Here is a 54,913-nt window from a genome sequence, read left to right as displayed (position 1 = left end):
CAGAGGTTCACGTCCAGCATTCGCCGCCACCCGGCGAGGTTCTCCCCAACACCGCCTGGATTGTCCCCGATGCCCGCGTTGTTCATCAGCACGTTGGGCGCGCCGAACTGCGATGCGGTCCGCTCCGCAAGGACCTGCAGGTCCTCGAAGCGTGACACGTCGGTGGGAACGGCGAGCACGTCGTCCGGTGCGTGGGCCAGTCCCGCCGCCTCGGCCGCAGCGGCGTCCAGCTTTTCGCCGCCCAAGTCGGCCAGGACCACCTTCAAGCCCATCTGCGCGAACCGCTTCGCGGCGGCCAGGCCGATGCCGCTCGCCGCGCCTGTGATGACAGCGACCTTGCCCGGCGACAGCGCGGGCAGGGAGGATGCTTGGGACATGGGATCTCTCCAGTGGCGGGAGGCGCTAGATGGGCCCGATAAGACGTCCGGCCAAGTCCCTCACAGCGCGTCGATGCGCACAGCGCCGTGACGGAACCGCATGTACGGTCGCGGACGCTCAGGGTGCTCAAGCCGGGCCAGGGTTTCCCGCACCATGCCGCGGGTGATCTGCGGCAGCGGCAGGCTTAGCGCCTCATCGTGGGTGAACCAGCCGATCTCCTCCAGTTCGCCGCTGTCCGGCCGCCGATCGAGGCTCATCAGACGTTCAGCGTCGGCCATCAGGAACCAGGTGTCGAACCGCTTCCCGATGGCCGGCGGCGTCACCGCCCGGGCCAGGATCTCCACGGCCGCGAGATCGGGCAGGGCGCCATGCGCCAGAAACTCGCGCCAGGGTCCAGCCGCTGGTCGCGCGGGCGCAGGGCGTGCAAGCAGCAGGCCTGCCTCCTCAAAGGTCTCCCGGATCGCCGCCAGCGCCAGGGCGCGGCCCCTCGCGGCTGAGGCATGCGCCTCGAAAGTGGCGGCGACCTCCGCACGAAGGTCCGTCCCGTGCGGTGCGCGGTAGTCGGCCCGGTCGACACGTCCGCCGGGAAAGACCCAAAGGTTGGGCATGAAGCTGTGGCCGCCGCTGCGGCGACCCATCAGGATGCGCGGCGCGGCCCCGTCGCGCCGCACCAGGATCAGGGTCGCAGCGTCCTTTGGGCGAACCGCGCGGGCCCCGGCGATGCGGGGCGGCCCCTCGGGCTTCTCGATCTTCTCGAACTCAGACACGATCGCAGCCTTAGCACCGAGCCCGGAGCTTCGAAGAGCGACCTCGGGTCACCGACGGCGAGAGCCCTTCTTCTTCGACTGCTTCTTCTCGGTCTGCCCGCGCTTTGGGCCGCGGTCCAATGATCGTCCTGCGCCGCCCCCCGGCCGACGATCGTTGCGCGCGCGCAACCCTAGTCTCGGCCGTGGCGCGGTCCGGTCCGGTGGAGCCGGCTCGCTGAGCATCTCGAACAGCAGCCCGCCAGTGATCGGCGTCGCCTCCGTGAGTTTGACCTCCACGTTCATGCCGAGCGGCCAGCGCGCGCCGCTGCGCTCGCCCACCAGAGCGTGGGCGCGATCGTCGTGGATGAAGAACTCGCCGCCCAGGCTTGAGACCGGCACCAGTCCGTCCGCGCCGGTGTCCGCCAGTCGAACGAACAGGCCGAACCGCGTCACCCCGGTGATCTTGCCCTGGAAGGTCGCGCCGACCTTGTCGGACAGGAACGACGCCACATAGCGGTCGGTGGCGTCGCGCTCGGCGGCCATGGCGCGCCGCTCGGCGGCGGTGATCCGCTCGGCCGTATCCTTGATCATCGCCACGTCCTGGTCGGTCAGGCCGTCGTCACCGAGCTTCAGCGCGCGGATCAGGGCGCGGTGCACGATCAAGTCGGCGTAGCGGCGGATGGGCGAGGTGTAGTGGGCGTAGCGGGCGAGGTTCAGGCCATAGTGGCCGATGTTGTCGCTCGAGTAGTGCGCCTGCATCTGGGTGCGCAGGACGACCTCGTTCACGATGTCGAAGTGCGGCGTGTCACGGACCTGGTCGAGCAGGCGGTTGAACCGCTCAGTGCGCGGCGCCTCGCCCTTGGTCCAGGCGATGTTCAGCGTCGACAGGAAGTCGACCAGGTTCATCAGCTTCTCGGGGCTTGGCTCGTCGTGCACCCGATAGACCAGCGGCGTGCGCTTGGACTCCAGGGTTTCGGCCGCGCAGACGTTCGCCTGGATCATCATTTCCTCGATCAGCCGGTGGGCTTCCAGCGAGGTGCGGGGCGTGATCGAGACGACCTTGCCTTCCTTGTCGATGACGATCTTGCGCTCGGTGCTCTCGATGGCCACCGGCGAGCGGGCGTCTCGTCCCTTCTTCATGGTTTCGTAGGCGGCCCAGAGCGGCTTCAGGATGGTCTCCAGGATCGGCCCGGTCTTGTCGTCCGGCTTGCCGTCGATCGCCGCCTGCGCCTGCTCGTAGGACAGCTTGGCCGCCGAGCGCATCAGCCCGCGGACGAAGCGGTGCGAGCGCTTGCGTCCGTCGGCCCCGAACACCATTCGTACCGCCATGGTGGCGCGGTTCTCGCCCTCACGAAGCGAGCATAGGCCATTCGACAGCCGCTCGGGCAGCATCGGCTCCACCCGGTCGGGGAAGTAGACGCTGTTGCCCTTGTTACGGGCTTCACGGTCGAGCGCCGAACCGGAACGGACGTAGGCGGCGACGTCGGCGATGGCGACCCAGACGATCCAGCCGCCGGGGTTGCCTTCGTCGGTGTCCGGCTCCGCGTAGACGGCGTCGTCGTGGTCTCGCGCGTCAGCCGGGTCGATCGTGATCAGCGGCACGTCCCGCAGGTCCTCTCGGCCGGACAGCGTCGGCTGCTCGGCCTGCTCGGCTTCCGCCTCCGCCGCCTCGCTGAAGCCGGTCGGGATGCCGTGCGAGTGAATGGCGATCAGCGAGGCGGCCCGGGGCTCGTCCTCCCGGCCGACGACCTCCAGCACCTTGCCGCGATGCGGACCGTAGCGCTTCTCCTGGGCGCCCACGGCGGCCAAGACCAGATCGCCGTCTCGCAGCTTCTCGCCGTCCTCAGCGCTCAGCAGCAGGCTGTCCTTGACCCGGCGGTCCACCGGCTCGACGCGCACCTCCCGCCGGCCCTTGCGGATCACACCGAGTATCCGGTGAGCGCTCTGGCCCAGGCGCTTGATCAGGCGGGCTTCGTACTCGCCGCTCTCCAGGCGCACGAAGCGGACCAGCAGGCGGTCGCCCAAGCCGGGCGCCTGGCCGGCCTCGGCCTCGCGGTCAGGCGCCAGGATCACCAGCGGCGCGTCCTCGCCCTTAACCAGCTTCACCAGCAGTTCGCCGTCCGCATCGCGTTCGGAAACGTCCACGACGCCGACTTCGGGCAGGGCGCCGACTTGCGCAAAGCCGCTCCGGCCCCGGCGAGCCACCGTGCCTTCGCCCTCCAACTCCTTCAGCATCTCACGCAACGCGCGGCGGTCCGCGCCTTTCAGCCCGAACGCGCGGGCGATCGCCGCCCGATCGGCTTCACCCGTTTCGCGCAGGTAATTGACCAGCGTGTCCCGATCAGGGAGCCCCTGCGGCTGACGCGAGGTCGAACGGGGCGGCTTGGGCGTGCGAGGAGGACGGGCCATGGTGCTGTGTTAGCACCAAACGCCTCCTCGGCTCCCGAGTTCTTGTTCAGCTCGAACGCCGCGCAGCCGCGGCGGCGAAGGCGGGGCGGAAACGGAGGCGGTCAGGCCTCCTCCGCCACCTTCTTCTTGGACGCGGTCTTCTTGGCGGGCGCCTTCTTGGCCGCGGTGGTCTTTTTCGCCGCCGCCTTCGGCTCAGCCTTGGCCTTGGTCGCCTTTGCGGCCTTGGCCGGCTTCTTCTTGGCCCCGCCGCCTTTGGCTTCCCGCTCGGCGATCAGGGCGACCGCCTGTTCCAGGGTGATCTCCTGCGGGTCGGCGCCCCGCGGAATGTTGGCGTTGGTGGAGCCGTGCTTGATGTAGGGCCCGTAGCGACCCGCCAGAACGCGAACCGGTTGGCCGTCCGTCGGGTGCGCGCCCAGTTCCTTCAACGCGGTGGCCTCGCCGCCTCGGCGGGCCGAAGCGCCCGCGCGCTTCTCCGCCAGGACCGAGACCGCGCGGTTCAGGCCGACCTCGAACACCTCGTCGACGCCCGACAGATTGGCGTAGGTGCCGGCGTGCTGCACAAACGGTCCGTAGCGGCCGATGCCGGCCAGGATCATCTGGCCGTCTTCCGGGTGCGGACCCACCTCACGGGGAAGCCGCAGCAGACGCAGACCCTTCTCCAGGTCCATGTCGGCGGCCGACCAACCCTTCGGCAGGCTGGAGCGCTTCGGCTTGTCCCCTTCGCCCAGCTGGACGTACGGGCCGAAGCGGCCGGACTTCAGGAACACCGTCTCCCCGGTTTCGGGATCGGTCCCGAGCTCGCGGTCGCCGCTTTCGCCGCCTTCGCCCCCTTCAGCCTGGCCGATCGGGCGAGTGTAGCGGCATTCCGGATAGTTCGAGCAGCCGACGAACGGACCGAACCGGCTGGTCTTGAGACTCAGGCGACCTGCGCCGCAGGTGGGGCAGGCGCGCTCGTCCGACCCGTCCTGCTTGGGCGGGTAGAGGAACGGCGCCAGGGCCGTGTCCAAGCTGTCCAGCACCTCGCGGGTGCGCAAGGTGCCGATCTCTTCAGTCTTGGCGTGGAAGTCCGTCCAGAAGTCGCGCAGCAGCACCTTCCAGTCGAGCTCGCCGGCCGAGACCAGGTCCAGTCGCTCCTCCAGTGCGGCCGTGAAGTCGTACTCCACGTACTTGCGGAAGAACTCCTCCAAGAAGACGGTGACCAGGCGGCCTTTGTCTTCCGGCACGAAGCGGTTCTTCTCCATCCTCACGTAGGCGCGGTCGCGCAGCACGGTCAGGATCGAGGCGTAGGTCGAGGGTCGGCCGATGCCGAGCTCTTCCATCTTCTTCACGAGGCTCGCTTCGGAGTAGCGCGGCGGCGGCTCGGTGAAGTGCTGGTCGGCCTTAGCGGCGGCGACGCGGGCGTCAGCGCCTTCGTTCACCTGAGGCAGGCGGCCGCCTTCCTCGTCGTCCGGATCGTCGCGGCCTTCTTCGTAGACCGCGAGATAGCCGTCAAACAGCACCACCTGGCCCGTGGCGCGCAGGCCGGTCTTCCCGTCCGCGCTGTCCAGGTCGATGGTCGTGCGCTCGATCCGGGCGCTTTCCATTTGCGAGGCGATCATCCGCTTCCAGATCAGCTCGTAGAGCCGGCCGAGGTCGCCATCGAGACGCAGCTTGCCCGGATTGCGGGCCAGGCTGGTCGGGCGGATCGCTTCGTGGGCCTCCTGGGCGTTCTTGGCCTTGGTAGAATAGAAGCGGGGCTTCTCCGGCACATATTCCTTGCCGTACACGCCGCCGATCACCACGCGCGCTTCGTCCAGCGCTTCCGGCGCGACCTGCACGCCGTCGGTCCGCATATAGGTGATCAGGCCGACGGTTTCGCCGCCGATGTCGACGCCCTCGTAGAGCTTCTGCGCCGCCTGCATGGTGCGCTGGGCGTTGAAGCCGAGCTTGCGGGAGGCTTCCTGCTGCAGGGTCGAGGTGGTGAAGGGCGGCGGTGGCGAGCGCTTGCCGGGCTTCTTCTCCACGGCCGAGACCTTGAAGGTCGCGGCCTTGACCGCATCGCGTGCGGCGAAGGCGGAGGTCTCGTTCGCGAGGTCGAACTTGGTGAGCCGCTTGCCCTCATGCTTCACCAGACGGGCGGTGAAGGGATCAGCGCCGGCGGAGACCTGCGCCTCCACCGTCCAGTACTCCTGGGTGCGGAAGCGCTCGATCTCGAGCTCGCGGTCGACGATCAGGCGCAGGGCCACCGACTGCACGCGGCCGGCCGAGCGGGAGCCCGGGAGCTTGCGCCAGAGAACCGGCGAAAGGGTGAAGCCCACGAGGTAGTCCAGCGCGCGGCGGGCGAGGTAGGCCTCCACCAGCTCCATGTCGAGCTCGCGCGGGTTCTTCATCGCCTCGGTGACGGCGCTCTTGGTGATGGCGTTGAACACCACCCGCTGCACCTGGGCCGACTTCAGCGCCTTCTTCTTCTGAAGCACCTCCAGCACGTGCCAGGAGATGGCCTCGCCCTCGCGATCGGGGTCAGTGGCGAGGATCAGGCGGTCGGCGCCCTTGGCGGCGTCGGCGATCTCGGCCAGCCGCTTGGCGGCCTTGCCGTCCACGTCCCAGGACATGGCGAAGTCCTCGTCCGGACGCACCGAGCCGTCCTTCGCCGGAAGGTCACGGACGTGGCCGTAGGAGGCGAGGACCTTGTAGTCCGAGCCCAGGTACTTGTTGATGGTCTTGGCCTTGGCCGGGCTCTCGACGACGACGACGTTCATTTAAGCCTGAAATCTGCCCCCTCGGGCGACGGCGCCCGAAGCAAAGTGGCCGGAAGGTGGGGGCGGCGCCCGAGGCGTGTCAACGCCCCTTGGAACCGCAGGGCGCGCGAGCCCCCTAAGGGGGCTCAACTTTCGACAGGTTGCGTGCTGCCCAGACAGGCTCAGCAGATGGCGCCCACCCGGCCGCAGCGGAAGGGATCCAGAGGGCGGCTCAGCATAGCGAGGCGGTGGCGTTCGTCGGCCCCGCGCCGCCGCTCGTGCGCGAGGCGCTGGCGCTCGTCCGCGGCCCGCCGCTGTTCGTGGGCGATCCTTTGCCGCTCGTCACGCTCCCGCTCCCGAAACACGCCGTCCGCTTCTTCCGCAGTTTCGGGGCGAACCAGGGCGGTGACCGTCACCGTCTCACCGTTGGGCATGCGGATCTCGCCGGTCTGGCCGGACCTCAGGATGGTGAATCCGGTGGTCTGCGGCGCGAACCTGCGGTTCAGGCTCGCTGTCACCAGCAACTGCTCGCCCCGCTGCTCCACGGCCGTGAACAGGGAATAGCGGCTGCCGTCTCGTTCGTAGAAGCCCGTGCGGAACTCGTCTTGCGATCCGAAGGCGGTGAGGTCGGTGATCAGGTCATGACCGTCGCGATCGGTCATGCGGGCGATCACCCGCACGGCTTCCCCCGGCTGCACGGACGACCGGCGCGCCACCGTCCAGATCTTGGTGACGTACGGCGGCGGCGCGACCAGATCGTCGGCCGCGGGCGGCGGGCTGGCGAGCGGCTCAGTCGGGCCGGCCTCTTGCTGCGTCATCACCACCACGTCGGCGGTGGCCTTGCTTGGCTGGGCTGCGGCAGGCGCGACAGTGGCCGGAGATGCCGGCGCGGGGAGGGGCGTCACCGACGGCTGCACGGGCGCCGCAACAGCCACGATCCTGAGCTCTGGCGGCCGGGCGCTCCAAGCGCCGGCGGTGAACGCGACGGCCAGACCGGCCAGCAGGACGCTTCCCGCCAGCAGGCGCCGGCGGCCGGGTTGCGGGCGCGCCAACAGGCCGATCCGCATCTGCAGCGGGCGCACCGCGGCGGCCGGCCAATAGCAGCCGAGCGGCAAGGGGCGCGCCGCCAGCTGGGTCTTGAGCATGGCCTCGGCATAGGTGCGGCGGCTGCCGGGATGGGCGGCGATCACGGCGGCGTCGCACGCCAGTTCCTGATCCATGCGCAGGAAGTGGCTCATGACATGCACCGACGGGTTGAACCAGGCGAGGCAGCGCGCCGCTGCGACCAAGGCATTGATCAGCGGGTCCTTCGCCCAGATGTGCCGCTGCTCGTGCGCCAGGATCAGCTCGCGTTCCCGTAGCGTGTACCGGGCCTCGAAGTCGCTTGGTGTGACGATCCGCGGCCGCACCACGCCGACCACCGCTGGCCCGGCGCGGCCCGCCTTCAAGGCGCGGGTGAAGCGCAGCTGGCCGATGCTCAGCCACGCCGCGCTGATCACCAGCCCGGCGCCCCAGACCATGGGCAGCCAGGGCACAGGTGTTCGCGCGGGCGCGGCCTCGACGACCTCCGCTGCTGGCGTGATGTCCCGCTGAAAGGCCGCCGCGTTCGGCCCTGCAGCCACAGCCTGGTGGGTGGTCACCACCCGCGGCGGCGCCAGCATCACAACCGCGGCGAGGAGCGGCAGCAGCCACAGGCCATAGGCTGTGCGGGCGCCGAAGTTGCGCCGGACCAGTGGACGCAGGATCAGCACCAGGGCGACCGCGCCGGTTGCCGCCAGGTTGACCCGCAAGAGGGTCTCGGCCGCTTCACTCATCATCGAGGTCCGCGATCAGCTTCTTGAGGTGCGCGATGTCCTGCGGGCTCAGCGCCCGCTGCTCGGCAAAATGCGCCACCAGCGGCGCCACCTGTCCGCCGAACAGTCGGTCCACCAGGCCCTGGCTCTCCTCCAGCACATAATCCGAGCGGGAGATCAGCGGGTGGTAAAGGTAACCGCCGGCTTCGCGGCGGCCCTCGATCGCCTTCTTCTTCAGCAGCCGGGTGATCAGGGTCTTCACGGTGCCGCTGGCCCAGCCTTGCGCCTGCCCGACTTCCGCGAACACGCCTTCCGCGGTCAGCGGACCGGCGCGCCACAGCGCGTCCATGATCTGGCTCTCGGCCGCGGAGATCTTCATGGCCACATCCTAGTCCAAACACCGTTCGCTGTGCATTACGGATAATACACGTGTAATCCAACTCGGAGTACACTTGTATCCCGCTCGAAATGGCCGCGCTTGGAGAGCGGCCGAGCGAGGAGTTCGTCGTGCGTAAGCGCATTCTGTTCGCCGCGGTCGCGGCCGTCCCAAGCCTGGCTCTGGCTCAGCAGGCCCCGTCACCCGCGCCAACCGAGACGCCAGCCCAGAAGAGCGGCGAGACGGCCGTCGGAGAAGTGGTGGTTACCGCCGAAACGCCTCAGGTCCAGACCTCCATCGACCGCCGCAGCTACAGCCTCGGCGCCGACCTGCAGGCGCAGACAGGTTCGATCGGCGACGCCCTGCGCAACGTCCCGTCGGTGGAGGTGGATGTGCAGGGCAACGTCAGCCTGCGCGGAGACAGCAACGTCACCATCCTGGTCGACGGAAAGCCCTCGACGATGTTCGAAGGCGAGAGCCGCGCCTCGTCGCTGCAGTCCATGCCGGCCAACCAGATCGAGCGGGTGGAGGTGATGACCAACCCCTCGGCGGAGTTCCGTAACGACGGCTCGGGCGTGATCAACCTGATCACCAAGAAGTCCCGCGGCGCAGGGCGGACCGGCTCCGCGCGGGTTACGGTGGCCAACGAAGGGCGAGTGAACGCCAGTCTGAACGGCGGCTACAACAGTCCTCGTCTAAGCGTCACCGCCGACCTGAACATCCGGCAGGATTCGCAGAAGCAGCTGACCACGGACGAGCGCCAGCGCCTTCATCTGACAAGCGGCGAGGCCTCCAGCGTGGCGCAGGTCCAGGACCTGAATTCCAACCTGGACTTCGACACCGCTCGGGTCGCTGTGGACTACGACCTGGACAGGAAGACCCGGCTCAGCGCCGAGCTTCGCGCCATGTACGTCGACCTGACGGTCGGCGGACCTAGCCAGGTCACGCAGACCAACGCCGCCGGGGGGCTGACCAGCGCGTTTCAACGCGACCTTGATCTGCACCAGATCCGGGCCAACGGATCGGGCACATTCACCTTCAAGCGCACCTTCGACCAGGCGGGCGAGGAGCTGACCCTGAGCGCCGCCTACGAGGCGACCAATGACGACCGTGTCCGTGCCGGCCGCACCCTGAGCTTCATCCCGATCGGGCCGGACGCCTACGATCGTCAGGAGCTGACCTTCGACTACCGGCGCACCCAGCTGAAAGGCGACTATGTGCGTCCGATCGGGGCGGCCACCCTGAAAACCGGTTTCGACCTCCAGTTCGACGACAACAGCTACCGCAACCTTGGCCTGCGCGGCGGCTCACGCGCGGCGTTGGCGGAGGACGCCAGCCTCTCCAATCTGTTCCTCTTCGAACAATCCATGGCCCAGGCCTACGTCACCTACGAGCAGCGCTTCGGCGACCTTTCGGTGCTGGCCGGGGTCCGGGGAGAGGACGTGCAGATCGACCTCGATCAGGCCACTCAGAGTCAGCAGTTTGAGAACGATTACCGGCGGCTCTATCCCAGCCTGCACCTGGGCTGGAAACTCGACGACGACCGCAAGCTGACGGCCAGCTACAGCGAGCGGGTGCAGCGGCCGAACCCGTTGCAGTTCAACAGCTTCCCGGTACTGCTTGATCCCCTAAACCTCCGCGCCGGCAACCCCGACCTGAAGCCCCAGCAGACTCGCGCCTTTGAGTTCGGCTACGAGCGCCGCGGCCCCGCCACCTTTCTCGCCACTCTCTACTATCGCCGAACGGAGAACGGCTTCGCCGACGTGGTGCGCGACATCGGCGGCGGACGTTTCCTGACCACCTCCGCCAACATCACCGAAAGCCGCGCGGCGGGCCTGGAGCTGGTGCTCAACGGCAAGCTCAATCCGAAGCTCAGCTACAACGTCAGCACCAATTTCGGCTGGACGGAAATCGAGCCGCAGCCGCTGGGCTCGCCTGAAACGCGCTCGGCTTTCACGCCGTCGGGCCGGGCCAGCCTGTCCTGGCAGATCACGCCCGACGACTTGCTGCAGGTGAACGCCTTCGTGAACGCCAAGCAGCTCACGCCTCAGGGCTATCTGGAGCCGTCGGCCGCGATCGACCTGGGCTATCGCCGCAAGCTGAATGACCGGGTGAGCCTGATCTTCCAGGTGCAGGACCTGGCGCACAGCTTCCGCCTGAAGCAGGTGATCGACACGCCGACGCTGAAGGCGCGGACCGAGAACAAATTCGACACGCGTCAGGTGCGCGCCGGCGTCATCTGGACGTTCGGAGGCGGAAAGGTCCGCGACCCGGGTTTCGACTTCGGGGGCGGACCTGCGCCCAGCCAGTAGGCCTCAGCCGGCGACCACCATGCCGCCGGGCTGCAGCTCGGCGCGGCCGGCCAGGGATAGCTCAACCAACGCCGCGAACACCGCCGGGGCGGGCGCGCCGGTCGCCCGGACGAGCTCGTCGCGGCTGACCGGCGTGGGGGACAGCAGGTCCGCCACGCGCCGGCGCAGAGCCTCGTCCGCTTCACCTGGCGGCGGGCGGTAGCGCTCGGCTGGCGGCTCGCGCCAGCCGCCGGGGCTGTCCAGCGCGCGCAGGACGTCCTCCGCGCTTTCGCAAATGGCTGCGCCCTGGCGCAGCAGGTCGTTGCAGCCGCGGGCGCGCGGATCCAGCGGCGAGCCTGGCACCGCCAGGACATCGCGGCCCTGCTCGGCGGCCAGTCGGGCGGTGATCAGCGAGCCGGATCGCAATTCCGCCTCCACCACCACCACGGCGCGCGACAGGCCGGAGATGATGCGGTTACGGCGGGGGAAGTCGCGGGCCGTCGCCTTGCGGCCGGGCGGGCTCTCGGACACGACGCAGCCTTCAGCGACAAGCCGCTCGTAGAGCCCGGAGTGCTCGGGCGGATAGACGTCGTCTACGCCCCCGCCAAGGACGGCGACGGTTCCGAAGGGCAGGGCCGCCTCGTGCGCCGCGCCGTCGATCCCGCGCGCCATGCCGGACACGACGACCAAGCCCGCTTGGCCAAGCTCGGCCGCCAAACCCCGGGCGAACCTCTGCCCGGCCGCGGAGGCGACACGTGCACCGACGATCGCCACGCTAGGCTTGTTCAGCAGGTTTGCGTTACCGCGCACCCAGATCAGCGGCGGCGCCGGGTCCAGCGCCGCTAGCGCCTGCGGGAAGTCCGGCTCGCACGAGGCGATCAGACGTGCGCCGATGGCGGCGCCGGCGGCTAGCTCCCGTTCCGCCTCCGCCTCCGGAGCAAGGGTGGCGCCGGCGCGACCGCCGCGCTGGGCCAGGCCGGGCAGGGCGGCCAGCGCCTCGGCTGCGGAGCCGTACCGCCCGATCAGGTGGTCGAAGGTGACCGGCCCGACGTTGTCCGTGCGGGCGAGCCGCAGCCAGTCGCGCCGCTCGGCGTCCGCCAGCTGGCGGATCACGCCGCGTCCTTCTTCTTGCCGATCTTCGGCTCCTCGCCGCGGATGAGGCGCTGAATGTTTGGAATGTGCCGGATGTAGATCAGCGCGGCCATGAAGATGGCCAGCCAAGCGTAGGCCACTGGGCGTCCCGTCAGGTGCACATAGACCGGCGCCAGCACCGAGGCGGTCAGCGCCGCCAGCGACGAGATCCGGAACAGGAAGGCCATCGCGATCCAGGTGGCGCCCGCCAGCAGCCCCACCGGCCAGCAGGCGGCGAGCAGGGTGCCGAAGAAGGTCGCGACGCCCTTGCCGCCTTTGAAGCCCAGCCACACTGGGAAGAGGTGGCCAAGGAAGGCCGAGCCGCCGGCCAGCGAGGTCATGGCGGCCTGCTGCGTCACCGGAGCATCGCGGGTCAGCAGCCAGCCGATCAGCACCGCGACCGCACCCTTGCCGCCGTCGCCCAGCAGGGTGATCAGCGCTAGGTCCTTTCGCCCGGTGCGCAGGACGTTGGTCGCCCCGATGTTGCCCGAGCCCACCGACCGCAGATCGCCCGCGCCGCCGAGCTTGGTGGCGATCACCCCGAACGGGATTGACCCCAGCAGGTAGCCGCCGACCAGGGCGACCGTGATGAGAACGGGACTTAGATCGAACATGCGCTTTCCCCCGACAGCCTTGAGCGTCGATAGCCTTGCTGGCGCGCCACCGCCAGCACCCCTCACATACCTATGAGTTTGGTCTTCGATCCCACGACCTTCAGTCCGCGTCGCTCGAGTCGCTCGAGCATTTCCGCCGCGGGGGTTCGATAGAGCACAGTGTGGATGACGATCGTCTCTCGAGGGGCGGTGACGATGTACCCTGAGCTTCGTGGGAGAGGCGATCCAACCTCGATCGCGATGTGTGTTCGGAAGAAGTTGCCATCCTGGTCCTCTCGCCGGACCAGCCGAATATCCTTCAGCGACGCAGACTTGCCTGAAAGCCTGTCGAACAATCGATCGTCAGCGATGTACAGGGCGATCCCAGATGCCCGCACGACCACCCAGAGCACCTTGAAACAGAGCCATAAGGCGACAAGAGCGCCCAGCAGCGCCAATCCGATCTCGAGGTCAAAGCGTTCAGCCGCCGTACTCAAGAGCAGAATCAGCAATGCTCCAAACAAGGCGGTGCTTAGCCAAGCTCTCGACCCCTCAAGCTCCCCGACAACCTCGTGGCCCGATTGATCACCGCCCACGCTGGAGGCTCTGCAGGAAGTAGGTCGGGCTCGAGAGTTTCAGCACTTTATCTCGCCAATAAGGATCCTCGATGATCCGACGTTTCGCGCTACCCCAAACGTCTGCCGTCTTCGCCGCTCCGGCGCTCCCGCCGACACTGGCCAAAGCTTGCAAGCCGCGCACCGTCCAAATGGGGAGGGTAGCCTCTTGGACTAGGGCGGTGAGAGCAGCTCCCAGTGCTAAGCCACCGACGTTCTTGATCATCGCTTCGTCTTGGGGCCGTCCCTCCGCTCGGTCTGCGCGGTAACCCGTCGCGGCTTGCACAGGACCCAGCCCTTTGCCGATTGCGCCAGTCACACGCCCAGCGGCTCTCGCTGCGTGAAGGTCCTCCACGTCTTTTGTGACGCCTGCAACGATCGCTGGTGCGGCGCCAGCAGCGGTGTTGACGCGATCTGCCAACTCCGCAGTGTCAGCGCGGCGACGTTCGTAGCTTGCGTGCTGAGCTTCGTTGTATGCTCTTTGCTTGCGCGCCATCACCCGCCAGCTCGGTCCATCAACGTCCGGTACAGAGTGCGGCGCGCGCCTCTGATCAGTCATTCAGCTCTCCAAATCGAAGAGCATCATAGTCTAGTTAGCCGCAGACAGCGAACGGAAAGGGAACATTAGGCCTGGAATACCGTCCGGCCGTCAACCACCGTGCGGAGCACCCGACCCTGCAGCCGCCGGCCGTCGAAAGGCGAGTTCTTGGACTTCGACAGCAGCTTGTCGGCGTCGATGATCAGCGGCGCGTGGAGGTCGCAGAGCACCAGGTCGGCGGGCGCGCCCTTGGCCAGGCGCCCGGCGGGTAGGCCCAGCAGGTCGGCCGGGGCGCAGGTCACGGTGCGGATCAGGTCCAGCAGCGGAATACGGCCTTCGTGATGGAAGGTGAGCAGGGCCGGCAGCAGCGTCTGCAGGCCGACGGCCCCGGGCGCCGCCTCGTCGTAGGGCAGGCGCTTATCCTCCGCCGGGGCGGGGGAGTGGGCCGAGACGATGATCGGGATCAGGCCTGAGGCGACTGCTTCGATCACCGCCTGCCGATCATCCTCGCCGCGCAAGGGCGGGTCGACTTTGCAGAAGGTGCGGTAGTCGCCGATGTCCACCTCGTTGAACGAAAGGTGGTTGATCGAGGTGGTCGCCACGGCCGCCACGCCGCGATCCCGCGCCCGTCGCAATGTGTCGATGGCGCCCGCAGTGGTGAGTTGGTCCACCAGCAGCCGCGCGCCGGTCACCTCCGCCAACGCGAGGTCGCGCTCCAGCATGATCCGCTCGGCGACGGCGGGCGCGCTCGGCAGGCCCATGCGCGAGGCGAACTCGCCGGAGGTCGCGGCCGCGCCCTTGCTCAACCACGGATCCGCGGGCCGGTGGGCGACGATCACGCCGAATGACTTGGCGTAGGACAGCACCCGCTGGAAGACCTTGGAGTCGATGATGGGCCGGTCTGCGTCGGTGACATAGACGCAGCCGGCGTCGTGCATCAGGCCGATCTCGGCCATCCGCTGGCCCTCGGCGCCTTTGGTGGCCGCGCCGGCGGGATAGACGTTGACCAGTTCGATGTCCCGCGCGCGGCGCAGGATGAAGTCGACCATGGCGGGGTCGTCCACCACCGGATCGGTGTCCGGCTGGACCACCATGGAGGTGACGCCGCCGGCTGCGGCGGCGCGGGCGGCCGACTTCAGCGTCTCCTTGGGCTCTGCGCCCGGCTCGCCGGTCTTGACCCGCAGGTCGACGAGGCCCGGCATCAGCGCCTTGCCGGCGCCGTCGATCACTTCGAAGTCGGACGACAGCGAGCCGAGGTCTTGGCCCTTGATCACGTCGGCGATGACGCCTTCCGTGACCAGCACGGCGCCCGGACCGTCGTAGTTGCTGGCGGGATCGAGCAGGCGGACGTTGGCGAAAGCGGTGGGTCGCGTCATCGGTCCGGCCTCAGCGCTCGTTGTCCAGTCGGGCGGCGAGTGTGGCGAGCACCGCCATGCGCGCCGCCACACCCATCTCCACCTGGTCCTGGATCAGGCTGACCGTCAGGTCATCGGCCACGTCGGAGTCGATCTCCACACCGCGGTTCATCGGGCCGGGATGCATGACCTTCACGTTCGGCGCGGCATGGGCCAGCTTCTCGCGATCCAGGCCCCAGAAGCGGAAGTACTCGCGCTGCGACGGCGCCATGACCCCGTCCATCCGCTCGAGCTGCAGGCGCAGCATCATGACCACGTCGCAACCGGCGATGCCCTTGCGCATGTCGTGGTGCACGGCGACGTTCCACCGATCCACCTGGCTCGGCATCAGGGTGGGCGGCCCGACAAGGCGGACCTCCGCACCCAGCATCTGCAGCATGGCGATGTTGGAGCGGGCCACCCGGCTGTGGGCGATGTCGCCGCAGATGGCGACCTTCAGGCCGGCGATCCGCCCGCAGGCCCGGCGCATGGACAGGGCGTCCAGCAGCGCCTGCGTCGGGTGCTCGTGCTGGCCGTCGCCGGCGTTGACGACTGAGCAGGTGACCTTCTGGGAGAGCAAGGAGGCGGCGCCCGACGAGGCGTGCCGCACCACCAGCAAATCCGGCTGCATCGCGTTCAGCGTCACCGCCGTGTCGATCAGGGTCTCGCCCTTGGCGATGGAGGAGGAGCGCGGGCTCATATTGACCACGTCCGCGCCCAGACGCTTGCCGGCCAACTCGAACGAGCTCTGGGTCCGGGTCGAGTTCTCGAAGAACAGGTTCATCAGCGTGCGACCAGCCAGCAGGTCCAGCTTCTTGGACGTCTGGCGGTTCAGCGCCACGAAGCTTTCGGCAAGGTCCAGCAGGTTCGCCACCTCGACCTCGTTAAGGTCGGTGACGGACAGGAAGTGCGGCTTGGGAAACGCGAAGGTCCGCTGGAGGACTTCGTTCAGGCCAGGCGCCGGCGTGCTCATGGAAGCTGGCTCTTATGCGGGTTCGACCGGGGAGGGAAGAACCTCCGAACCTGCAGGGGTTGAGGAACAAAACTTCTGGTGGCGCGCTCGGGCCTCGTTTCCGGAAAGAACGTCGTTCTCGGCGTGACGTCCGGGAGCGCATGCAACCCACCTGAGACGCAACGGAGCCCGCACCCATGGCCGCCCTGACCCTCGGCAGCGAATTCGCCTACCTCGCGACCATCGATCCGAACAATCCCCCTGAAGCGGTCGCGGCCAGTGCGAGTTCGACGCAGATCGTCGGTGACTTGAGCGATGGAAGCCGTCTGACGATCACGGGGACTGGATTCACCTACGACAGCTTTGGAGAGCCGGTGGGCGGCACCGTCACGGGCCTGCAGATCACCCACGGCGGCGCCTTGGCCTTCTCGCTTTCGAACATCGCCCTGCCGGTCGCGACGTTTGCCGACTACCTCGATACGGTTGAGCCCACCGTCCTGCTCACAAGCCTGCTGTCGGGCCCGGACACCATCACCGTGCAAACCCAGGTCGGCGTTCTGGTCAGCGGCTACGACGGCAACGACACCATGCAAGGCGGCGCTGGCTTCGAGTTCTTCAACGGCAACCAGGGTGACGACGTCATCGACGGCGGCTCCGGCGGCGGCGACTGGCTGGTGGGCGGCAAGGGTGCCGACCGCATCACCGCTCACGCGGGATCAGGCGTGCTCTACGGCAACATCGGCGCGGATACGCTGAACGGCGGCTCGGGGGCGGAGACCATCCGCGGCGGCCAGGACGACGACGTCCTGTTGGGTGGCGGGGGCGCCGACTGGCTCTCCGGCGACCGTGGCTCGGACACGATCACCGGCGGGGCCGGGGCCGACATCTTCCACCAGTCGGCCGGCGCCGGGCTGGACCGCATCACGGATTTCAATTTGGCCGAGGGCGATCGCATCCAACTGGACCTCGGGCAGGTCTACAGCGTCTCGCAGGTCGGCGCGGATACGGTCATCGACCTGGGCGGCGGTGACCAGATGGTTCTCGCGGGCGTCTCCCAGGCCAGCTTGACCGGCAGCTGGATCTTCCTGGCCTGAGCCCACCGGGCCCATGGCGCCGCCACCCTGTGGCGGCGCCGACGGATCAACGTTCCGGACACACTTCAGAGCTACCGTGTTCTGCCATGCGCGACCTTATCATCGCTGGCGTGCAGATCCCGGTTGTCGAAACCGACTGGGACATCACCAGCAAGCCGGCGAAGCTCACCATCAAAGCCGCCAACGACCGTGTGCTGCTGCGACGGCTGACCGATGCCCTGCGCACGGCCGATGTGCATCAAGCCACGGCTAAGGGCCTTTCGGCATCGGTGCGCGTGCTCTCCATGACCACCGACAAGCACAGGATCACCCTGCAGCTCGCCCCGGTCGAAATTCGCTCGGCCTGAGACTCTAGAGGCCGCGCAGACGCTCGAGGGCGCCCTGCAGGATCCAGGCGGCTGCCATCTTGTCGACCACGTCGGCTCGCTTGGCGCGGGTCATGTCGATCTCGTCGATCAGGAAGCGGTTCACCGCCATGGTGGACATGCGCTCGTCCCAAAAGGCGATGGGCATGTCCCGCAGGCGGATCAGGTTGCGCGCGAAGGCTCGGTTCGACTGACAACGGGGACCTTCGGTGCCGTCCATGTTGGTTGGCAGGCCGATGACGATGCCGCCGACGTTGCGCTCTTCCATCAGCTTGAACAGCCGGTTGGCCTCGTCGGTGAACTTGGTCTTGCGGATCAGCTCCAGCGGGCTCGCGACCGTGCGGGTGGCGTCCGACACCGCGACCCCGATGGTCTTCTCCCCCAGGTCGAGGCCGATCAGAGGCGAATAGGCGGGCGTTGCCTGGGGCAGTTCGGTCAGGTCGAGAACGGGCATGGCGTCCTCATACGCGTCATCCCGGCCGCAGCGAAGCCTCGCGGCCTCCGGTGCGACGTTGAAAAGTGTGGCGGTCGCGGCTAACCCACCCCGGACAAATCAGGAGGGGCCCCATGGCCATCGACGCCGCGACCGTTCGCAAGGTTGCGAGGCTCGCCCGCATCGCCGAGCCGGAAGAGAGACTGGAGCCGCTCGCCCGCGAGTTGTCCGGCATCCTCAACTGGATCGAGCAGCTCAACGAGGTCGACACCAACGGCGTCGAGCCGATGACCTCCGCCGTGCACGTCACCCTGCCCATGCGCGAAGACGTGGTCACCGACGGCGGCGATCCGGCCAAGGTTCTGAGCAACTCGCCCAAGACCGCCAGCAACTTCTTCGTCGTCCCCAAGGTGGTCGAATAGGATGTCCGAGCTCACCTCGCTGACCCTGAAGGCCGCTCTCGACGGGCTGGCCTCCAAGTCGTTCTCTTCCGAAGAGATCACCCAGGCGCACGTGCAGGCGGTGGAAGCCGCCCGCGCGCTGAACGCTTTCGTCGTCGAGACGCCGGAGAAGGCGCTCGAGATGGCCAAGGCGTCTGACGAGCGCCGCGCCCGCGGCGAAGCCGGTCCGCTGGACGGCGCGCCCTTGGGCATCAAGGACCTCTTCTGCACCGAGGGCGTGGAGTCCACGGCCGCCTCGAAGATCCTGAAGGGCTTCAAGCCCACCTACGAGTCCACCGTCACCGCGAACCTGTTCCGCGACGGCGCTGTCATGCTGGGCAAGCTCAACATGGACGAGTTCGCCATGGGCTCGTCCAATGAGACCAGCGCCTGGGGGCCGGTGGTCAACCCGTGGCGCGCTGAGGGCGGCAACGCCCAGCTGACGCCCGGCGGCTCCTCCGGGGGCTCGGCGGCAGCGGTTGCGGCGGATCTTTGCCTTGGGGCGACGGCCACCGACACGGGCGGCTCCATCCGCCAGCCGGCGGCCTTCACTGGCACCGTCGGCATCAAGCCGACCTACGGCCGCTGCTCGCGTTGGGGCGTCGTTGCGTTCGCCTCTTCCCTTGACCAGGCGGGCCCGATGGCTCGCACGGTCGAAGACACGGCCATCCTGCTGAAGTCCATGTCGGGCCACGACCCCAAGGACTCCACCAGCCTTCCCGTCGAGGTGCCGGATTTCCCGTCCTTCGTCGGCAAGTCGGTGAAGGGCCTGCGCGTCGGCGTTCCGAAGGAATACCGCGTCGAGGGCATGCCGCCCGAGATCGAGAAGCTCTGGCAGCAGGGCATCGATTGGCTGAAGGAAGCCGGCTGCGAGATCGTCGAGGTCTCCCTGCCGCACACCAAGTACGCCCTGCCGGCCTACTACATCATCGCCCCGGCCGAGGCGTCTTCCAACCTCGCCCGCTATGACGGCATGCGCTACGGCCTGCGCGTCGACGGCTCCAACCTCACGGAGACCTACGAGCAGACTCGCGCGCAGGGCTTCGGCGACGAGGTGAAGCGGCGGATCCTGATCGGCACCTATGTGCTGTCGGCCGGCTACTACGACGCCTACTACCTCAAGGCGCTGAAGGTTCGCCGGCGCATCGCCGATGACTTCGATCAGGCGTTCGAGAAGGTCGACGCGCTGCTGACGCCGACCGCGCCATCCGCAGCCTTCGCCCTGGGCGAAAACTCGGACGATCCCATCGCCATGTACCTGAACGACATCTTCACCGTGACGGTGAACCTGGCTGGTCTGCCCGGCATGAGCGTTCCGGCCGGCGTCGATGCGAACGGCCTGCCGCTTGGCTTGCAACTGATCGGCCGCGCTCTGGACGAGGGCACGCTGTTCAGCCTCGGCGGCGCTATCGAGAAGGCCGCCGACTTCCGCGCCAAACCGGCGAAGTGGTGGTGATCTGATCCGTCATTCCGGACGACCGCCAAGCGGCCGTCCGGGATCACGTTCCCGCTCAGAGCTTGTCGAATTCGGCTTGAAGGGCGTCGAGCGTCGCCTGGGTGATCGCGCCCTGGCTAAGGGGCATCACCTGGGTCAGGGTCATGCTGCCGATCTGGTCGTAGTACTGCGGGATTTCCGGAAGCGCCTTCTCGAGAACCGCCTTCGCCTTCGGGTTCTTGACGAGCTCGCTTACCGGCGTGGTCTTCACCGAAACCTTGTCGCTGGCGGCGGCGGGCGCCTGAGCCGGGGCGGACTGACCAGCTGGGGCCGTTTGGGCGATCGCCGGCGCGGCGGCGAGAGCGGCGAGGGCCGCGAGCGTGACGAACTTCATTGGTTTCCTACCCCGACAGTTGAAGCCGCAGCTTGCCTCGAATTTGTGGCATTTGCACGTGAGGCCGCGCGGGCCCGCTTCCGCTCGCGCCCGCAGCGCACTAGAGAGGGCGCATGACTGAGAACACCAAGCAGATCCAAGGCCGCACCGGCCCCTGGGAAATCGTGCTGGGCTTGGAAGTCCACGCCCAGGTGGCCTCCAACGCCAAGCTGTTCAGCGGCGCGGCCGTGGGCTTCGGCGCCGGCCCCAACGAGCAGGTCAGCCTGGTCGATGCCGCCATGCCGGGCATGCTGCCGGTCATCAACAAGCACTGCGTCGAGCAGGCGGTGAAGACGGGTCTGGGCCTGAAGGCGCAGATCAACAACTGGAGCCGCTTCGACCGGAAGAACTACTTCTATCCGGACCTGCCGCAGGGCTATCAGATCAGCCAATTCAAGGACCCGATCGTCGGCGAGGGCGAGGTGATCGTCGAGCGCGACGATGGCTCCACCTTCACCGTGCGCATCGAGCGCCTGCACCTGGAACAGGACGCGGGCAAGAGCCTGCACGACCAAGATCCCAACGCGACCTACGTCGACCTCAACCGCGCCGGCACGGCGCTGATGGAGATCGTCTCAAGGCCCGACATGCGGACGAGCGAAGAGGCCGCCGCCTACGTCAAGAAGCTGCGGACGATCCTCGTCTACCTCGGCACCTGCGATGGCGACATGGACAAGGGCAATCTGCGCGCCGACGTGAACGTCTCCGTCTGCCGCCCGGGCGCCTACGAGAAGTTCCGCGAGACCGGCGACTTCAGCCATCTCGGCACGCGCTGCGAGATCAAGAACGTCAACTCGTACCGCTACATCCAGCAAGCCATCGAGTACGAAGCGCGTCGCCAGATCGAAATCCTCGAGGACGGCGGCGCCGTCGATCAGGAGACCCGTCTGTTCGATCCGAACAAGGGCGAGACACGGTCCATGCGCTCCAAGGAAGAAGCGCACGACTACCGCTACTTCCCTGACCCGGACCTGCTTCCGCTGCAGCTGGATCCGGCCTGGATCAAGGAGATCGAGGCCAGCCTTCCTGAGCTGCCGGACGCCAAGAAGGCGCGCCTGCAGTCGCAGTACGGCCTCTCGGCCTACGACGCCCAGGTGCTGATCACCGAACAGGCCCGCGCCGACTTCTACGAAGCCGCCGCAAAGGGTCGGGACGCCAAGCTGGTGGCCAACTGGGTGACCAACGACTTGGCCGCCAAGCTCACCGCCGCCGGCCTGGAGATTTCCGAAAGCCCGCTCGGTCCCAACGCGATCGCTGAGCTCGTCCAACTCATCGAGGAGGGCGTGATCTCCTCCAAGATCGCCAAGGACGTGTTCGACCGGATGTGGGCCGGCGAGGGCGCCCCTGGCGAGATCGTCGAGAAGCAGGGCCTCAAACAGGTCAGCGACACCGGCGCGCTCGAGAAGATCATCGACGAGCTGATTGCGGCCAACCCGGGCCAGGCCTCGGCGGTGAAAGAGAAGCCGCAAGCCATCGGCTGGTTCGTCGGTCAGGTCATGAAGGCGACCGGCGGCAAGGCGAACCCGGGCGCGGTGAACCAGCTGCTGAAGAGCAAGCTGGGGATCTGATCCTTCTGCCTCCCACTGGGAGCGAACGGACAAGAGGGCTCTCAGGAGGCTGAGAGCCCTTTTTCGGGTCCGTAAGAACGATCGTCTACGGGCGGATGACGTCGAAGATCAGGCCGTTGGAGCGCGAGACCAGCAGGTAGTCATCGCCCACGCGGTACCAGTCGTAGCCCGGCGGGGGAGGGCGCAGGCGGAAGCGCCGATAGTCCCCCAGCATGGCTCCCCGATAATCCGGGGGCAGGTAGCCGCCCCGGCGCACGCCATAGCGAGGACCCGGCGCCCGGTAGCGAGGCGCATCGTAGGGCGCGTACTCCCGCGGCGGCGCATAACCGCGCGACGGCGCATACCGCGGGCCCTCGCGGTCGCGCCGCTCCCAACCGCGCGGGCCTTGGCCGCGGCCGTTGCCGCGTCCGGGACTCCAGTCACGCTCGCCGCCGCCGCGGCCGCGGTCCCAGCCGCGCTCCTGGTGTCCGCGTCCGTTCCGGCCTTGCGCCGCCGCGTCGCCGGCGGCGGCCAGCGGGCCGGCCAGAGCCGTCAGAGCGGCGAGGGTCAGGATCAGGCGCTTCATTCCCCCAAGGGTCCTCGAGAACAATCCACAGTCGAAGCGAACATGGCCCCTGGCCCCTGAACTGGGCCTGAACGTGCTGTTTTTGCGCCAGAACGCCAAGGCGCCGCCTGTCGCAACTCTGAGTCGCCCAACGTTCGGGAGGCGATCATGGCTCCGCCTCGCCTTGCTGCAAGCGGCGGCGTCGCCATCTATGCGGCAGTTCAACGCAGGAGCGCCCTATGGCTCAGCCGATCCAGCTGCATTTCTGGCCCACCCCCAACGGCCACAAGATCACCATCGCGCTGGAAGAGCTGGGGCTTCCATACGAAGTTCACCCGGTCAACATCGGCAAGGGCGACCAGTTCAAGCCTGACTTCCTGCAGCTCAGCCCGAACAACCGCATGCCGGCTATCGTCGACCCCGAGGGGCCGGACGGACAGCCGATCTCCATCTTCGAGTCCGGCGCGATCCTTCAGTACCTCGCCCGCAAGAGCGGCCAGCTCTATGGCTCGGACGAGCGCACCCGCATCGAAGTCGATCAGTGGCTGTTCTGGCAGATGGCGGGCCTCGGCCCCATGAGCGGCCAGGCCAACCACTTCCGCAACTATGCCCCCGCCGTGACCAGCGACCAGCGCCACATCGCCTACGGCGCCATCCGCTACTCCAACGAGGTCCACCGACTGTACGGCGTGCTCAACAAGCGCCTCGAAGGGCGCGAGTATCTGGCCGGCGACTATTCCATCGCCGACATCGCCAACTGGCCCTGGGTCAGTCCCTGGAAGGGCATGGGGATCGACATCGACGAATTCCCGAACATCGCGGCCTGGTACGCCCGCATCGAAGCTCGCGAGGCGGTGAAGCGCGCCTTGGCCAAAGGCGAGGAGGTGAAGCGAGGCGCCAATCTGGGCGATTCCGGGGCAGACGCTGAAGCTCAGCGCCGGATCCTCTTCGGTCAACGCGCTCGCTGAACCGGTTGCAAGCCACGCGACAGTTTAGCGCGGCGTAGAAGCCGCGAATTCTCTGCGCGTGTTCTGAATCTGAAGAACCCACAACACGCCGCTTAACCATGTGTTCAGGTTAAGCGGCGTTTCCTCTGTTTCCGTAAGCCGGAGCAGATGAGCCAGAACGGTTCGTCGCCGGTCAGAAGGGAAGTTGAGGATCATGCTGTCCGGCATGGAAGTCGCCAACGAAGGCCTGCCGCTGCCGAAGATGGACGCTAGCGGCGACGAACTGTTCCGCCTGGGTCTGCTCTACTCGACCGGTCAGGGCGGCGCGCCGCTCGACTATGTCTCGGCCCATATGCTGTTCAACCTGGCCGCCATGCGTGGCTCGGTCGAAGCCAAGATCTACCGCAAGGAACTGGCCCACGAGATGGCCTCCGACGACGTGGCCGAGGCCCAGCGCCAGGCCCGCGCCTGGCTCGCGCAAGGCTGACGCAAGCGAGGCGCGCTCAGCGCGCCTCGGCGATACGGCGGAAGGTGGCCAGCGCCTGCGCCACCACCTGGTCCATGTTGTAATACTGGTAGCTGGCCAGACGGCCCACGAAATGCACCCTGGGCGTCTCCAGGGCGAGCGCTTCATAGCGCTTGTACAGCGCCCGGTTCTCCGCCCGCGGAATGGGGTAGTACGGGTCGCCCTCGGCTGTCGGATACTCATAGGTGAGGGTGGTCTTCGGGTGCTCCTGGCCCGTCAGGTGCTTGTACTCGGTGATGCGCGTATAGGCCTCCGTCTGAGGGTAGTTGACGGTTCCGACCGGCTGGAACTGTTCCTGGTCCAGCGTCACATGCTCGAACCTGAGCGAGCGATAGGGCAGGGCCCCAAAGCGAAAGTCGAAGAACTCGTCGATCGGCCCGGTGAAGATCACCTGGGCGTCCTCGAACTCGCCGGCGACCTCCTTGTAATCCACGCCCAGCCGCACCTCGATACTCGGGTGGTTCAGCATTTGCTCGAACATGGCCGTGTAGCCGTCGCGCGGCATGAACTGGAACCTGTCCTGGAAGTAGCGGTCGTCACGATCGGTCCGCACCGGCACGCGCGCCGTGACCGACTTGTCGAGCTCCGAAGGATCCAGCCCCCACTGCTTGCGGGTGTAACCCCGGAAGAACTTCTCATAGAGCTCCCGGCCTACGCGTGAGACCACCACGTCTTCCGAGGTGCAAATCTCCGCCACTGGTTCGGCGCGCGCGGCGAACCAGGCTTCCAGCTCGTCCGGCTCCAGCGATAGGCCGTAGAGCTGGTTCACCGTGGTCAGGTTGATCGGGATCGGCGTCAGCTGCCCGTCCACAACCGCCAGCACCCGGTGCTCGTAGAAGCGCCACGCCGTGAACTGCGACAGGTACTCGAACACCGCCTCGGAATTGGTGTGGAAGATGTGCGGTCCGTACTGGTGCATCAGCACGCCGGCGGCGTCGCGGCGGTCATAGGCGTTGCCGGCGATGTGCGGGCGTCTGTCGATCACCGTCACCAGGGCGCCGAGTTGGCTGGCCAGCCGTTCGGCCAGCACCGCGCCCGCGAAACCCGCGCCCACCACCAGCCAACGGTCCATCGAACCTCCCATCGCCTCTTTCGACCCGACCGGCCGCCCGCTAAACCCGGGGCTCGACCGGACCTGCGAGGCCCTGCTTGCCGCTCTCACGATTCAAGACCGTCGTCATGCTCTGCCCGCACGCCGTCACCGGCGGTCCGGAAGCGATGCACCAGGCGGCCTTCGCTCTCAATTCGATCGGCGTGACCTGCTACATGGTCTACGCAGGCGCAGATCACCCGGTGGCCATCGAGCCGCAGCGGATCGTCTGCAGCAAGCCTGAGTCCCCAGCGCTTCAGAACGCCTATGCCCGCTACAATCCGCGCATCTTCTCCGAGCTTCCGCTCGGGCCAGAAACCCTGGTCGTCTTCCCCGAGGCTTACGCGCAGTACGTGGCGCGTCGGAAGAACCACGGCGTCGCCCTCTGGTGGCTTTCGGTGGACAACGCCTTCAAGGCAGACCCCCGTCTCGCCGACCGCGCCGCCCGCTTCCAGCTGGTGGGTGACGAGGCCATCATCCATCTCCATCAAAGCGCCTACGCGCGGAACTGGCTGCGGGACAGCGGCTTCCAGAACCTTCTTCAGCTGGAAGACTACAGCAACGAGACCTTCACCGACCGGGAGGCCTACGGGCCGTCGCCCCAGCCTTGGGCCTCTTATAACGCGGCCAAGGGCGCTGACCTGGCCGAGAGCTTCTTCGGCGAGCATCCCGAATACCAGGCCCTGCCGCTGCGCAAGTTCACCAAGCCCCAGCTGCGGGACATCTTCGCCGAGCGTCTGATCTACATTGACTTCGGCCATTTCCCGGGAAAGGACCGCCTCCCGCGAGAAGCGGCGATCTCCGGCAGCATAGTCTTCACCAACCGGGCCGGCGCCGGCGCGGTCTACGAGGATTTCCCGCTTCCTGACGTCTTCAAGTTCGACGCCGCGGACGTCACTTCGGGCGAGCTGCACCGCAGGCTTCAGGCGGTGGTCGCCGACCCCGCGCGCTTCTGGGCCATGCAGGCCGACTTCCGCTCGCGCATCCGTTGGGAGAAGGCGCAGTTCTTCGACACCCTGATGCGGCTGTGGGGCATTCGCCGGATGCCGTGATCGTCGTTGCCGAGCGGCGCCTGTTTGGGTATGGAGAGCGTCCGCTTCGAACGGTTCGTCGGCGAAAGCCTCCGACCCGCTCCGGCGACGGGAGAAAACCCGTTCAAAAACAAGCTGGTGACGTGGCCGAGTGGCTGAAGGCAACGGTTTGCTAAATCGTCATACTCGAAAGGGTATCGAGGGTTCGAATCCCTCCGTCACCGCCACTTCCTTCTGACAATCGGGACTGCGCCGCGGACTAGCCGCCGGCGTCCTCGCGTGCGTCGCCGCTCGGGCAGGACTGACGCGCTTGTTCGCTGCCGTCGAGCGGAGGGGCCGAATCGCCACGCCAGCGGCAGGACAGGCTCCGATCGTCCGCGGCCACCGTGCGTCGCCCGCTGAACTCGGCGGCCACCCCGAAGTTCGTCGTGGTGCGCGGGCCGCCGTCATAGAAGCCGCCATAGGGGTGCCCACCGTAGCCAACGCCGCCGTACGGAGCGTAGAAGCCCCGCCCGCGGCTCTGGCCCACGGCCACGCTCACCTGGCCGGATTTGCCCACCGGGAAGTCGCCGCGAACATAGCCGCTGCGATAGCCGCCCGTGCCCACCGCCACCGACACCTCGCCGTGCGGGCGCCGCTCGCCTTCCAACGGTAAGGGCGCGCGCTCGGCCTCCGCGGCGGGGGAGGAGTCCAGATACTGCTGGATCTGAGCTTCGGTGCTGCGCCCGCTGGCCAGGGGGGAACCGCCGCTCGCCGTGGCGATCGGCCCATCCGCCGGGGCGCCGGTTTGGGCGAGCGCCGGCAGGGCGGTCAGAGCGCCGGCAAGGGCGAAAAGGGCGGCGCGGGCGCGGATCATGGATGTCACTCCTATGACCCTATCAGGGCCCAGCATTGCGGCGGGAATATTTCCACGTCGACACGGCGGCGGCCTGCCCGCTCGCCCGTGACGCCGTTCTGGCGCGGGGCGTCTAGGGCTCGCCCTGGAATCGGCTCGCTTCGCGCTGCAGCTTGGCCGCCATCGCCTCGGCTTCCGGACCCTCGGACAGCTCCAGCTGTTCGGGCACGCTGAGCTGGCCGGGTCCGACAGCGTCCGTGGGAACGCCCGGGCCGGTCTCGGCGACGGTGTCGTTGAGGGAGCGGCTGTTCGTGCCGCCGCCGATCGGAGGGTTGGCCTGACCCGACATGACGGTCTCCTTGTTCGCACAAGCAACTGCGAGAGCGCAGGCCTGTTCCGAGCGTTAGGCATCAGCAAGGAGCCGTTCCCCATGAGCCAGGCGGTCTCGCCCATCCATCTCGCCTCGCCGGCCGGCGCCCCCACCGCCTTTGCCGTAACCATCGAGGCTGGACCTTCGCGGGTGTTCCAGATCGCCGCCGCAGGGGCGCCCGTACGTCGCTATGTGCTCGCCCGGGCCGAGCAGCCGGACTATCTGGACCTGTTCGAGCAATTGGCGCGCGATGTCGGGACTCGGCTGCCCCACGCGCGCCAGCCGCCGCCGGCGGAGGGGACCGCGCCGGCCCTGACGCCGCTGCTCACTGCACCTGTGTCGCCCCGCATCCTTTACGGCTACGGCGATCCTTGCGTCGTGCAGGTCGGGGAGGGGGATTGGCGCCTGCTGGTCACCTCGAACGACGCGCCGGACGCGTTCCCCATCCTGGCTTCGCGGGACCTGCGGACCTGGAGCCTGACGGGTTTCGTCTTCCCGGAAGGGCGGACGCCCGCCTGGACGCTAACCGGACCCAACCGCGCGGACTTCTGGGCTCCGGAACTTCACCGCGTCGGCTCGGAGTGGTGGGTCTGCTTCACCGCCCGAAGCCATGACCGCTCGCTGGCGGTCGGCTTGGCGCGCGCCTCCAGTCCCGATGGCCCTTTCACGCCTGACGACGCGCCTCTCGTGACCGGCGATGTCATCGATTCCCACATCCTCGTCGACGAGGCAGGCGCGCCTTGGCTGGTTTGGAAGAAGGATGACAACGGCGTCTGGCCGCGGGCCCTGGCCGATCTTCTGGCTCGCCGGCCCGAGTGGACAGCGGCCCTGTTCACAGAGCCGCAGGACCTTCGGACCGCGTCCCTCGCCCTCACCCTTTGGCCGTGGACGGCGCATCGCGAGCCGATGGAGCAGTTCTTCCTGCTTCAGCCTCTGATCGAGGCGGCGACTGCCGACTTCCAAGGCTTCGAGGCGCGGCTCGAGCAGCTTCAAGCCCGGGCGACGGGCGCCGAGGCGATGGACTTGTCGGTGATCCTGCGGGCCCTGAAGACGCGCATCTATGCTCAGGCCCTGTCTCCGGACGGTCGGCGCCTGCTCGGCGAGCCGGTGGTGATCCTGCAGAACGATCAGCCCTGGGAGGCGCACCTGATCGAAGGCGTCTGGATCACCCGGCAGAACGGCCGATATCACCTGCTCTACGCTGGCAACGACTTCTCCACCTCGCACTACGGCATCGGGACGGCGGTGGCGGATCGGCCGACCGGCCCTTATCGCAAGGCGTCGGAGGTGTTCCTCAGTTCAACGCAGGCTTGGTGGGGACCGGGCCACCCTTCCGTGGCGATGGGTCCGGACGGGCGCCACCACATCTTCCTGCACGCCTTCCGCCCGGGCGAGGCCGGCTACAAGGCCTTCCGCGCGCTGCTGGCCGCGCCGCTCAGCTTCGAAGCTGGGGTGGTTCGCCTCGACCCGGCCATGGCGGTTCTGTCAGCGACCTGACACTGCAGGTTCCTCTTCTTGGCGCAGAAGTGATCCAAACCAACAACTGAAAGGGCCAGGAACAGGGCAAGGAAGCCGGGGCTTCTCCAGCAAATCTTTCCGGCCGCTCCGGAAGCAGCGGCGCTTGGCTGAGGTGAGTAGGTGAGGCGTTTGGAGCTGTGGGGCGGCCACGAGTGCACGGTCAATCGCGTGCGCAGCCGTTACTTGGATCAATCGGTGATTTCCGGACACCAGGATCGCCTGTCCGATCTGGACCTGTTTGCTGATCTGGGCCTGAAATCCCTCCGCTATCCTGTTCTTTGGGAAAAGGTCGCGCCCGAGCGGCCTGACGCCCAGGATTTCACCTGGGCCGAGGAACGCCTGCCGCACATCCTGGGGCTCGGAATGCGGCCGATCGTCGGCCTGACCCACCACGGCAGCGGCCCCCGTTACACCAGCCTCATAGACGACGAGGGCTTCGCACCCGGGTTGGCTATGCACGCCCGTGCAACCGCCGAGCGTTTTCCGTGGGTCGAGGACTGGACGCCGGTGAACGAGCCGCTGACCACGGCCCGCTTCAGCGCGCTCTATGGCCTCTGGTACCCGCACACCCGAAATGAAGGGGCGTTCTGGCGCGCCCTCCTGAACCAGGTCGACGCCACGCGCCTGTCCATGCGCGAGATCCGGGCCCTCAATCCGAAGGCGCGACTGATCCAGACGGAGGACCTCGGCTACTGCCACGCGACAGCGCCCATGCGCGCGCAGGCGGACTACGAGAACGCCCGCCGCTGGATCACCTGGGACCTGCTGTGCGGGATGGTCACGCCGGATCACCCATTGTTCGCGCGGATCGCGGCCTGGGGACTGGAGGAGCGCCTGCGCGCTATCGCGGACGATCCTTGCCCGCCCGACGTCCTTGGCGTGAACCACTACCTGTCCAGCGAGCGACTGCTGGACCATCGGGTCGAGCTTTATCCGGACAGCCTGCGTGGCGGCGACGGCCCCGGTCCCTACGTCAACATCGAGGCCCTGCGAACGGTCCGCGAAGGTCCCCTCGGGATCGGGACCCTGCTCAAGCAGACCTATGAGCGTTATGGCCGTCAGATCGCCGTCACCGAATGCCACAACGGCTGCACCCGCGAAGAGCAGATGCGATGGTTCGAGGAAGTCTGGCGCAGCGTCGAAGCGGTCCGTGCGGAAGGTGTCCCGGTCCTGGCCGTCACAGCCTGGGGGCTGCTCGGCTCCTACGACTGGAACCGTCTGCTGACCGAGGAGGCCGGACATTACGAGGTGGGCATCTTCGACCTGCGCTCCGGCGAGCCGCAGCCCACCACCATGGTCGATCTGCTGAAGACCTTGGCCCACGGCGGTGCGCCGCAAGCGCCCGTGCTCGGCGGCGCGGGCTGGTGGCGGCGTGAGGATCGCTTCTTCGAGCAGGCGCTCTCGCTGGAAGAGCCGTGCCCGCGAACCCCGCTGGTCGATGTGAATGGCGCCGCCGCCCGGCCGATTCTGATTGCAGGCGCCGGCTGCCCCACCGCCGAGGCGATCCGGGACGCTCTGGCGCTTCGGAATCTGCCGCACGTCGATCTGCGCGTAAGCGCCTGCGCTGAGGACGTGGGCGAGGAGATGGCGCGCCTGATCTCAGAAGCGCAGCCCTGGGCTGTCATCAATCTGGCCGGCTCGCGACCGGCTGGAGCGCAGGTGGCGCGTCTCGCCCAGGACCGTGGTCTGCCGTTGGTCACCTGGGGCGGCGGCGCCGATCGGGAGCCTGCCGCCAACGAGATCGTCCTGCAAACGCCCGAGCTCATCGGCCGCCACGACCTGCACGAGTTCGCGCGGCACGTTGTGGAGACCGTGGAGGGCGGCGGGGTGTTCCGCGCTGCGGCCAACCGCACCGCCCCGGCCGGCTATCTGCCCGATGCGGTGCACGCCGTTCTCGACCTGCTGGTGGACGGCAAGTCGGGCCGCTTCCGTCTGGCGCCGCCGCAGAGCTCCACCTGGGCCGAGCTTGCAACCTACATCGCGGGCGAGGCCGGCCTGGACATCTACAAGGTCGAGCCGGTGGTCGTGCCGCATATCGGGCGCGCTCAGCCAAGCGCCGAGCCGCAGGCCGCAGGCGGTCTTGCTCTGACCCTGCCGGGTCTGGAGAACGCCGCCCGTCGCGCCGTGGCAGGCTGGCGGCTGGTGTCCGCAGGCCGCAGCGCGTGCGCCCTGGAGCCTTCGGAGGAGGCTGGCCTGCGCCACGCTGCCGAATAGGGCAGGGCTCTCCGCCAAGAAGAAGGGCTCCGGCGGTGTCCCGCCGGAGCCCTTTTCGTTGGTCGGATCGACGAGGCTTACGACTTGGTCTTGTCGTTCTTGTCGTCGTCGCGGTTCGTCAGGTCCCGCGCGCGGCCGCTGGCGCCGTCGGAAGCCGACTGCACCTGGGTCGGTTCGCGGCCGAACTCCGGCGTCTTGTCGCCTGTGGACGAGCCCTGCGCCGTCGGCTTATGGCCGCCGCCGGTTTGGGTCAGTGTCGAGCTCGGGGTCAGCCCGCCCAGGCCTTCCAGTGCGCCCGTGGGCTTGCCCGCATCGGCGCCGATGCCGCCGCCGGTCACGTCGGTGGTCGAGTCGTGCGCCATGCCGGGCGCGACGGAGTTGTTTTCCACGCCCTGGGTCATGGTGCGCTGCGTGCGCCAGGTCTGGAAGCTGGTGCCGAAGTTGTCCCGGCGCTGGGCGCGGTACTGGCGGTACTCGTTGTCGTACTGCTCGTGCTGGTGCCGGCGCCACTCCTGATAGTCGCGGTCGTGGCTGGCCAGCTGCTCATCGCGCCAGCGGTTGTAGTCCGGATCGAACTCGTTGCCCTTGGGGTGATAGGCGTAGTCGTGCGGGGCGCCGAACTCCTGGATGCCGCTGTTGCGGGCGTTCAGCTCCAGGTCGCCATAGGGACCGCCCTGACCTTCGCGCCAGCGTTCGCGGCCCTGGTTTCCCCAGTCCCGCTGCTCGGTGCGACCGCCGCCATAGGTGCGGCCTTCACCCGAGTTGCGGTCGCGGAAGCCCTGGCCTTCCATGCCGTACTCCTGGCCGCCGTAGCCGCCGCCGTAGGACTCCGATGCGCGGTTGCCGCCAGTGCGGCCGCGCTCGTCCTGCGTCCCACGTCCGTATTCCTGCCGCTCGCGGTCGTAGCCGGAGCCGTAGTTCACCCGGTCCTGATCGAACCGCGAGCCGTAGCGCTCCCGGCGCCAGGGCTCCATCTCGCCTTCGCCGCGGCCCCCGCGGGAGCCTTCGCCATAGCGAGCCTGGTCGGAGTTGAAGCGACCTTCGTCGCCGAACGAGCGACGCTCGCCGCCTTGTCCGCTGCTCTGTCCGCCGCGCTGGTCGCGTCCGCCGCTCCAGCCCCAGTCGTCACGTCCGCGATCCTGACGCCCGGTTTCGGGGCGCTCGCCGCGGTAACCTCGATAGTCGTCGCGATTGGCCATGATCCTCCGCTCCTTGTTTTGGGGAGTGTCGGACCGGTCAATTCCTTAACCTCCTATCGCGTTCCGTGGTGTCGCAGGACCCCTTGAGCCGGTTGCGGGCGCGGCCCAATTCACCCACAGGGGGTTTCGAGTTATAGTGAGCTCTGCCTTGGGGTCGGACGCATGACGCGCAACCACACACGCGACGACAAGCTGCCTGCGCTCGACAAGGCGCTGAAGGACATGTTCCGGTCCCTGCAGAACCGCCCCGTGCCCAGCACCCTGCGCTCGGTGGTCGAGCAGCTGGACGACGGTCCGGACGAGCAGCGCCTCAAAAAGAGCGGCTGACCGCTCAGGCCCGACCGGCCACCGTCATGTTCTCGAGCGCCATCACGTCGTTGGCGTCTTCCGCATCCATGATCTTCAACAGACGCGCGCGGGCGCGGTTCACCCGGCTCTTTATGGTGCCCAGGGCGCAGCCGCAGATCTCGGCGGCTTCCTCGTAGGACAGACCTGCGGCGCCCACCAGAATCAGCGCCTCGCGGTGCTCGTCCGGCAGCTGCTGCAGGGCCACTTGCAGCGACCGCATGGCGACGCTCCAGTCCTGTGTCGGCGGGGCCTTCAACGTGCCGGCGTACTCGCCCTGCTCGTCGCGGACTTCGCGTCGGCGTCGCAGCACGTTGGTGTAGTAGGTGTTCCGCAGAATGGTGAAAAGCCAGGCCCGCAGGTTGGTGCCAGGCTCGAATTTGTCCTTGTTGGTCCACGCCTTGATCAGCGTGTCCTGAACCAGGTCGTCTGCGTCGGACCCATTGTGACTAAGCGACCAGGCAAATGCCCGGAGCGCTGGAATGAGTCCGACGACTTCGTCCCGCCAGCTGGCCGTCGCCGTCATGCTGCCCTCGTTCGGCTCCGGTTACAGAGCCCTTAACCCTTACCTCTCCGGCGCCGGACTAACGCAGCCCTACACCATCCGTTCCGGCCGCGGTTGCTAGCTTGGCTGCAAACCGAATCCGAAACTTGACCAGAAGACCGGCGTTGGCGCGCGCGGGAATTAGCCTTAGCTATGTCCCCCTTCGGGCGGGGGCAGCGGAGGACGTCTCATGGTACGTTTCGACCCGGCCGAAGAAGCGCACACGGATCGTGATCACGAGATCGCGAGCAGCCCGTTCGAGCGCTACAATTCGGTTCGACGCCGCACGGAATGGCTGACGCGCAACCTCACGCCGGAGGACCAGACCGCCCAGTCCATGCCGGACGCCAGTCCGGCCAAGTGGCACCTGGCGCACGTCACCTGGTTTTTCGAGACCTTCCTGCTGACGCCGCACCTGCCGGGCTACAAGCCGTTCGACCCGCGGTTCGGCTATCTGTTCAATTCTTACTACGAGGCCCTCGGGCCGCGGCAGCCGCGTCCCCAGCGGGGATTGTTGACCCGTCCGTCGGTGGCCGACGTGATGGCCTATCGTGCGCATGTCGACGCCGGCATGCAGCGCCTGCTATCGTCCGGCGACGAGGGTCTGGGCGATCTGCTTGATCTCGGTCTGGCCCACGAGGAGCAGCATCAGGAGCTGATCCTGATGGACATCCTGCACCTCTTCGCCCAGTCGCCGCTGCGACCGGCCTATGCGCCGCCCAGGTCCGCGCCGTCAGTCGACGAGGCTGGCGTCGCCGCCTTTGTCGGCTTCGAGGGCGGCCTCGTGGAGATCGGCCATTCCGGCGAGGGCTTTGCGTTCGACAACGAGGGGCCGCGGCATAAGGTCTGGCTGGAGCCCTTCAGCCTCTCGGACCGGCTTGTGACCAATGCCGACTGGTTCGCCTTCATGGCGGACGGCGGCTATCGCCGGCCGGAGCTCTGGCTGTCGGAAGGCTGGGCCCGCGTGCAGGCGGAGGGCTGGACAGCGCCGCTCTATTGGCAGGAAGGCGAGGGCGGGTGGCATGCCATGACGCTGAACGGCCTGCGTCCGCTGGATCCTGCCCAACCCGTCGCTCATCTCAGCTTCTTTGAAGCCGACGCCTTCGCCACCTGGTCGGGAGCACGCCTGCCCACCGAGGCCGAGTGGGAGCACGCGGCCGCCGATCCGCGCCTGCATCAGATCTTCGACGTTCGCTGGCAGTGGACCCGCAGCGCCTATGGTCCTTATCCCGGATTTCGCCCGGCGCCTGGCGCCGTGGGCGAGTACAACGGCAAGTTCATGGCTGGTCAGTTCGTGCTGCGTGGCGGCTGCTGCGTGACGCCGCCCGGCCATGTCCGCGCGACCTACCGCAACTTCTTCCAGCCGCACCAGCGCTGGATGTTCTCCGGTCTGCGCCTCGCCAGGGACGGAGTCCCGCAGGGGCGCACCTTCCGCGACGACGTGCTGGAAGGACTGTCGCTGCCGCAGAAGGCGCTGCCGCCGAAGTACTTCTACGATGCCGAAGGCTCGCGCCTGTTCGAGGCGATCTGTGAGCTGGAGGCCTATTATCCCACCCGAACGGAACTCGCTCTGCTGCGTAGCGCGGCGCAGGACATCGCCGCCGTCATCCCTGATGGAGCGGCCCTGGTGGAATTCGGCAGCGGTGCGAGCCTCAAGACGCGCATCGTCCTGGATGCGGCGCCGCAGGTTGCGGTCTATGCGCCCATCGACATCAGCGCCGCGGCTCTTTCAGGCGCGGCCAAGTCCATTCGCGCCGACTATCCGAACGTGATTGTCGCACCGCTTCTGGAGGACTTCACCCGAGCGCTGGATCTGCCGCGCGAGGCTAGGCAGCGGCCGGTGGTGGGTTTTTTCCCAGGCTCTACCATCGGCAACTTCACGCCGACGGAGGCTCAGGCGTTCCTTGCCGGTGCGCGCCATCTGCTGGGTGAGGGCGCTGCCTTTCTGGTGGGAATCGACCTCGTGAAACCCGAGGCGCAACTGGTGGAGGCCTACGACGACCCGTTGGGCGTCACGGCGGCCTTCAACAAGAACCTGCTCGTCCGGATGAATCGGGAGCTGGACGCAGATTTCGTGCTCGACGGCTATCGCCACCGGGCCATCTGGAATGCAGCTGAGAGCCGCATCGAGATGCATCTTGAAAGTCTGAGCGATCAGACTGTCTCGCTTGCCGGCCGCACTTTCCACTTCAAGGCCGGCGAGACCCTGCACACAGAGAACTCATACAAGTTCACGGTGGCGGGCTTTTCCGCTCTGGCCGCGAAAGCGGGCTGGCGGCTCGAGCGGGAGTGGACCTGCGCCCACCCCGCCTTCGCCGTGGTCCTGCTACGGACCTGACCGCTTAGTCTTCGCGGGTGCGGGTGCGACCGCCGCCGCGGCTGGCTTCACCGCCCTTGCGGCCGGCTTGAGCGGCCAGGTCGCGGTCTTTGGCGAAGCTGCGCTTCTCGCTCGGGACGCTCGCGCCACCCTTGCGGGCGATTTCGCGGCGACGTTCGGGGTTCATGGCGGCGAACCCTCGGCGGGCGCGCGGCTTTCCAGATTCAACGCTGGGCATCGGTACGCTCTCTCCTCAATCAGGCGGTATGGGGCAGATCGAGCGAGACGTTTCGCACCGCGTCCTGCAGGCGCGTGGAACCCGGGTCGGAGAAGCTTTTCGGGGGGTTGTTTTCCGGCTCGGACATGACGTCTCACTAGAGGTTGCGGTCAGGCTAACCATTGAGACGCTGCCAAGGTTGCGTTCGGTGCAGACGCTTTTAGCGCGTTGTTTTGTCACGGCTGCGCTTGGGGCTCCGGCTATGTCGTACAACCGACACGCGCGGACACACGCAGGAAAGTTCCCCTACAGGGGGAGTTGCACCCGCGCCGTCAGGCCGCCCGACGGCCGGTTGATGAGGGTCACGTCGCCCCCATGCCCCCGGGCGATGGTGCGCACGACGGCAAGCCCCAGGCCTATGCCGCCCGTCTTGCGGCTCCGCGAGGGCTCCCGCCGGTAAAAGGGCTCGAACACCCGCTCCAGGTCCGTGTCGGGAATGCCCGGGCCATCGTCGTCGACCTCCACCACGGCGTGGACGCCGTCCTGGTGAACGCGTGCGCGCGCTTTCCCGCCGAACTTGAGAGCGTTCTCCAGCAGGTTGGAGAGCAGCCGCCGCAGGGCCATGGGATCGCCCTCCAGCACCACCTTATCGGCGCTCTGCACCTCGCACTGCGCGCCGGTCTCAGCCATCTCGTCGCAGATGCTCTCCACCAGGGACGACAGCTCGAGCGGAGTGCGCTCCCCGGGGCGGGTCGCGTCACGGACGAAGGCGAGGGTGGCGGAGACCATCTCCTCCATCTGGTCGAGATCGGCGGCCATCTTCGCTCGCTGCTCTTCCGGGGCGCTCTCGATCCGGAAGCGCAGTCGGGTCAGCGGGGTACGCAGATCATGGGCGATGGAGGCCATCATGGCGGTCCGGTCGTCCACATAGCGGGCCAGCCGCGCCTGCATGTCGTTGAACGCCGCCGCGGCGACCGCCACCTCCGCCGAGCCCTTCAGGTCCACCGGCGGTGCGTTGGGATCGCGGCCCAGCCGCTCCGCCGCGCGCGCCATTCCGCGGATGGGCTCCGAGAGGCGCCGGGCGAACAGGTAGGCGATCGGCGCCAGCGCCACGCCGGACAAGACGAACCAGATGGCGATCCGGCTCTGCCACGGAGTCAAGCCGAAGGCGGGAGTCGGCCTGACGGAGACCCATTTGCCGTCGGCCCTTTGCAGCCCGATCTCGAAGGGATCTAGCAGAAAGTGCTCCTCGCGCACGCCCTCCTGGGCGGCGCGGTCCCGCAGGATGCGGAACACCCGCCGGTCGGCGAAGGGGCCGCCGCGGGCGGCGATCACCAGCCGATCCTTGGGCACGCCCAGCAACTCGGACAGCTTGGCCCGGGTTTTGGGCGCGAAGCGCGCGTCGGTCGCCGGCTCCGGCGGCTCGTCCGACACCCGCACTTCCAGGGGCCGACGGTCCGTGAAGGTCGGCGGCGAGCCTCGGAACGCCTGCGCCACCTCGGTCAGGCGATAGAAGTCGGGGGTCGGCGGGGGCAGGTTGAACAGCAGCACCAGGCTGATCGCCTGGGCCGCCACCAGGCTGATCACCATGAAGGTCAACAGCTGGACGAAAAGCGGCGCCGTCGGCAGTCGGCTGCGCAGGCTGCTCACAGTCGCTTCACCTTGGCCGAAAACATGTAGCCCTCGTTGCGGATCGTACGGATCAGGTCGCCGCCGCCGCCGTCGTCGAGCTTGCGGCGCAGGCGGCTGATCTGCACGTCGATCGCCCGGTCGAAGGCGTCGCTGTCGGGACCGCGGGCGTATTCCAGCAGCTGGTCGCGGGTCAGCACCCGCTGCGGCCGCTCCACGAAGGCGCGCAGCAGCGAGAACTCGCCGGATGACAGGTTCACCACCACCCCTTGCGGCGACCGCAGCTCGCGGCGCACGAGATCCAGACGCCAGCCGGCGAACTCGCACCCCGCCGCGATGGCGTCGCTCGCCGGGCGCTGCTCGGCCCGGCGCAGCACCGCCCGAACCCGGGCCAGCAGTTCGCGCGGGTTGCAGGGCTTGGCGAGATAGTCGTCAGCCCCCAGTTCCAGGCCGACGATCCGGTCAGTGTCCTCGCCCATGGCCGACAGCATGATGATCGGCGGGCCGCCTTCGGCGGTGGACAGCCGGCGGCAGATCGCCAGCCCGTCCTCGCCCGGCAGCATGACGTCCAGGATCACGAGGTCGGCCGATCCGCGTTGCAGCGCGGCCTGCATTTCCTGCGCGTCCGCGGCCGTTTCGACCCGGTAGCCGTGCTTGCCCAGGAAGTCGGAGACGACGTCGCGGATGCCCGGGTCGTCATCCACCATGAGGATGCGTGCGCCGGCGGTCATGTCGAGAGCGGTCTCCATGCCCGTAATTTTCGCTTTCGGGCGTAACCAGCGAATTTCTTGTCTGAAATCACGAGTGCGCCAGCACCTGGTCGGCCACGAACGGGTTGGACCGGCGCTCCTCTCCGAAACTGGACATCGGCCCGTGGCCGGGCACGAAGCGCACGTCGTCGCCCAGCGGCCAGAGCTTGCGGGTGATGGAAGCGATCAGGTCGGCATGGTTGCCGCGCGGAAAGTCGGTGCGTCCGATGGAGCCGCGGAACAGCACGTCCCCGACCTGGGCGAAGCGGGCCAGGCGATTGAAGAAGATCACGTGGCCCGGCGTGTGACCCGGGCAGTGGAAGACCTCGAACTCGGTGTTCCCGAGCGTGACCTTGTCGCCGTCGTCCAGCCAGCGGTCGGGGGTGAAGATCCGCGCTTCGGGCAGGCCCCAGCGCGCCCCCATCTCGGCCATCTGCGCGATCCAGAACTGGTCTTCCGGATGGGGACCTTCCACCACCGCGCCGGTGGCTTCCTGCAGTTCGGCGGTCCCGCCGGCGTGATCCAGGTGGCCATGGGTGACCCAGATCTTCTCCACCGTCAGGCCTTGCTGCCGAACCGCATCCAGCAGGCGAGGGACCTCGCCGCCCGGATCGATCACGGCGGCCTTCTTGGTCTCGGCGCACCAGACGATGGTGCAATTTTGCTGAAGGGGCGTGACGGGCACGACCACCGCCCGGATCGGCGGCTGAGAAGACGCGGCGTTCATGGCGCTAAGATCGACCTTTGCGGCGCATAAGAAAAGGCCCGGGGCGGAACCCCGGGCCTTCGCTGTGTCGTAAGCGGGCGCTTAGGCCTGCTTGTTGCCGGGGGTCGGCGCGCCGGGCATCGGCGGCACCGGGACCGGCGGGACCTCGGGATCGTCCTCGTGCACCTCGACGATGCCGCGGCCGACGTGGCTGCGCGAACGGCTGTAGCCGAAGTAGACCGCCAGGCCGATCGCCGCCCAGATCACGAAGAGAATGATGCTCTTATGGTCGAGGCTGAAGAACAGATAGAGGCAGCCTGCGATCGCGATCGGCGCCGTGACGTAGATCAGCGGCGTGCGGAACGGGCGATGCCGGGTCGGGTCCTTGCGACGGATCACCATCACCGCGATCGACACCGCCGCGAAGGCGAACAGGGTGCCGGAGTTGGAGATGTTGGCCAGCTGGCCCACCGGGAAGAAGGCGGCGAAGAGCGCCACAGCCACGCCCGTGATGATGGTGATCACGTGGGGCGTGTTGAACTTCGGGTGGATCTTGGAGAACGCGGCCGGCAGCAGGCCGTCGCGGCTCATCACGAAGAAGATGCGGGTCTGGCCGAACATCATCATCAGGATGACCGAGGGCAGGGCCAGGCCGGCCGCAAGGCCGAGCAGGTTGCCGATCTGAGGCCAGCCGATCTGGCGCAGGGTCCAGGCGAGGGCTTCCTTGGAGCAGACCACCGCGTTGTCGCCGAGGGCGGCGCACTGGGCGGCCAGCTCGCGGCTGCCCGGGTCCAGCGGCTGTCCGCCGGCGCCGAACACCGGCTGGGCGCCCACGGTGCCGATCACGCCTGCCGCGACCAGCAGGTAGAAGATCGTGCAGATGCCAAGCGAGCCGATCAGGCCGATGGGCATGTTCCGCTGCGGATTCTTGGTCTCCTCGGCCGCCGTGGAGACGGCGTCAAAGCCCACGTACGCGAAGAAGATCGACGCCGCGGCCGCCGAGATGCCGCCGAAGCCAAGCGGCGCGAACGGCGAGAACTGCTCGCTGCGCATCACCGGCAGAGCCAGGACGATGAAGAGCGTCAGGGCCGCCACCTTGATGGCCACCAGGATCGCGTTGACCGTGGCGCTCTCCTTGGTGCCGATCACCAGCAGCCAGGTGACCAGGGCCGCGATCGCCATGGCCGGCAGGTTGATCATCCCGCCGTCGAAGGGCCCCAGCACCAGCGCCGAGGGTATGTCGATGTGGAAGGTGTGCTCGATCAGGCCGACCACATAGCCGGACCAGCCCACCGAAACGGCGCCTGCCGCCACGGCGTACTCGAGGATCAGCGCCCAGCCGACCATCCAGGCGATCAACTCGCCCATGACGGCGTAGGAGTAGGTGTAGGCCGAGCCGGAGACCGGCACCATGGAGGCCATTTCGGCGTAGCAGAGCGCGGCCACGGCGCAGACCACGCCGGCGATCACGAACGACAGCATCATGCCTGGGCCGGCCTTCTGGGCCGCCTCGGCCGTCAGAACGAAGATGCCGGTGCCGATAACGGCGCCGATGCCCAGCATGGTGAGCTGGAAGGCACCCAAGGAACGATGAAGCGATTTCTTTTCCGCGGTCGCCAGGATCGCGTCGAGCGGCTTAACACGCCACATATTCCCTCCGAGAGCGGCCCCCCAGGCCGCCGTAAAAAAGTTTCACGGACCGTGGCTTCATTGGGCGTGTTCGGTCAAGCGGCAAGGCTTGGCGGGGCTCGTTGTGCCCGCTAGAGCGCCCCCATGCTGCCCGTCCACGAAGCCCTGCCCGAACTTAAGGCGCAGCTCGCCTCCAAGCCGGCCTGTGTGCTGGTGGCTCCGCCCGGAGCCGGCAAGACCACGGTTGTACCTCTTGAGCTGCTGGCCGAATCCTGGCGCGGCGACGGGAAGATCGTGGTGCTGGAGCCCCGCCGTCTGGCGGCTCGCGCCGCCGCCGAACGCATGGCCGCCACCTTGGGCGAGCCGGTGGGCCAGACCGTGGGCTTTCGGGTGCGCATGCAGTCCCGCGTCTCGGCCGCCACGCGAATCGAGGTGGTCACCGAGGGCGTCTTTACCCGCATGATCCTGGACGATCCGGAGCTGCCCGGCGTTGCTTGCGTGATCTTCGACGAGTTCCACGAGCGCAGCCTGGACGCCGACCTCGGCCTGGCGCTCGCCAGGGACGCCCAAGGCGTTCTGCGCGAGGACCTGCGCCTCCTGGTCATGTCCGCGACCCTGGACGGCGCCGCCGTCGCGCGCCTGCTGGGCGATGCGCCGGTGGTGGAGAGCCAGGGACGCACCTTTCCGGTGGAAACCCGCTATCTCGGCCGCGACGATCGCGTGCGCTTGGAAGACCAGGTCGTCCGCGCCGTCGAAAAGGCTCTGGCGGAGGAGACGGGCTCCGTCCTCGTGTTCCTGCCGGGCCAAGGCGAAATCGCTCGCACGGCCGAGCGCCTGGCCGAGCGGTTGCGGCGAGCGGACGTGGACATCGCCCCTCTCTACGGTGCGCTGGATCCGAGGGACCAGGACCGCGCCATCAGCCCCGCGCCCGCCGGCCGGCGCAAGGTGGTTCTGGCTACCTCCATCGCCGAGACCAGCCTGACCATCCAGGGCGTCCGGGTGGTGATCGACTGCGGCTTGGCGCGCGTGCCCCGCTTCGATCCCGCCAGCGGCCTGACCCGGCTGACGACCGTGCGCGTCTCGCGCGCCGCCGCCGACCAGCGCCGCGGCCGCGCCGGCCGGGTCGAGCCCGGCGTCTGCTACCGGCTCTGGGACGAGGCCGAGACCCGCGCCTTGCCGGCTTACGGCGACCCGGAGATCCTCGACGCCGACCTCTCAGGCCTGGCTTTGGACCTCGCTCGGTGGGGCGCGCCGGACGCGGCGGGCTTGGCGTTTCTAGATCCGCCGCCCGCCGCCGCGTTCAGCGAGGCGCGTAGCCTGCTGACCCGCCTGGAAGCGACCACGGAGGAGGGCGTGCTCACGCCGCACGGCAAGGCGCTGTCCGAGGCGCCGCTGCCGCCGCGGCTCGGCCACATGTTGCTGAAAGCGGCGCAGACGGGGCAGGCGGAGCGCGCGGCGCGCATCGCCGCCCTGCTGAGCGAGCGAGGTCTGGGCGGCCGCGACGCCGATCTGCGCCACCGGCTGGAGGGTCTTGAGCGTGATCGCTCGCCCAGAGGCCGCGACGCCCGCGCCCTGGCCTCCCGCTGGGCCAAGCTGGCTGGCCGGGAAGGGACGGGCGAGCCGCTCTCTGACGGTCTCTTGCTGGCCTTCGCCTATCCCGAACGCATCGCCCGGGCCCGCGGCCCGCAAGGCGAGTTTCAGCTGGCGGGCGGGCGGGGCGCCTACCTCGAACCCACCGACGCCCTGGCCCGCGAGACCTGGCTGGCCGTCGCCGAACTCGGCGGCGGCGAGCGCCGCGACCGTATCCTTCTCGCCGCTCCGCTGGACGAGGCCGATCTGCTCGCCGCCTTCTCCGCCCAGTTCGAGACCGAGGACCGCCTGGAGGAAAGCGGCGGGGGCCGCCTTCGCGCCAAGCGCCTGACCCGCCTTGGCCGCCTCGTGGTGCGCGAGCAGGTGGACGACAATCCAGATCCCGCCCTTATCGCCGCCGCCCTGGCTGAGCGCGTCCGGCGCGAAGGGGTCCGCGTTCTTCCTTGGGGCGAGGCGGCGACCTCCCTGCGTGAGCGGGTCGCCTTCCTGCGCCGCTTCGACGACACCTGGCCCGACCTTGGGGACGCCGCCTTGCTGCAGTCCCTGGACGACTGGCTGACGCCTCTGCTGGCGGGCGTTCGCTCGCTGTCAGCCCTGAAGGCCGATGTTCTCGACGGCGCGCTGCGCACCCTGATCCCCTGGGAGCTGCAGCGCCAGATCGAGGCGCAGGCGCCTGCCCGCTGGACCGCGCCTACCGGCAACAGCTTCGCCATCGACTACGCCGCGGAGGGCGGCCCGCGGGTCGATGTCCGCGTCCAGGAGGTGTTCGGTCTGTCAGAGCATCCGGCCGTCGCGAACGGCCGCGCCCCGCTCACCCTGTCGTTGCTGTCCCCCGCGCACCGGCCGATTCAGACGACCAAGGACCTGCCGGGCTTCTGGAAGGGGTCGTGGAAGGATGTCCGCTCGGATATGCGCGGCCGTTATCCCAAGCACGTCTGGCCGGAAGATCCCGCGACCGCCGCGCCGACGGCGAGAGCCAAGCCGCGAGGGACCTAGAGCGCCGCGGCGTAGATCATGATCCCCGTGGCCACGGACAGGTTCAGGCTGTCGGCCCGTCCGCGCATGGGGATCTTCACGTTGACGTCGCACAGGGCCGCCATGTCCGGCGTCAGCCCGGACTGCTCGTTGCCCATCAGCACCAGCGCCGGCTTCCGATACTCGGCCGTGCGGTGGTCCTTGTCGGCCGAGAGCAGGGTGCCCACCACCGATCCCGGCCAGCCCGCACGCCAGGCCGCGAACTCCGCCTCGCTGGCCTGTACCAGCGGCACGGCGAAGATCGACCCCATGGTCGCCCGCACCGCTTCCACGGAATAGGGATCGCAGCACTCGCCCACCAGGATCACCCCGCCGCAGCCGGCCGCGTCGGCGGTGCGCACGATGGTCCCGAGGTTGCCCGGGTCGCGCACCCGATGCAGCGCCACCCAACAGGGCGCAATGTCCGGCTGGATCTCGGCCAGGGCGGTGAACCGCTGCTGGAAGACGCCGACCACCGCCTGTGGATTATCCCGTCGCGAGACCTTGGCCAGGATGTCGTGGGTGACCTCGATCACCTCGCCGCGCGCGCCTTGCGTGGCCTTGATCGCCTTTTGCAGCACCGGGTGGTCGGCGCCGTCCCGGCCGTACATCAGGATGCGCGGGGCGTGTCCGGTCTCGATGCCCTCGGTGACGTTCTTCAGCCCTTCGGCGACGAACAGGCCGGTCTCCTCGCGCTCCTTGCGCAGATGCAGGGCGCGGACAGCCTTGACCGTCGGGTTGCTCAGCGAGGTGACGGTGCGCGCGTTCACGACGCCCACCGGCCATAGAAGCTCATGCCGATCTCGCGTTCGCCGCTGTCTTCGGCCAGCGCCAGCTCGCCCCATTCGATGGTCCCGCCGCGTCCCTTGAGGGTCTCCGACAGCAGGCCGGCCAGCGCCGCGCCGCTGATCCGCTCGGCATAGGCGTTGAGGATCAGGAAGGAGGCGTTTTCCGAAAGAAGTTCGCCACATAGTCCGGCGAGTTCAGGCAGGTCTTCGAACAGGCGCCACACCTCGCCGCCTGGTCCGCGGCCGTACTTTGGCGGGTCCAGGATGATCCCGTCGTACTTCGATCCGCGCCGCACCTCGCGCTGGACGTACTTGCGAGCGTCCTCGGTGATCCAGCGGATCGGCCGGTCGGCCAGGCCGGACAGCTCGGCGTTTTCCCGCGCCCAGGCCACGGCCTTCTTGGAAGCGTCCACGTGGGTGACCGCGGCTCCAGCCGCCGCCATGGCCAGGCTCGCGACGCCGGTGTAGCCGAACAGGTTCAGCACCTTGGGCTGGCCGCCATGCGCCCGGATGCGCTCGGTAAGCCAGCTCCAGTTGGCCGCCTGCTCGGGGAAGAAGGCCAGGTGCCGGAAAGCCGTAAACCGCCCCTGGAACGTCACCTCGCCCCAGGAGAGCGGCCAGGTCTCGCGCGGCTTGCCGCGGAAGCGCCAGCGGCCGCTGTCCTCATCGTCGCCGGCCGCCGGGTCGAAAACCGCGTCGGCCTCGTCCCACACCTTTTGCGGCAGGCGCGGCGCCCACAGGCACTGCGGCTCCGGTCGCACGACCGTGAAGGGGCCGTAGCGTTCCAGCTTGCGGCCGCCGCCGCTGTCCAGCAGGGCGTAATCCTTCCAGGCCCGGGTGCGCATCACGCCGGGCGCGTCGGCCACGGCGGGCTTCTTGGCGCTCATGGCGCGGGGCTTACGCGTAACAGACGGGCCACGTCCAGCCCCGCCGGCGAACCCTTTTGCGATCAACAACTTGCAAGCAGCTGCGAATTCCGGCTCTGGTGCCGCTAGAATAACAACGAGAGGTCGTAGTGACTTCCGCAGGCACGGGAACGAAAGCCGGGGTGCGCCGCTCGGCGCGCAAGGCGAAGGGCGACGGCCACCTGCGCCGGGCCGAGATCCTTCATGCCGCAGAGCGCATCTTCATCGCCGAGGGCTACGAAGGCGCCACCATCCGGCGGATCGCCGACGAGGTGGGGGTGTCCTCCACCGCCCTCTACATGCACTTCCCGGACAAGCACGCGATCCTGCTGGAGATCTGCAACCAAGCTCTTCGCGAGATGCTGGAGCAGAACCGGGAACTGGCGGCCAAGCCGGTCGAGGCGGTGGCCCGGCTGCGCCTGATGCTGGAAGCCTACATGCGCTGGGGCTTCGCTCATCCGAACGCCTACCAGCTTGTCTATAGCGCCCCTCGTCCGCTATCGGCTGGCGCCTGGCCCGAGGACACGGTCGACCTGAGCACCCAATGCTACGAGAGCTTCGCAGGGGTGGTCCGCGAGATCGCCGCCGCCGGGCGCCTGCGCACCGGCACGGCCGATTCGGCGGCCCAGACCTTCTGGATGTCCTGCCACGGCGTCGTGGCCCTGCTGATCACGCGCCAGGGCTTCCCTTGGGCCGACCGGGAGGCGCTGATGTGCGTCACCCTCGACGCCCTCATGCACGGCCTGCTCGCCGACTGAGCGTCCTTGTGGCGCTCCTCGCGCTGGCCGTCTCCTCCGCTGCTCACGCCGCGCCGCGGGTGATGTCCCTCGACTCCTGCGCCGATCAGTTCGTCCTGGGCCTCAGCCCCCGCGAGGCCATCGTTGGACTGTCCAGCCGAGCCGACGACGCCGACTCGCGCCTGCGCCACCTCGCTCGCGGCTTGCCCATGCGACGGCTGGATCTGGAGAGCGCCCTGGCCGCTCGCCCGCAGGTCGTCATCCGCTACTGGGGCGGCGATCCGCGGCTGGTGCGAGCCTTGGAACAGCGGGGCGTGCGCGTGGTCACGATCGATGACGCCAGCGACTTCGAAGGCGTCCGGCGCAACATTCACAAGGCGGCCCATGGCCTCGGGCAGGATGCCAAGGGCGAAGCGCTGGTCCGGCAGATGGATGCGCGCCTAGCCCGGTCCGCCGGGGCCTGGCGCGGCGTTCGCGCCCTCTACCTCACCCCCGGCAATCTGACCGCCGGCTCCGGCACACTGGTCGACGCCATCCTGCGCGCCGCCGGTATGACCAACGCCGAGACGCGGCCGGGCTTTCAGGTGCTCTCGCTGGAAGGCCTTGCGATGGATCCGCCCGAGCGCGTGGTGCTGGGCTTCTTCGATACCTTCCAGCTCTCCGGCAGTTCGTGGGGGGAGGGGCGCCACCGCATCGTCCAGAACATCGTCCGAAAGCGCGCCGCCGCCAGCCTGCCGGGCGCGCTCCTCGGCTGTCCGGACTGGGGCGCGGCCGAAGCTGTCGAGCTCCTGGCCCGGAGCGCCCCGCGGTGAAGGACCTGCGCCTCAATCTGCTGCTGGCGGTGGTGCTGCTGATCCTGTGCGCGGCCGGTCTCCTGCTGGGCGAAGTCCAGCTGACCGGCGCCCAGTTCGCCCAGGCCCTGGCCGATCCCGCCTCCGGACCGGGCGTCGTGCTCTGGGAAGTGCGGGCCCCGCGCAGCGCCGCCGCCGTGGTGGTGGGTGCAGCGCTGGGTTTGGCCGGCGCGGTCATGCAAGGCCTGCTGCGCAATCCCCTGGCCGACCCGGGGGTCCTTGGCGTCTCCGGGGGCGCAGGCCTCGGCGCAGCGCTCGCCATCTCCGCCGGTCTTGCGGGCCTCGCCGGCGCGGTGGAAGCCGCCGCCTTGGCCGCCGCGCTGCTGGTCGGCCTGATGCTCACGGCGCTCGCCGCCCGCTTCCGCGAACCGGAGACCCTGATCCTCTTTGGCGTGGCTCTGTCCGCCTTCGCCGGCGCCCTGACCTCGCTGGTGTTCAACTTCTCGCCCTCGCCGGTCACCCTGGCGGAGGTCTTCTCCTGGCTGCTCGGCTCGGTGGCCAACCGCGACTGGGGCGACATCGGCCGGGGGCTCATCCCGATGACCATCGGCGCAGGGCTCTGCGTCTATGCGGCGCGAGGCTTGTTGATGCTGACCCTCGGTGACGAAGCGGCGGCGCTTTCCGGCCTGCCCATGGCGCGCCTGCGCGCTGCGGCGGTGGCCGGCGCCTCCCTGTTGACCGGCGCGGCGGTGGCGGTGGCTGGCATCGTCGGCTTTGTCGGTCTGGCGGCGCCCCACCTAGTGCGCGCCGGCGCCGGCGCGGATCCAGGCCGCGTGCTGGCGCCTTCCGCCCTAGCCGGCGCGGGTCTCCTAGTCCTGTCGGACCTTGCCGCCCGCCTGATCCCCACGGACCAGGAGCTGAAGCTCGGCGTGGTCACCGCCCTGTTCGGCGCGCCCTTGTTCGCCCTGATCGCCTGGCGCGCGGCGCGGAGCTGGCGCGGATGACCCCGGCCCTCGAACTTGCACAGGTGCAGGTCGGCCGCGACGGCCGCCCCGTTCTGCAGGATGTCTCGCTCCAGGCCCAAGCCGGCGAGGTGGTCGGCGTGGTCGGTGCGAACGGCGCCGGCAAGACCACCCTGTTGCGCGCAGCCCTCGGACTCGTCCGGCTGGACGGCGGCCACGCGCGCCTTGCGGGCGCCGATGTCCACAGCCTGTCGGAACTCCAGCGCGCCGCCCGCGCGGCTTATCTGCCGCAGGAGCGTCACCTCGGTTGGAACCTGCCGGCATGGCGCATCGCCAGCCTTGGCGCCCATCACCGCCCGCCGGCCGAGGCTCGCGCCCGCGCGTTCGAAGCCCTGGCCCGCGTCGGGCTCGAAGGTCTCGAACCGCGCGGAGTTCTGGAGATGAGCGGCGGCGAACGGGCGAGGGTGCTGCTGGCGCGCCTGCTGGTCGCCCAGGCGCCGCTTCTGATCGCCGACGAGCCGGCCGCCGGTCTCGACCCGGACGCTCAGCTTCTGGCGCTGGACCTTCTGCGCGAGGAGGCGACCCGTGGCGCAGCGGTTGTCCTCACCCTGCATGACCTCGGCCTCGCCGCCCGCGCCTGCGACCGCATCCTCGTCCTGCACCAGGGCCGCGTTCTCGCGGACGCCCCACCGCGGGACGCGCTCAGCCGCAAGGCTCTCGCGGCCGCCTTCAACCTCGACGGCGAACTGCAGCACACGGCTGCGGGCCCGGTCCTGGTCGCCACGCGCCGCAGCCGGTAGCTGCGCCCGGACTCGTCAGCTCGCCGTTTCGCTGGCCGCCGCCACGGTCGAGGCGGGGGGCGGATAGCCATAGGCGCCGCGCTGCAGGTCGCTGGACAGCGTGATCGGGGCCGAGCCGCCGTTCAGCTTGGCCCGGTAGACCTGCATCCCCTCCATCACGCGCATCACGTAGTTCCGGGTCTCCGAGAACGGGATGCACTCGATGAAGTCGATCGGGTCGCTGTTCCCCCCGCGGGGGTCGCCGCAGAAGCTGGACCACTGCACAGGGCGGCCGGGACCGGCGTTGTAGCCGGCGATCGCCATCACGTACGAGCCGGAGAACTGGCTCACCAGCTGCCCCAGGAAGCTTGAGCCGAGCCGCATGTTGTATTCCGGCTGGTCCAGCATGCTGGGCGAGTAGTCCACACCGATCTTGCGGGCGACGATCTGCGCCGTGGCCGGCATCAGCTGCATCATCCCGCGCGCGCCGACGCCTGAGCGGACCAGCGGATCAAAGCCGCTTTCCTGGCGGGTGATACCCAGCACCAGGGCCGGCTCCGGCCCGTTCGCCACCTGCGGCGGCGTGCGCAGCGGATAAGCGCGCTGGGGCAGGATGAAGCCGCGCTGGGCCGCCGCGCGGGCGACCTTCATGGAAAGATCCTGATTGCCGTAGCCCCGCGCCATGTCCACCAACAGCGCCTGGTCGGCCGCCGTGGGCACGATGTCGTCCAGCGCCAGCACGAAGACGTTGAACAGGTTCTTCTGCCCCACATCGTACAGCAGGCGCGCGGCCTGAACCGTGTCGCGGCCCTCGAACCGGGTGCGATCCGCCTGGGTCAGCACAGGGTCGGACCCCAGCACCAGGCGCTGGCCCAGCTTCTCACCGGCCAGCTGGCCATAGAAGGTGGTGTGGTGCTTGGCGGCGCTCTTGTAGTGCGCCTCTGCGGTGGCCTGGTCGCCCCGCGCCGCGGCCGTGCGGCCCAGCCAGTAGTAGGCCCGGGCCTTGGTGATCGGCGACTGGCCGATGCGCTCCAGCGCCTGGAAGTGGCGCGCCGCCCGCTCGGGATCCTTCAGCTTCGAAAGCGCTATCCAGCCAGCGTAGAACTCGGAATCGGCGGCGTCGGAGCCGCTGGTCAGGCCCGCATCCGCCGCCGCATAGGCCGCGCGCGCATCGCCGGCCCGCAGAGATGCGAGCACCAGCTGGTAGCGCTCGTCCCACACCTTCTCGGCGCCGTCGGAGCTCGTCACGTCCTTCGGGAAGTTGACCGCCAGGCCCGCCGCCATGGTGGTCAGGCCCTTCTTGCGCAGATAGGCCGCGCGCTCGAACGCGACGCCCGGGCTGTTGGACACCGAGGCGGGCAGGGCCGCCACCAGGTCGTTGGCGTTGGCCGCGCCGCTGCGCAGGGCGATCCGCGCAAAAGCGGCCTGCTGCTGGTCGGCCGGCAGCAAGGTGATCACGTCGCGCGCCGCTGGGCCCTGCGCGCCGTACAGCAGGGTGTCGGCCCGACGGATGTGATCCTCGGCCGTCAGCAGGTCGCCGAAGCGGGTCAGCATGGTGCGCTGGACATCGGCTTCGAAGCTCTTGTCGCGCCACCAGGTACGGATCAGCTTCTTGGCGTTGTCGATCTCGCCGAGCGCCCGATAGGCGTCGGCCTTGGCCATCGCGCCCTGCGCCGTCGCCGGATCGCGATCGCCGAACCAGTCGAGGATCTGCCGCGGGGTCTTGCCCGAGGTCAGCACCAGCTTCTCGGCCACCGCCGTTCGGCGCGAGGCGCGCGGCCAGTCGGTCAGCTCGCGACGGGCGCGATCCACCTCGAAGAAGCCCAGCGATTCGCCGGCCGCATCCACCAGGGCCCAGTTGGCCGTCTTGCGCGCCACCGGATCATTCAGCAGGGCGATGGCGTTACGGGCGCCGGTGACGTCCCCACGACGCGCGGCTTCCAGCGCGGTGCGGAAGGTCGTCAGGTCGCTCTCCGACAGGGGCCGGCGCACCGTCTGGTGGTCGGCCGCCGGCGGCGGCGTGCTCGCGGCAGGCGCGAGCAGTTCGCCGATCGGGTCGGCGGGCTGGGCATGCGCGGCCACGCTGGCCAGCACGACAGCTGCGGAAATCAGGAAAGCTTTGCGGGCCATGACTGTTACGAACGCCCCCGGGAGTCTCGCCACGTACATAGGGAGATTGCGGGTGTTACCCACGCCCCATATTGTCGCGGCCAATCTGAACGCCGAACAACAGAGAAGCGGCCGGTTCACGGCCTTGTGCACATATGTCCGAGATTATGTTTAAGGGCGTCTTTCCGGCGCTCGTGACCCCGTTCCGCAACGGACAGGTCGACGAGGAGGCTTTCGTGGCCCTTGTCGAGCGCCAGATCGCGGGCGGCGTTCACGGCCTGGTGCCCGTCGGCACCACCGGCGAGACCGCCACCCTCAGCCACGAGGAACACCGCCGGGTCGTCGAGCTTTGCGTCCAGACCGCGGCTGGCCGCGTGCCGGTGATCGCCGGGGCCGGCTCCAACTCCACCGACGAGGCGATCGAGCTCGTCCGCCACGCCAAGGAAATCGGCGCCGACGCCGCCTTGGTGGTCACGCCCTACTACAACCGCCCCAGCCAGGAAGGCCTCTACGCCCACTACGCCGCCATCAACGAGGCGGTGCAGCTGCCGGTGCTGGTCTACAACGTGCCGGGCCGCACGGGCATCGACATCTCCAACGAAGTCCTGGCGCGTCTTTCGAAGCTGCCGAACATCATCGGGATCAAGGACGCGACGGGCGACCTGGTCCGCGCCAGCTTCCAGCGCCTGATGTGCGGTCCGGAGTGGGTGATGCTTTCGGGCGATGATCCCAGCGGCCTGGGCTACATCGCCCACGGCGGCCATGGCTGCATCTCGGTCACCGCCAATGTGGCGCCGGACCAGTGCGCCGCCTTCTACAACGCCCTGCTGGCCGGCGACTTCCCCGCCGCCCTTCAGCTGCAGGACACCCTGGTTCGGCTGCACCGGGCGCTGTTCACCGACGCCTCGCCGTCCCCGACCAAGTACGCCCTGGCCCATCTTGGCCTGTGCGCCGAGGACGTGCGCCTGCCCATCGTCCCCGCCTCCGAGGCCTCGCGCGTCGAAGTTCTGGCGGCCATGCGGGACGCCGGTGTGATCTGATGTCGAACAAGCTGATCGCCGAGAACCGGCGGGCGCGGTTCGACTATTTCCTTGAGGACTTCATCGAGGCCGGTCTCGCCCTGACCGGCTCGGAGGTGAAGTCGTTGCGGAACGGCCGGGCCAACATCGCCGAAAGCTATGCGGCCGTGGAAGGCGACGAGATCGTGCTGATCAACGCCGACATCCCGCCCTATCCGCAGGCCGGCAAGTTCTTCAACCACGAGCCTCGCCGCCCGCGGAAGCTCCTCCTGCACCGCAAGCAGATCGACAAGCTGATCGGCGCGGTTCAGCGGGAAGGGCGCACGATCATCCCGGTGAAGCTCTTCTGGAACGAGAAGGGCCTCGCCAAGCTCGAGATCGCCTTGGCCAAGGGCAAGAAGATCCACGACAAGCGCGAAACCGCCGCCGAGCGGGACTGGCAGCGGGACAAGGCTCGGCTGTTGCGCGACAAGGGGTGATGCGCCTCGACGTGGACGTCGAAGGTGTGGAGCGGGCCACCGTCTCGGGCGTGGCCCCTTCCGAAGTCGTCGAGATCGACGGCTGGCTGGTTCCGCTCGACGCCGGCGCCATCGGCCGCGCCAAGAGCGCCGTGCCGCTCCGTCACGACCTAGGCGCCGCCGCACTCGACGAGATCGAGGCCGCCTATCGCTCGCGTGGCCTGGAGCCCGCCTTCCGCATCGCCGACCTTCCTGGTCTGGCCGACCTGCGCGCGGCGCTCGCCCGCCGCGGCTACGCGCCCACCAAGCCCACGGTCGTGAAGATCGGAAACCTCGATCGGCTAGCCGCCTTGTCGCGCGGCGCCGCCGAGGTGCTGGATCGACCTGACGCGGGCTGGGCGTCCGTGTTCACCGGCGAAGGCTTCGATCCCGCCGACGGCGCCAGCCGCGTGTCCAGTCTCAGCCGCTCGCCCGGCGCACTCTATGGCTGCGTTCGAGAGGGCAGCCGCACTGTCGCTGTGGGTGTCGCCAGCCTGGAAGACGCCTGGACCGGCCTGCACGGCCTTCGCACGGCCGTGGCGCATCGTGGTCGCGGACACGCCGCAGCGGTCATGTCCGCCCTCGCCAGCGCCGCGCGAGACCGCGCGGCCCAAAGCATCTTCCTGCAGGTCGAAGCCGCCAATCCGGCCCGAAACCTCTACCGCCGCGCCGGCTTCGAGTTCGCCTGGCTCTACGAGTACTGGGTCCGGACCTGATTTAGGGGCGTGGGGACGCGTCGGCTTCCGTGACGTTCCGGACTTTGCCGTCTTCCATGCCGACGATCAGGGTGCGGTAACGGTCCGTCCCGTCATCGTTTCTCCCTGGATCTAAGCGCATCCTGATGTTCAGGCCGAGGCTGTCTCGGTAGCACCGCACCTGCCAATCATCCAGGTAGCCACCCACCCGAGTAAGCGCCGCGTTTATGCGCGCCAGGTCTTCCGTGGTCGCTGGCGAGCCGTCCTCCGAAAGCGCGTTCACGGAGAGCTTGGTTCGGAACTCAAGCAGCGTGACCTCCAGCTTGTGCCCGTTGCACATGAAGGTGGAGCGGTGCGTGACGGAACTCGCCGGACCCTCATGGTACAAGGGAACAGGCGGGACCGGGGGCGGCGGAGGTTCGAAGAACACGGCGGCTCTCCTTTCTTGGCGCGTCTAGCCGACCAGCTCGCGCGCCCGCTCGAACACCGCCCGGAACATCTCCGGCGTCAGGCGGCCGGTGTTCGTGTTGAGCCGCGAGCAGTGATAGCTGTTCAGCACCACATAGGGTCCGGCCTGAAACTCCGACCCGTGGCCGGCGATCCCGGCCGATGCCTTGAGGCCCAACGCCCGCAGGATGTTGCGCCGGGACACGTCGCCCAGCGTCACGATCACCTTCAGCCGGGGCAGGGCGGCCAGCCTGGCCTGCAGGAACGGCCGACAGTTGGCCTCTTCCACCGTCTCCGGCTTGTTGCCGGGCGGGGCGCAGCGCACCGCATTGGTGATCATGCAGTCGACCAGCCGCAGGTCATCCTCGCCGTTCGGATCGTAGAAGCCGGTGGCGAAACCAGTGGCGATCAGCGTCTCGTAGAGCAGGATGCCCGCATGGTCGCCGGTGAACGGCCGGCCGGTGCGGTTCGCGCCCGTGCGTCCCGGCGCAAGGCCGGCCACCAGGAGCCTTGCCTCGTCATCTCCGAATGAAGGGGCCGGGCCGTTGAACCAAGTCGGATTGGCGGCCGCATTGGCGGCGCGATAGGCCACCAGCCGCGGGCAGATCGGGCAGTCGCGCGGCGGGTCCGGGCTGACGGCCGGCGGGGCGGCGACATCAAGCATCGGCGGCCTCGTCGGCTTCGTCGTTGGGCAGGGTGGCGCGGGTTTCCTGGATGTAGCGCGGCAGGCGCGCGGGCCGGCCGATGATGTCGGCCAGGTCGTTCAGGTCCACGAAGTTGTCCGCCTGCCGGCGCAGCTCGTCTGACGCCATGGCCGGCTGGGTCTTGACGGTGGACACCACCGTCACCCGCGCGCCCTTGCGCTGCACCGCCTCCACGGCCCGCCGGAAGTCGCCGTCGCCGCTGAACAGCACCAGGTGGTCGCAGGCTTCCGCCATCTCCATCATGTCGACGGCGATCTCGACGTCCATGTCGCCGCGCCAGCGCTTGCGGCCTTGGCTGTCGACGTATTCGCGCGCCGACTTCGTCACCAGTCGGTAGCCGTTGTAGTCCAGCCAGTCGACGAGCGGCCGGATGGGCGAATACTCCTCGTTCTCCACCAGGGCCGTGTAGTAGTACGCCCGCACGAGCACGCCGCGCTTCTTGAACTCGTCCAGCAGCTTCCGGTAGTCGATGTCGAAGCCCAGGCCCTTGGCGGCCGAGTAGAGGTTGGCGCCGTCGATAAAGAGCGCCAGCCGGTCCGTGGGGTAAAAGGTCATCCGCTTGAAAATCCTGGACGCCGAAGAGCTGGACCAGGCTGTGGTCATCGCCCTCGGCAGCAATATCGCCGGCGGGTTCGCCTCTTCTGAGGCCCTCCTTGAGGCGGCCCTCGAGCGCTTTCCGCCGGCCGGTTTGAAATTAAGGGCCCGGTCGTCCTGGTGGCGGTCGGCCGCCTGGCCTGACCCGGCCGGGCCTGAGTATCGCAACGGAATCGCCCTTGTCGAGGCGGACCAGGGGCCGCAGGCCGTGCTGCGGAGCCTCCTGGCGATCGAGGCGGAACTTGGCCGTGAACGGAGCGTCCGCAACGCCGCCCGCACGCTAGATCTCGACCTGATCGCCCACGGCCGCACTGTGCTGGATGCGCCCGGCCTCACCCTGCCGCATCCCCGTGCGCACCAGCGCCGGTTCGTCATGGGCCCGCTGGCGCAGGTCGCGCCGGGGTGGCGCCATCCCGTGCTGAACCGCACCGCCGAAGAGCTCGCCGCCGCGGCGTCCGTCGGCCGCGACGCTGAGCCTGTCTGATGGAGGAGGCGTCCAGCCGGATCGTCTTCCTTGTCGCCCTTGGCGCGGCCTCGCTGATGGGCCTGGCGGTGACGCGCTGGGGCCGGCGCGGCGCGCTGGTCGGCTATCTGGTCGGCCTGGTCGTCTGCCTGCTCGCCTGGACGACGGCCGTGTTCTTCAGCACCCGCCTGTCCGGCTCCGCCCCTGACGCGCTCGGCCCGGCCCTGGGACGCAGCCTCGCCGCAGTGGTCGTCCTCAGCGGGCTCTGGCTTGTGGTCGCGTCCTGCGGTGTGGTGGCCGGCGCGCTCGCCCGGCTGGTGGTGCGCCGCAGGCGCGCCCGCCGCCATAGCCCGCCGATACGCTCGCCAGAGCCGCAGCCCCGCCGCAGCCGGGGCCCGGGCCCCCGTCGCCGCTGACGGCAAGGCCATTGAGCCCGGCGCCAAAGGCTGGGAAGCTGCGCCTCAAGAACAGGGCAAGGGAGGGCGAAGGATGAGCGCCATGACGCGACTGTGGGCTGCGGGCGCCTTGGCGGGCTTGCTGGCCGGCTCCGCCCAGGCCGATCCACTGGCGCTGCTCGATCGCAACGGCGCGTTCGTCTCCGTCGAGCCCTACGGACCGAACATCGTCCGGGTCACCATCAGCGACCAGAAGGACCTGGCCCTGGCGAGCCCCGGCCCCGGTTTCCTGGGCGCCAGCGCAGCCGCGGGCT

54 protein-coding genes and 1 tRNA gene (2 of these 55 cut by a window edge) are annotated in these 54,913 nt (G+C 68.5%); 25 read left to right on the top strand and 30 right to left on the bottom strand.

Features of this window, described 5'->3' with window-relative positions:
- The 6 genes from DJ018_RS17775 to DJ018_RS17750 form a co-directional block, all read right to left on the bottom strand.
- Positions 1 to 377, bottom strand: the beginning of a protein-coding gene (locus DJ018_RS17775; RefSeq protein ID WP_111516315.1) for an SDR family NAD(P)-dependent oxidoreductase. It extends 484 nt beyond the left edge of the window; the window shows 377 of its 861 coding nt (coding positions 1–377); the start codon lies at positions 375 to 377; the stop codon falls past the left edge of the window.
- Between the two features lie 60 nt (positions 378 to 437).
- Complete coding sequence (locus tag DJ018_RS17770) at positions 438 to 1,145, bottom strand: NUDIX hydrolase (protein WP_240609602.1); 708 nt, start codon at positions 1,143 to 1,145, stop codon at positions 438 to 440.
- Positions 1,146 to 1,193: 48 nt separating this feature from the next.
- Positions 1,194 to 3,533 (bottom strand): ribonuclease R, encoded by a 2,340-nt coding sequence (gene rnr / locus DJ018_RS17765; RefSeq protein WP_111516313.1) that lies wholly within the window; start codon positions 3,531 to 3,533, stop codon positions 1,194 to 1,196.
- Positions 3,534 to 3,634: 101 nt separating this feature from the next.
- Complete coding sequence (gene topA, locus DJ018_RS17760; RefSeq protein ID WP_111516312.1) at positions 3,635 to 6,271, bottom strand: type I DNA topoisomerase; 2,637 nt, start codon at positions 6,269 to 6,271, stop codon at positions 3,635 to 3,637.
- A 161-nt stretch (positions 6,272 to 6,432) separates the two neighbouring features.
- Positions 6,433 to 8,064 carry a M56 family metallopeptidase gene (locus DJ018_RS17755; RefSeq protein ID WP_165842967.1) on the bottom strand — a complete coding sequence of 544 codons (1,632 nt, stop codon included), beginning with the start codon at positions 8,062 to 8,064 and terminating at the stop codon, positions 6,433 to 6,435.
- Positions 8,057 to 8,422, bottom strand: a complete 366-nt coding sequence (locus DJ018_RS17750; RefSeq protein ID WP_111516310.1) for a BlaI/MecI/CopY family transcriptional regulator — start codon at positions 8,420 to 8,422, stop codon at positions 8,057 to 8,059. Before DJ018_RS17750 ends, DJ018_RS17755 begins: the two co-directional genes overlap by 8 nt.
- A 128-nt stretch (positions 8,423 to 8,550) precedes the next feature.
- Here DJ018_RS17750 and DJ018_RS17745 point away from each other — a divergent pair, with 128 nt between their 5' ends.
- On the top strand, positions 8,551 to 10,731 hold the full coding sequence (locus tag DJ018_RS17745; protein WP_165842966.1) for a TonB-dependent receptor domain-containing protein: 2,181 nt from the start codon (positions 8,551 to 8,553) through the stop codon (positions 10,729 to 10,731).
- 3 nt (positions 10,732 to 10,734) lie between these two features.
- Here DJ018_RS17745 and dprA read toward each other — a convergent pair whose 3' ends face one another.
- From dprA to DJ018_RS17715, 5 genes are all read right to left on the bottom strand, one after another.
- Positions 10,735 to 11,823, bottom strand: a complete 1,089-nt coding sequence (dprA, locus tag DJ018_RS17740; RefSeq protein ID WP_111516308.1) for a DNA-processing protein DprA — start codon at positions 11,821 to 11,823, stop codon at positions 10,735 to 10,737.
- Entirely contained in the window at positions 11,820 to 12,455 is a 636-nt protein-coding gene (gene plsY, locus DJ018_RS17735; RefSeq protein ID WP_111516307.1) for a glycerol-3-phosphate 1-O-acyltransferase PlsY, read from the bottom strand. Before plsY ends, dprA begins: the two co-directional genes overlap by 4 nt.
- Before the next feature lie 62 nt (positions 12,456 to 12,517).
- On the bottom strand, positions 12,518 to 12,946 hold the full coding sequence (locus DJ018_RS17730; protein ID WP_133254328.1) for a hypothetical protein: 429 nt from the start codon (positions 12,944 to 12,946) through the stop codon (positions 12,518 to 12,520).
- Between the two features lie 726 nt (positions 12,947 to 13,672).
- A complete protein-coding gene (gene pyrC / locus DJ018_RS17720; protein ID WP_111516304.1) occupies positions 13,673 to 14,962 on the bottom strand; it encodes a dihydroorotase in 1,290 nt (429 codons plus the stop codon).
- A 10-nt stretch (positions 14,963 to 14,972) separates the two neighbouring features.
- The gene (locus DJ018_RS17715) at positions 14,973 to 15,953 is read right to left on the bottom strand and encodes an aspartate carbamoyltransferase catalytic subunit (protein ID WP_111516303.1); all 981 of its coding nucleotides are present in this window, start codon (positions 15,951 to 15,953) and stop codon (positions 14,973 to 14,975) included.
- Positions 15,954 to 16,129: 176 nt separating this feature from the next.
- On the opposite strand from DJ018_RS17715, the gene DJ018_RS17710 reads away from it, so the two are divergent.
- A complete protein-coding gene (locus DJ018_RS17710) occupies positions 16,130 to 17,026 on the top strand; it encodes a calcium-binding protein (protein WP_111516302.1) in 897 nt (298 codons plus the stop codon).
- Positions 17,027 to 17,112: 86 nt separating this feature from the next.
- Positions 17,113 to 17,373, top strand: a complete 261-nt coding sequence (locus tag DJ018_RS17705; RefSeq protein ID WP_111516301.1) for a hypothetical protein — start codon at positions 17,113 to 17,115, stop codon at positions 17,371 to 17,373.
- Positions 17,374 to 17,377: 4 nt separating this feature from the next.
- Here DJ018_RS17705 and ruvX read toward each other — a convergent pair whose 3' ends face one another.
- On the bottom strand, positions 17,378 to 17,845 hold the full coding sequence (gene ruvX, locus DJ018_RS17700) for a Holliday junction resolvase RuvX (protein ID WP_111516300.1): 468 nt from the start codon (positions 17,843 to 17,845) through the stop codon (positions 17,378 to 17,380).
- Between the two features lie 113 nt (positions 17,846 to 17,958).
- Between ruvX and gatC the strand changes: the two genes are divergently transcribed.
- Complete coding sequence (gene gatC / locus DJ018_RS17695) at positions 17,959 to 18,246, top strand: Asp-tRNA(Asn)/Glu-tRNA(Gln) amidotransferase subunit GatC (protein ID WP_111516299.1); 288 nt, start codon at positions 17,959 to 17,961, stop codon at positions 18,244 to 18,246.
- Position 18,247: 1 nt separating this feature from the next.
- A complete protein-coding gene (gatA, locus tag DJ018_RS17690; protein WP_111516298.1) occupies positions 18,248 to 19,720 on the top strand; it encodes an Asp-tRNA(Asn)/Glu-tRNA(Gln) amidotransferase subunit GatA in 1,473 nt (490 codons plus the stop codon).
- 55 nt (positions 19,721 to 19,775) lie between these two features.
- Here gatA and DJ018_RS17685 read toward each other — a convergent pair whose 3' ends face one another.
- Positions 19,776 to 20,093 (bottom strand): hypothetical protein, encoded by a 318-nt coding sequence (locus DJ018_RS17685; protein ID WP_111516297.1) that lies wholly within the window; start codon positions 20,091 to 20,093, stop codon positions 19,776 to 19,778.
- 113 nt (positions 20,094 to 20,206) lie between these two features.
- Here DJ018_RS17685 and gatB point away from each other — a divergent pair, with 113 nt between their 5' ends.
- Positions 20,207 to 21,700 (top strand): Asp-tRNA(Asn)/Glu-tRNA(Gln) amidotransferase subunit GatB, encoded by a 1,494-nt coding sequence (gene gatB, locus DJ018_RS17680; RefSeq protein WP_111516296.1) that lies wholly within the window; start codon positions 20,207 to 20,209, stop codon positions 21,698 to 21,700.
- An 85-nt stretch (positions 21,701 to 21,785) separates the two neighbouring features.
- On the opposite strand, the gene DJ018_RS17675 is transcribed toward gatB, so the two are convergent.
- Positions 21,786 to 22,265, bottom strand: a complete 480-nt coding sequence (locus DJ018_RS17675; protein WP_111516295.1) for an RcnB family protein — start codon at positions 22,263 to 22,265, stop codon at positions 21,786 to 21,788.
- Between the two features lie 218 nt (positions 22,266 to 22,483).
- On the opposite strand from DJ018_RS17675, the gene DJ018_RS17670 reads away from it, so the two are divergent.
- The gene (locus tag DJ018_RS17670; protein WP_111516294.1) at positions 22,484 to 23,212 is read left to right on the top strand and encodes a glutathione S-transferase family protein; all 729 of its coding nucleotides are present in this window, start codon (positions 22,484 to 22,486) and stop codon (positions 23,210 to 23,212) included.
- A 193-nt stretch (positions 23,213 to 23,405) separates the two neighbouring features.
- The gene (locus DJ018_RS17665) at positions 23,406 to 23,678 is read left to right on the top strand and encodes a sel1 repeat family protein (RefSeq protein WP_111516293.1); all 273 of its coding nucleotides are present in this window, start codon (positions 23,406 to 23,408) and stop codon (positions 23,676 to 23,678) included.
- Between the two features lie 16 nt (positions 23,679 to 23,694).
- Here the strand turns inward: DJ018_RS17665 and glf are convergent, their stop codons facing one another.
- On the bottom strand, positions 23,695 to 24,789 hold the full coding sequence (glf, locus tag DJ018_RS17660; RefSeq protein ID WP_111516411.1) for a UDP-galactopyranose mutase: 1,095 nt from the start codon (positions 24,787 to 24,789) through the stop codon (positions 23,695 to 23,697).
- Between the two features lie 77 nt (positions 24,790 to 24,866).
- Between glf and DJ018_RS17655 the strand changes: the two genes are divergently transcribed.
- Together DJ018_RS17655 and DJ018_RS17650 are read left to right on the top strand one after the other, a co-directional pair.
- Complete coding sequence (locus DJ018_RS17655; RefSeq protein ID WP_133254327.1) at positions 24,867 to 25,859, top strand: hypothetical protein; 993 nt, start codon at positions 24,867 to 24,869, stop codon at positions 25,857 to 25,859.
- A gap of 116 nt (positions 25,860 to 25,975) precedes the next feature.
- Positions 25,976 to 26,065: transfer RNA gene (locus tag DJ018_RS17650), tRNA-Ser, on the top strand.
- A gap of 32 nt (positions 26,066 to 26,097) precedes the next feature.
- Here DJ018_RS17650 and DJ018_RS17645 read toward each other — a convergent pair.
- Entirely contained in the window at positions 26,098 to 26,694 is a 597-nt protein-coding gene (locus tag DJ018_RS17645; protein ID WP_111516291.1) for a hypothetical protein, read from the bottom strand.
- A gap of 112 nt (positions 26,695 to 26,806) precedes the next feature.
- Positions 26,807 to 27,022 (bottom strand): hypothetical protein, encoded by a 216-nt coding sequence (locus DJ018_RS17640; protein ID WP_111516290.1) that lies wholly within the window; start codon positions 27,020 to 27,022, stop codon positions 26,807 to 26,809.
- Between the two features lie 81 nt (positions 27,023 to 27,103).
- Here DJ018_RS17640 and DJ018_RS17635 point away from each other — a divergent pair, with 81 nt between their 5' ends.
- Together DJ018_RS17635 and DJ018_RS17630 are read left to right on the top strand one after the other, a co-directional pair.
- Positions 27,104 to 28,540: a family 43 glycosylhydrolase gene (locus tag DJ018_RS17635; RefSeq protein ID WP_111516289.1), complete on the top strand. Its 1,437-nt coding sequence runs from the start codon at positions 27,104 to 27,106 to the stop codon at positions 28,538 to 28,540.
- Between the two features lie 141 nt (positions 28,541 to 28,681).
- Positions 28,682 to 30,775, top strand: a complete 2,094-nt coding sequence (locus DJ018_RS17630; protein ID WP_111516288.1) for a glycoside hydrolase family 1 protein — start codon at positions 28,682 to 28,684, stop codon at positions 30,773 to 30,775.
- Between the two features lie 77 nt (positions 30,776 to 30,852).
- Here the strand turns inward: DJ018_RS17630 and DJ018_RS17625 are convergent, their stop codons facing one another.
- Positions 30,853 to 31,974: a hypothetical protein gene (locus DJ018_RS17625; protein ID WP_111516287.1), complete on the bottom strand. Its 1,122-nt coding sequence runs from the start codon at positions 31,972 to 31,974 to the stop codon at positions 30,853 to 30,855.
- A gap of 162 nt (positions 31,975 to 32,136) precedes the next feature.
- Here DJ018_RS17625 and DJ018_RS19280 point away from each other — a divergent pair, with 162 nt between their 5' ends.
- Complete coding sequence (locus DJ018_RS19280; RefSeq protein ID WP_165842965.1) at positions 32,137 to 32,301, top strand: hypothetical protein; 165 nt, start codon at positions 32,137 to 32,139, stop codon at positions 32,299 to 32,301.
- A gap of 4 nt (positions 32,302 to 32,305) precedes the next feature.
- On the opposite strand, the gene DJ018_RS17620 is transcribed toward DJ018_RS19280, so the two are convergent.
- The gene (locus DJ018_RS17620; RefSeq protein WP_111516286.1) at positions 32,306 to 32,845 is read right to left on the bottom strand and encodes a sigma-70 family RNA polymerase sigma factor; all 540 of its coding nucleotides are present in this window, start codon (positions 32,843 to 32,845) and stop codon (positions 32,306 to 32,308) included.
- 208 nt (positions 32,846 to 33,053) lie between these two features.
- Between DJ018_RS17620 and egtB the strand changes: the two genes are divergently transcribed.
- Positions 33,054 to 35,201 (top strand): ergothioneine biosynthesis protein EgtB, encoded by a 2,148-nt coding sequence (gene egtB / locus DJ018_RS17615; protein ID WP_111516285.1) that lies wholly within the window; start codon positions 33,054 to 33,056, stop codon positions 35,199 to 35,201.
- Positions 35,202 to 35,205: 4 nt separating this feature from the next.
- On the opposite strand, the gene DJ018_RS17610 is transcribed toward egtB, so the two are convergent.
- From DJ018_RS17610 to DJ018_RS17590, 5 genes are all read right to left on the bottom strand, one after another.
- Positions 35,206 to 35,418: a con-10 family general stress protein gene (locus tag DJ018_RS17610; protein WP_111516284.1), complete on the bottom strand. Its 213-nt coding sequence runs from the start codon at positions 35,416 to 35,418 to the stop codon at positions 35,206 to 35,208.
- 285 nt (positions 35,419 to 35,703) lie between these two features.
- Positions 35,704 to 37,047, bottom strand: coding sequence for an ATP-binding protein (locus tag DJ018_RS17605; RefSeq protein ID WP_240609601.1), 1,344 nt, complete (start codon positions 37,045 to 37,047; stop codon positions 35,704 to 35,706).
- Positions 37,044 to 37,775 (bottom strand): response regulator, encoded by a 732-nt coding sequence (locus tag DJ018_RS17600; RefSeq protein WP_111516283.1) that lies wholly within the window; start codon positions 37,773 to 37,775, stop codon positions 37,044 to 37,046. The genes DJ018_RS17605 and DJ018_RS17600 overlap by 4 nt, the downstream gene beginning before the upstream one ends.
- Before the next feature lie 49 nt (positions 37,776 to 37,824).
- Positions 37,825 to 38,502: an MBL fold metallo-hydrolase gene (locus DJ018_RS17595; protein ID WP_111516282.1), complete on the bottom strand. Its 678-nt coding sequence runs from the start codon at positions 38,500 to 38,502 to the stop codon at positions 37,825 to 37,827.
- Between the two features lie 81 nt (positions 38,503 to 38,583).
- Entirely contained in the window at positions 38,584 to 40,131 is a 1,548-nt protein-coding gene (locus DJ018_RS17590; RefSeq protein WP_111516281.1) for an amino acid permease, read from the bottom strand.
- Positions 40,132 to 40,254: 123 nt separating this feature from the next.
- Here DJ018_RS17590 and hrpB point away from each other — a divergent pair, with 123 nt between their 5' ends.
- Positions 40,255 to 42,696: an ATP-dependent helicase HrpB gene (gene hrpB, locus DJ018_RS17585; protein WP_111516280.1), complete on the top strand. Its 2,442-nt coding sequence runs from the start codon at positions 40,255 to 40,257 to the stop codon at positions 42,694 to 42,696.
- On the opposite strand, the gene DJ018_RS17580 is transcribed toward hrpB, so the two are convergent.
- Together DJ018_RS17580 and DJ018_RS17575 are read right to left on the bottom strand one after the other, a co-directional pair.
- Positions 42,693 to 43,484 (bottom strand): TrmH family RNA methyltransferase, encoded by a 792-nt coding sequence (locus DJ018_RS17580; protein WP_111516409.1) that lies wholly within the window; start codon positions 43,482 to 43,484, stop codon positions 42,693 to 42,695. The two genes, hrpB and DJ018_RS17580, sit on opposite strands and share 4 nt — an antisense overlap.
- Positions 43,481 to 44,389, bottom strand: a complete 909-nt coding sequence (locus DJ018_RS17575) for a class I SAM-dependent methyltransferase (protein ID WP_111516279.1) — start codon at positions 44,387 to 44,389, stop codon at positions 43,481 to 43,483. The genes DJ018_RS17580 and DJ018_RS17575 overlap by 4 nt, the downstream gene beginning before the upstream one ends.
- A 161-nt stretch (positions 44,390 to 44,550) precedes the next feature.
- Here DJ018_RS17575 and DJ018_RS17570 point away from each other — a divergent pair, with 161 nt between their 5' ends.
- Genes DJ018_RS17570 through DJ018_RS17555 form a run of 4 tightly spaced genes read left to right on the top strand, consistent with a single transcriptional unit; the run spans position 44,551 to position 47,697 of the window.
- Entirely contained in the window at positions 44,551 to 45,165 is a 615-nt protein-coding gene (locus DJ018_RS17570; RefSeq protein WP_111516278.1) for a TetR/AcrR family transcriptional regulator, read from the top strand.
- Between the two features lie 8 nt (positions 45,166 to 45,173).
- Positions 45,174 to 45,956: an ABC transporter substrate-binding protein gene (locus DJ018_RS17565; RefSeq protein ID WP_240609600.1), complete on the top strand. Its 783-nt coding sequence runs from the start codon at positions 45,174 to 45,176 to the stop codon at positions 45,954 to 45,956.
- Positions 45,953 to 46,939: a FecCD family ABC transporter permease gene (locus DJ018_RS17560; RefSeq protein ID WP_111516277.1), complete on the top strand. Its 987-nt coding sequence runs from the start codon at positions 45,953 to 45,955 to the stop codon at positions 46,937 to 46,939. Before DJ018_RS17565 ends, DJ018_RS17560 begins: the two co-directional genes overlap by 4 nt.
- The gene (locus DJ018_RS17555) at positions 46,936 to 47,697 is read left to right on the top strand and encodes an ABC transporter ATP-binding protein (protein WP_111516276.1); all 762 of its coding nucleotides are present in this window, start codon (positions 46,936 to 46,938) and stop codon (positions 47,695 to 47,697) included. Before DJ018_RS17560 ends, DJ018_RS17555 begins: the two co-directional genes overlap by 4 nt.
- A 15-nt stretch (positions 47,698 to 47,712) precedes the next feature.
- On the opposite strand, the gene DJ018_RS17550 is transcribed toward DJ018_RS17555, so the two are convergent.
- Positions 47,713 to 49,806, bottom strand: a complete 2,094-nt coding sequence (locus tag DJ018_RS17550; protein WP_111516275.1) for a transglycosylase SLT domain-containing protein — start codon at positions 49,804 to 49,806, stop codon at positions 47,713 to 47,715.
- 134 nt (positions 49,807 to 49,940) lie between these two features.
- Here DJ018_RS17550 and dapA point away from each other — a divergent pair, with 134 nt between their 5' ends.
- Genes dapA through DJ018_RS17535 form a run of 3 tightly spaced genes read left to right on the top strand, consistent with a single transcriptional unit; the run spans position 49,941 to position 52,017 of the window.
- On the top strand, positions 49,941 to 50,825 hold the full coding sequence (gene dapA / locus DJ018_RS17545) for a 4-hydroxy-tetrahydrodipicolinate synthase (protein WP_111516274.1): 885 nt from the start codon (positions 49,941 to 49,943) through the stop codon (positions 50,823 to 50,825).
- Positions 50,825 to 51,283 (top strand): SsrA-binding protein SmpB, encoded by a 459-nt coding sequence (gene smpB, locus DJ018_RS17540; RefSeq protein ID WP_111516273.1) that lies wholly within the window; start codon positions 50,825 to 50,827, stop codon positions 51,281 to 51,283. The genes dapA and smpB overlap by 1 nt, the downstream gene beginning before the upstream one ends.
- Complete coding sequence (locus DJ018_RS17535; RefSeq protein ID WP_111516272.1) at positions 51,283 to 52,017, top strand: GNAT family N-acetyltransferase; 735 nt, start codon at positions 51,283 to 51,285, stop codon at positions 52,015 to 52,017. The genes smpB and DJ018_RS17535 overlap by 1 nt, the downstream gene beginning before the upstream one ends.
- Before the next feature lies 1 nt (position 52,018).
- On the opposite strand, the gene DJ018_RS17530 is transcribed toward DJ018_RS17535, so the two are convergent.
- The 3 genes from DJ018_RS17530 to DJ018_RS17520 are packed head-to-tail and all read right to left on the bottom strand — an operon-like array spanning position 52,019 to position 53,702.
- Positions 52,019 to 52,426, bottom strand: coding sequence for a hypothetical protein (locus DJ018_RS17530; RefSeq protein WP_133254326.1), 408 nt, complete (start codon positions 52,424 to 52,426; stop codon positions 52,019 to 52,021).
- Between the two features lie 24 nt (positions 52,427 to 52,450).
- Positions 52,451 to 53,107 (bottom strand): uracil-DNA glycosylase, encoded by a 657-nt coding sequence (locus tag DJ018_RS17525; protein ID WP_111516270.1) that lies wholly within the window; start codon positions 53,105 to 53,107, stop codon positions 52,451 to 52,453.
- Entirely contained in the window at positions 53,100 to 53,702 is a 603-nt protein-coding gene (locus tag DJ018_RS17520; protein ID WP_111516269.1) for a LabA-like NYN domain-containing protein, read from the bottom strand. Before DJ018_RS17520 ends, DJ018_RS17525 begins: the two co-directional genes overlap by 8 nt.
- 4 nt (positions 53,703 to 53,706) lie before the next feature.
- Here DJ018_RS17520 and folK point away from each other — a divergent pair, with 4 nt between their 5' ends.
- The 3 genes from folK to DJ018_RS17505 form a co-directional block, all read left to right on the top strand.
- The gene (folK, locus tag DJ018_RS17515; RefSeq protein WP_240609599.1) at positions 53,707 to 54,225 is read left to right on the top strand and encodes a 2-amino-4-hydroxy-6-hydroxymethyldihydropteridine diphosphokinase; all 519 of its coding nucleotides are present in this window, start codon (positions 53,707 to 53,709) and stop codon (positions 54,223 to 54,225) included.
- On the top strand, positions 54,225 to 54,620 hold the full coding sequence (locus tag DJ018_RS17510) for a hypothetical protein (RefSeq protein ID WP_111516268.1): 396 nt from the start codon (positions 54,225 to 54,227) through the stop codon (positions 54,618 to 54,620). Before folK ends, DJ018_RS17510 begins: the two co-directional genes overlap by 1 nt.
- An 82-nt stretch (positions 54,621 to 54,702) precedes the next feature.
- Positions 54,703 to 54,913 carry the 5' portion of a glycoside hydrolase family 31 protein gene (locus tag DJ018_RS17505; RefSeq protein WP_111516406.1) on the top strand. The gene runs 2,108 nt beyond the window's last position, so 211 of the gene's 2,319 nt are visible here — the first part of the coding sequence; it begins with the start codon at positions 54,703 to 54,705; its stop codon lies off the right edge, out of view.

The organism is Phenylobacterium deserti (assembly GCF_003254705.1).
Taxonomy (GTDB): domain Bacteria; phylum Pseudomonadota; class Alphaproteobacteria; order Caulobacterales; family Caulobacteraceae; genus Phenylobacterium; species Phenylobacterium deserti.
Note: the sequence above shows the minus strand (reverse complement) of the source record. Positions and strands in the feature narration are given on the sequence as shown.

Bases quoted from the DNA above. Each gene is read 5' to 3' on its own strand.
- rnr (WP_111516313.1), bottom strand. From the start codon at position 3,533: ATGGCCCGTCCTCCTCGCACGCCCAAGCCGCCCCGTTCGACCTCGCGT.
- topA (WP_111516312.1), bottom strand. From the start codon at position 6,271: ATGAACGTCGTCGTCGTCGAGAGCCCGGCCAAGGCCAAGACCATCAAC.
- DJ018_RS17755 (WP_165842967.1), bottom strand. From the start codon at position 8,064: ATGAGTGAAGCGGCCGAGACCCTCTTGCGGGTCAACCTGGCGGCAACC.
- DJ018_RS17750 (WP_111516310.1), bottom strand. From the start codon at position 8,422: ATGAAGATCTCCGCGGCCGAGAGCCAGATCATGGACGCGCTGTGGCGC.
- plsY (WP_111516307.1), bottom strand. From the start codon at position 12,455: ATGTTCGATCTAAGTCCCGTTCTCATCACGGTCGCCCTGGTCGGCGGC.
- pyrC (WP_111516304.1), bottom strand. From the start codon at position 14,962: ATGACGCGACCCACCGCTTTCGCCAACGTCCGCCTGCTCGATCCCGCC.
- DJ018_RS17715 (WP_111516303.1), bottom strand. From the start codon at position 15,953: ATGAGCACGCCGGCGCCTGGCCTGAACGAAGTCCTCCAGCGGACCTTC.
- DJ018_RS17710 (WP_111516302.1), top strand. From the start codon at position 16,130: ATGGCCGCCCTGACCCTCGGCAGCGAATTCGCCTACCTCGCGACCATC.
- DJ018_RS17705 (WP_111516301.1), top strand. From the start codon at position 17,113: ATGCGCGACCTTATCATCGCTGGCGTGCAGATCCCGGTTGTCGAAACC.
- ruvX (WP_111516300.1), bottom strand. From the start codon at position 17,845: ATGCCCGTTCTCGACCTGACCGAACTGCCCCAGGCAACGCCCGCCTAT.
- gatC (WP_111516299.1), top strand. From the start codon at position 17,959: ATGGCCATCGACGCCGCGACCGTTCGCAAGGTTGCGAGGCTCGCCCGC.
- gatA (WP_111516298.1), top strand. From the start codon at position 18,248: ATGTCCGAGCTCACCTCGCTGACCCTGAAGGCCGCTCTCGACGGGCTG.
- DJ018_RS17685 (WP_111516297.1), bottom strand. From the start codon at position 20,093: ATGAAGTTCGTCACGCTCGCGGCCCTCGCCGCTCTCGCCGCCGCGCCG.
- gatB (WP_111516296.1), top strand. From the start codon at position 20,207: ATGACTGAGAACACCAAGCAGATCCAAGGCCGCACCGGCCCCTGGGAA.
- DJ018_RS17675 (WP_111516295.1), bottom strand. From the start codon at position 22,265: ATGAAGCGCCTGATCCTGACCCTCGCCGCTCTGACGGCTCTGGCCGGC.
- DJ018_RS17670 (WP_111516294.1), top strand. From the start codon at position 22,484: ATGGCTCAGCCGATCCAGCTGCATTTCTGGCCCACCCCCAACGGCCAC.
- DJ018_RS17665 (WP_111516293.1), top strand. From the start codon at position 23,406: ATGCTGTCCGGCATGGAAGTCGCCAACGAAGGCCTGCCGCTGCCGAAG.
- glf (WP_111516411.1), bottom strand. From the start codon at position 24,789: ATGGACCGTTGGCTGGTGGTGGGCGCGGGTTTCGCGGGCGCGGTGCTG.
- DJ018_RS17645 (WP_111516291.1), bottom strand. From the start codon at position 26,694: ATGATCCGCGCCCGCGCCGCCCTTTTCGCCCTTGCCGGCGCTCTGACC.
- DJ018_RS17640 (WP_111516290.1), bottom strand. From the start codon at position 27,022: ATGTCGGGTCAGGCCAACCCTCCGATCGGCGGCGGCACGAACAGCCGC.
- DJ018_RS17635 (WP_111516289.1), top strand. From the start codon at position 27,104: ATGAGCCAGGCGGTCTCGCCCATCCATCTCGCCTCGCCGGCCGGCGCC.
- DJ018_RS17625 (WP_111516287.1), bottom strand. From the start codon at position 31,974: ATGGCCAATCGCGACGACTATCGAGGTTACCGCGGCGAGCGCCCCGAA.
- DJ018_RS19280 (WP_165842965.1), top strand. From the start codon at position 32,137: ATGACGCGCAACCACACACGCGACGACAAGCTGCCTGCGCTCGACAAG.
- DJ018_RS17620 (WP_111516286.1), bottom strand. From the start codon at position 32,845: ATGACGGCGACGGCCAGCTGGCGGGACGAAGTCGTCGGACTCATTCCA.
- egtB (WP_111516285.1), top strand. From the start codon at position 33,054: ATGGTACGTTTCGACCCGGCCGAAGAAGCGCACACGGATCGTGATCAC.
- DJ018_RS17610 (WP_111516284.1), bottom strand. From the start codon at position 35,418: ATGCCCAGCGTTGAATCTGGAAAGCCGCGCGCCCGCCGAGGGTTCGCC.
- DJ018_RS17600 (WP_111516283.1), bottom strand. From the start codon at position 37,775: ATGGAGACCGCTCTCGACATGACCGCCGGCGCACGCATCCTCATGGTG.
- DJ018_RS17595 (WP_111516282.1), bottom strand. From the start codon at position 38,502: ATGAACGCCGCGTCTTCTCAGCCGCCGATCCGGGCGGTGGTCGTGCCC.
- DJ018_RS17590 (WP_111516281.1), bottom strand. From the start codon at position 40,131: ATGTGGCGTGTTAAGCCGCTCGACGCGATCCTGGCGACCGCGGAAAAG.
- hrpB (WP_111516280.1), top strand. From the start codon at position 40,255: ATGCTGCCCGTCCACGAAGCCCTGCCCGAACTTAAGGCGCAGCTCGCC.
- DJ018_RS17575 (WP_111516279.1), bottom strand. From the start codon at position 44,389: ATGAGCGCCAAGAAGCCCGCCGTGGCCGACGCGCCCGGCGTGATGCGC.
- DJ018_RS17555 (WP_111516276.1), top strand. From the start codon at position 46,936: ATGACCCCGGCCCTCGAACTTGCACAGGTGCAGGTCGGCCGCGACGGC.
- DJ018_RS17550 (WP_111516275.1), bottom strand. From the start codon at position 49,806: ATGGCCCGCAAAGCTTTCCTGATTTCCGCAGCTGTCGTGCTGGCCAGC.
- dapA (WP_111516274.1), top strand. From the start codon at position 49,941: ATGTCCGAGATTATGTTTAAGGGCGTCTTTCCGGCGCTCGTGACCCCG.
- smpB (WP_111516273.1), top strand. From the start codon at position 50,825: ATGTCGAACAAGCTGATCGCCGAGAACCGGCGGGCGCGGTTCGACTAT.
- DJ018_RS17535 (WP_111516272.1), top strand. From the start codon at position 51,283: ATGCGCCTCGACGTGGACGTCGAAGGTGTGGAGCGGGCCACCGTCTCG.
- DJ018_RS17525 (WP_111516270.1), bottom strand. From the start codon at position 53,107: ATGCTTGATGTCGCCGCCCCGCCGGCCGTCAGCCCGGACCCGCCGCGC.
- DJ018_RS17520 (WP_111516269.1), bottom strand. From the start codon at position 53,702: ATGACCTTTTACCCCACGGACCGGCTGGCGCTCTTTATCGACGGCGCC.
- DJ018_RS17510 (WP_111516268.1), top strand. From the start codon at position 54,225: ATGGAGGAGGCGTCCAGCCGGATCGTCTTCCTTGTCGCCCTTGGCGCG.